The organism is Kibdelosporangium banguiense (genome assembly GCF_017876405.1).
Classification (GTDB): domain Bacteria; phylum Actinomycetota; class Actinomycetes; order Mycobacteriales; family Pseudonocardiaceae; genus Kibdelosporangium; species Kibdelosporangium banguiense.
In genome coordinates this window covers 10,275,259-10,332,929 of record NZ_JAGINW010000001.1, presented here as the reverse complement: position 1 = coordinate 10,332,929, position 57,671 = coordinate 10,275,259, and the positions used below count along the sequence as shown (strand labels likewise).

Annotated in this window: 45 protein-coding genes (2 of these 45 only partly in view); 25 read left to right on the top strand and 20 right to left on the bottom strand. The window is 67.3% G+C overall.

Features of this window, described 5'->3' with window-relative positions; translation table 11 throughout:
• The 5 genes in view from JOF56_RS46525 to JOF56_RS46505 are tightly spaced (at most 38 nt apart) and all read left to right on the top strand, a layout consistent with a single transcriptional unit that may run on beyond the window.
• Window positions 1-18 carry the 3' portion of a non-ribosomal peptide synthetase gene (locus JOF56_RS46525; RefSeq protein ID WP_209645911.1) on the top strand. Its footprint begins 3,297 nt before the window's first position, so 18 of the gene's 3,315 nt are visible here — the last part of the coding sequence; the start codon falls outside the window, past its left edge; it ends in the stop codon at window positions 16-18.
• On the top strand, window positions 18-824 hold the full coding sequence (locus JOF56_RS46520) for a thioesterase domain-containing protein (RefSeq protein WP_209645910.1): 807 nt from the start codon (window positions 18-20) through the stop codon (window positions 822-824). Before JOF56_RS46525 ends, JOF56_RS46520 begins: the two co-directional genes overlap by 1 nt.
• On the top strand, window positions 824-1,957 hold the full coding sequence (locus JOF56_RS46515; RefSeq protein ID WP_209645909.1) for an acyl-CoA dehydrogenase family protein: 1,134 nt from the start codon (window positions 824-826) through the stop codon (window positions 1,955-1,957). Before JOF56_RS46520 ends, JOF56_RS46515 begins: the two co-directional genes overlap by 1 nt.
• On the top strand, window positions 1,954-2,904 hold the full coding sequence (locus JOF56_RS46510) for an acyl-CoA dehydrogenase family protein (RefSeq protein WP_209645908.1): 951 nt from the start codon (window positions 1,954-1,956) through the stop codon (window positions 2,902-2,904). Before JOF56_RS46515 ends, JOF56_RS46510 begins: the two co-directional genes overlap by 4 nt.
• Window positions 2,905-2,942: 38 nt before the next feature.
• A complete protein-coding gene (locus JOF56_RS46505) occupies window positions 2,943-4,205 on the top strand; it encodes an aspartate kinase (RefSeq protein ID WP_209645907.1) in 1,263 nt (420 codons plus the stop codon).
• A 209-nt stretch (window positions 4,206-4,414) separates the two neighbouring features.
• On the opposite strand, the gene JOF56_RS46500 is transcribed toward JOF56_RS46505, so the two are convergent.
• Window positions 4,415-5,845 (bottom strand): MFS transporter, encoded by a 1,431-nt coding sequence (locus JOF56_RS46500; RefSeq protein ID WP_209645906.1) that lies wholly within the window; start codon window positions 5,843-5,845, stop codon window positions 4,415-4,417.
• A gap of 119 nt (window positions 5,846-5,964) precedes the next feature.
• Between JOF56_RS46500 and JOF56_RS46495 the strand changes: the two genes are divergently transcribed.
• The 5 genes from JOF56_RS46495 to JOF56_RS58890 all read left to right on the top strand — a co-directional run bounded on the left by JOF56_RS46495 (window position 5,965) and on the right by JOF56_RS58890 (window position 10,271).
• Window positions 5,965-6,546, top strand: coding sequence for a CGNR zinc finger domain-containing protein (locus tag JOF56_RS46495; protein WP_209645905.1), 582 nt, complete (start codon window positions 5,965-5,967; stop codon window positions 6,544-6,546).
• A gap of 99 nt (window positions 6,547-6,645) precedes the next feature.
• Window positions 6,646-7,395 (top strand): class I SAM-dependent methyltransferase, encoded by a 750-nt coding sequence (locus JOF56_RS46490; protein WP_209645904.1) that lies wholly within the window; start codon window positions 6,646-6,648, stop codon window positions 7,393-7,395.
• Window positions 7,396-7,675: 280 nt separating this feature from the next.
• The gene (locus JOF56_RS46485; RefSeq protein ID WP_372448319.1) at window positions 7,676-8,659 is read left to right on the top strand and encodes a cytochrome P450 family protein; all 984 of its coding nucleotides are present in this window, start codon (window positions 7,676-7,678) and stop codon (window positions 8,657-8,659) included.
• Window positions 8,660-8,766: 107 nt separating this feature from the next.
• Window positions 8,767-9,639, top strand: a complete 873-nt coding sequence (locus tag JOF56_RS46480; protein WP_209645902.1) for an MFS transporter — start codon at window positions 8,767-8,769, stop codon at window positions 9,637-9,639.
• Window positions 9,640-9,659: 20 nt separating this feature from the next.
• Entirely contained in the window at window positions 9,660-10,271 is a 612-nt protein-coding gene (locus JOF56_RS58890; protein ID WP_245378685.1) for a CGNR zinc finger domain-containing protein, read from the top strand.
• A gap of 19 nt (window positions 10,272-10,290) precedes the next feature.
• On the opposite strand, the gene JOF56_RS46470 is transcribed toward JOF56_RS58890, so the two are convergent.
• On the bottom strand, window positions 10,291-10,875 hold the full coding sequence (locus JOF56_RS46470) for a GNAT family N-acetyltransferase (protein WP_209645901.1): 585 nt from the start codon (window positions 10,873-10,875) through the stop codon (window positions 10,291-10,293).
• Between the two features lie 105 nt (window positions 10,876-10,980).
• On the opposite strand from JOF56_RS46470, the gene cysD reads away from it, so the two are divergent.
• Both cysD and cysC read left to right on the top strand, forming a co-directional pair.
• Window positions 10,981-11,907 carry a sulfate adenylyltransferase subunit CysD gene (cysD, locus tag JOF56_RS46465; RefSeq protein WP_209645900.1) on the top strand — a complete coding sequence of 309 codons (927 nt, stop codon included), beginning with the start codon at window positions 10,981-10,983 and terminating at the stop codon, window positions 11,905-11,907.
• Window positions 11,907-13,745, top strand: coding sequence for an adenylyl-sulfate kinase (gene cysC / locus JOF56_RS46460; RefSeq protein WP_209645899.1), 1,839 nt, complete (start codon window positions 11,907-11,909; stop codon window positions 13,743-13,745). The genes cysD and cysC overlap by 1 nt, the downstream gene beginning before the upstream one ends.
• A 493-nt stretch (window positions 13,746-14,238) precedes the next feature.
• Here cysC and JOF56_RS46455 read toward each other — a convergent pair whose 3' ends face one another.
• Window positions 14,239-15,192: a helix-turn-helix domain-containing protein gene (locus JOF56_RS46455; protein WP_209645898.1), complete on the bottom strand. Its 954-nt coding sequence runs from the start codon at window positions 15,190-15,192 to the stop codon at window positions 14,239-14,241.
• 190 nt (window positions 15,193-15,382) lie between these two features.
• Here JOF56_RS46455 and JOF56_RS46450 point away from each other — a divergent pair, with 190 nt between their 5' ends.
• Both JOF56_RS46450 and JOF56_RS46445 read left to right on the top strand, forming a co-directional pair.
• Window positions 15,383-16,342 (top strand): cyclase family protein, encoded by a 960-nt coding sequence (locus JOF56_RS46450; protein ID WP_209645897.1) that lies wholly within the window; start codon window positions 15,383-15,385, stop codon window positions 16,340-16,342.
• Window positions 16,343-16,350: 8 nt separating this feature from the next.
• The gene (locus tag JOF56_RS46445) at window positions 16,351-18,006 is read left to right on the top strand and encodes a class I adenylate-forming enzyme family protein (protein WP_209645896.1); all 1,656 of its coding nucleotides are present in this window, start codon (window positions 16,351-16,353) and stop codon (window positions 18,004-18,006) included.
• A gap of 250 nt (window positions 18,007-18,256) precedes the next feature.
• Here JOF56_RS46445 and JOF56_RS59790 read toward each other — a convergent pair whose 3' ends face one another.
• From JOF56_RS59790 to JOF56_RS46385, 11 genes are all read right to left on the bottom strand, one after another.
• The gene (locus JOF56_RS59790; protein WP_209645895.1) at window positions 18,257-21,163 is read right to left on the bottom strand and encodes an NYN domain-containing protein; all 2,907 of its coding nucleotides are present in this window, start codon (window positions 21,161-21,163) and stop codon (window positions 18,257-18,259) included.
• Window positions 21,156-22,085 (bottom strand): AAA family ATPase, encoded by a 930-nt coding sequence (locus tag JOF56_RS46435; protein WP_209645894.1) that lies wholly within the window; start codon window positions 22,083-22,085, stop codon window positions 21,156-21,158. Before JOF56_RS46435 ends, JOF56_RS59790 begins: the two co-directional genes overlap by 8 nt.
• Window positions 22,086-22,115: 30 nt before the next feature.
• Window positions 22,116-24,098 (bottom strand): vWA-MoxR associated conflict system protein, encoded by a 1,983-nt coding sequence (locus JOF56_RS46430; protein WP_209645893.1) that lies wholly within the window; start codon window positions 24,096-24,098, stop codon window positions 22,116-22,118.
• Window positions 24,095-25,048, bottom strand: coding sequence for a lipase family protein (locus tag JOF56_RS46425; protein ID WP_209645892.1), 954 nt, complete (start codon window positions 25,046-25,048; stop codon window positions 24,095-24,097). The genes JOF56_RS46430 and JOF56_RS46425 overlap by 4 nt, the downstream gene beginning before the upstream one ends.
• A gap of 105 nt (window positions 25,049-25,153) precedes the next feature.
• A complete protein-coding gene (locus tag JOF56_RS46420) occupies window positions 25,154-25,516 on the bottom strand; it encodes a MauE/DoxX family redox-associated membrane protein (protein WP_209649141.1) in 363 nt (120 codons plus the stop codon).
• 225 nt (window positions 25,517-25,741) lie between these two features.
• Complete coding sequence (locus JOF56_RS46410) at window positions 25,742-26,113, bottom strand: hypothetical protein (RefSeq protein WP_209645891.1); 372 nt, start codon at window positions 26,111-26,113, stop codon at window positions 25,742-25,744.
• A gap of 268 nt (window positions 26,114-26,381) precedes the next feature.
• A complete protein-coding gene (locus JOF56_RS46405) occupies window positions 26,382-27,659 on the bottom strand; it encodes an IS1380 family transposase (RefSeq protein WP_209648898.1) in 1,278 nt (425 codons plus the stop codon).
• Window positions 27,595-28,071 carry a hypothetical protein gene (locus JOF56_RS46400; protein WP_245378683.1) on the bottom strand — a complete coding sequence of 159 codons (477 nt, stop codon included), beginning with the start codon at window positions 28,069-28,071 and terminating at the stop codon, window positions 27,595-27,597. The genes JOF56_RS46405 and JOF56_RS46400 overlap by 65 nt, the downstream gene beginning before the upstream one ends.
• A 183-nt stretch (window positions 28,072-28,254) precedes the next feature.
• On the bottom strand, window positions 28,255-29,787 hold the full coding sequence (locus JOF56_RS46395; RefSeq protein WP_209645890.1) for a sensor histidine kinase: 1,533 nt from the start codon (window positions 29,785-29,787) through the stop codon (window positions 28,255-28,257).
• A 59-nt stretch (window positions 29,788-29,846) separates the two neighbouring features.
• Window positions 29,847-33,101 carry a S8 family peptidase gene (locus JOF56_RS46390; RefSeq protein WP_209645889.1) on the bottom strand — a complete coding sequence of 1,085 codons (3,255 nt, stop codon included), beginning with the start codon at window positions 33,099-33,101 and terminating at the stop codon, window positions 29,847-29,849.
• Window positions 33,102-33,398: 297 nt separating this feature from the next.
• Window positions 33,399-35,264 carry a Xaa-Pro dipeptidyl-peptidase gene (locus JOF56_RS46385; RefSeq protein ID WP_209645888.1) on the bottom strand — a complete coding sequence of 622 codons (1,866 nt, stop codon included), beginning with the start codon at window positions 35,262-35,264 and terminating at the stop codon, window positions 33,399-33,401.
• Window positions 35,265-35,657: 393 nt separating this feature from the next.
• Between JOF56_RS46385 and JOF56_RS46380 the strand changes: the two genes are divergently transcribed.
• Genes JOF56_RS46380 through JOF56_RS46335 form a run of 10 tightly spaced genes read left to right on the top strand, consistent with a single transcriptional unit; the run spans window position 35,658 to window position 47,835 of the window.
• Entirely contained in the window at window positions 35,658-37,259 is a 1,602-nt protein-coding gene (locus JOF56_RS46380; protein ID WP_209645887.1) for an ABC transporter substrate-binding protein, read from the top strand.
• A gap of 7 nt (window positions 37,260-37,266) precedes the next feature.
• On the top strand, window positions 37,267-38,277 hold the full coding sequence (locus JOF56_RS46375; protein WP_209645886.1) for an ABC transporter permease: 1,011 nt from the start codon (window positions 37,267-37,269) through the stop codon (window positions 38,275-38,277).
• A complete protein-coding gene (locus JOF56_RS46370) occupies window positions 38,277-39,155 on the top strand; it encodes an ABC transporter permease (RefSeq protein WP_209645885.1) in 879 nt (292 codons plus the stop codon). Before JOF56_RS46375 ends, JOF56_RS46370 begins: the two co-directional genes overlap by 1 nt.
• Window positions 39,152-41,134, top strand: a complete 1,983-nt coding sequence (locus JOF56_RS46365; RefSeq protein ID WP_209645884.1) for a dipeptide ABC transporter ATP-binding protein — start codon at window positions 39,152-39,154, stop codon at window positions 41,132-41,134. The genes JOF56_RS46370 and JOF56_RS46365 overlap by 4 nt, the downstream gene beginning before the upstream one ends.
• Entirely contained in the window at window positions 41,127-43,181 is a 2,055-nt protein-coding gene (locus JOF56_RS46360; RefSeq protein WP_209645883.1) for a hydantoinase/oxoprolinase family protein, read from the top strand. Before JOF56_RS46365 ends, JOF56_RS46360 begins: the two co-directional genes overlap by 8 nt.
• Window positions 43,178-44,842: a hydantoinase B/oxoprolinase family protein gene (locus JOF56_RS46355; RefSeq protein WP_209645882.1), complete on the top strand. Its 1,665-nt coding sequence runs from the start codon at window positions 43,178-43,180 to the stop codon at window positions 44,840-44,842. Before JOF56_RS46360 ends, JOF56_RS46355 begins: the two co-directional genes overlap by 4 nt.
• On the top strand, window positions 44,839-46,101 hold the full coding sequence (locus tag JOF56_RS46350; protein ID WP_209645881.1) for an amidohydrolase family protein: 1,263 nt from the start codon (window positions 44,839-44,841) through the stop codon (window positions 46,099-46,101). The genes JOF56_RS46355 and JOF56_RS46350 overlap by 4 nt, the downstream gene beginning before the upstream one ends.
• Window positions 46,098-46,496, top strand: coding sequence for a YybH family protein (locus tag JOF56_RS46345; RefSeq protein WP_209645880.1), 399 nt, complete (start codon window positions 46,098-46,100; stop codon window positions 46,494-46,496). The genes JOF56_RS46350 and JOF56_RS46345 overlap by 4 nt, the downstream gene beginning before the upstream one ends.
• Window positions 46,497-46,501: 5 nt before the next feature.
• Window positions 46,502-46,807 carry a TIGR04076 family protein gene (locus JOF56_RS46340; protein WP_209648897.1) on the top strand — a complete coding sequence of 102 codons (306 nt, stop codon included), beginning with the start codon at window positions 46,502-46,504 and terminating at the stop codon, window positions 46,805-46,807.
• The gene (locus JOF56_RS46335) at window positions 46,804-47,835 is read left to right on the top strand and encodes an LLM class flavin-dependent oxidoreductase (protein WP_209645879.1); all 1,032 of its coding nucleotides are present in this window, start codon (window positions 46,804-46,806) and stop codon (window positions 47,833-47,835) included. Before JOF56_RS46340 ends, JOF56_RS46335 begins: the two co-directional genes overlap by 4 nt.
• 43 nt (window positions 47,836-47,878) lie before the next feature.
• Here JOF56_RS46335 and JOF56_RS46330 read toward each other — a convergent pair whose 3' ends face one another.
• Complete coding sequence (locus JOF56_RS46330) at window positions 47,879-48,499, bottom strand: helix-turn-helix domain-containing protein (protein ID WP_209645878.1); 621 nt, start codon at window positions 48,497-48,499, stop codon at window positions 47,879-47,881.
• 440 nt (window positions 48,500-48,939) lie between these two features.
• Here JOF56_RS46330 and JOF56_RS46325 point away from each other — a divergent pair, with 440 nt between their 5' ends.
• Entirely contained in the window at window positions 48,940-50,001 is a 1,062-nt protein-coding gene (locus JOF56_RS46325; RefSeq protein WP_209645877.1) for a hypothetical protein, read from the top strand.
• 131 nt (window positions 50,002-50,132) lie between these two features.
• Here the strand turns inward: JOF56_RS46325 and JOF56_RS46320 are convergent, their stop codons facing one another.
• The 5 genes in view from JOF56_RS46320 to JOF56_RS46300 are tightly spaced (at most 57 nt apart) and all read right to left on the bottom strand, a layout consistent with a single transcriptional unit that may run on beyond the window.
• A complete protein-coding gene (locus JOF56_RS46320; RefSeq protein ID WP_209645876.1) occupies window positions 50,133-51,704 on the bottom strand; it encodes a family 20 glycosylhydrolase in 1,572 nt (523 codons plus the stop codon).
• A 12-nt stretch (window positions 51,705-51,716) separates the two neighbouring features.
• Entirely contained in the window at window positions 51,717-52,628 is a 912-nt protein-coding gene (locus tag JOF56_RS46315) for an alpha/beta hydrolase fold domain-containing protein (protein ID WP_209645875.1), read from the bottom strand.
• Entirely contained in the window at window positions 52,618-55,101 is a 2,484-nt protein-coding gene (locus tag JOF56_RS46310; protein ID WP_209645874.1) for a glycoside hydrolase family 2 TIM barrel-domain containing protein, read from the bottom strand. The genes JOF56_RS46315 and JOF56_RS46310 overlap by 11 nt, the downstream gene beginning before the upstream one ends.
• Before the next feature lie 42 nt (window positions 55,102-55,143).
• Entirely contained in the window at window positions 55,144-56,892 is a 1,749-nt protein-coding gene (locus tag JOF56_RS46305; RefSeq protein WP_209645873.1) for a family 43 glycosylhydrolase, read from the bottom strand.
• A 57-nt stretch (window positions 56,893-56,949) separates the two neighbouring features.
• A protein-coding gene (locus JOF56_RS46300; RefSeq protein ID WP_307855569.1) for an MFS transporter crosses the window boundary here: on the bottom strand, window positions 56,950-57,671 show its 3' portion. The gene runs 616 nt beyond the window's last position; 722 of the gene's 1,338 nt are visible here — the last part of the coding sequence; its start codon lies off the right edge, out of view — the gene reads right to left on this strand; it ends in the stop codon at window positions 56,950-56,952.

Below are 57,671 nucleotides of genomic sequence, written 5' to 3'. Positions count from 1 at the left end.
TTGAACGAGTCTCGCTGATGTCCGGTTCACATCCCTCCACTGTGGAAGAGAAACGACGTGCGCTGCTGCAGCTCCGGTTGCGGCGCAAGCGGGAGGAGATCGTCGCGCAGCGGGAGGAACGGTCGCGCGAGGAACAAGCGACCGTTTCACCGCTCGTGCCGCTGAGGCCGGAGGGCGCGCGGCCGCCGCTGTTCCTGGTGCACGCTGTGGGTGGATCGGTGGCACCCTACGTCGGGTTGGCCGGACTGCTGGGTGACGACCAACCCGTCTACGCGTTGGAGGATCCAGGCCTGAATGGCGGCGCGGTGCAGGCACGCGGACTGCCCGCCATCGCGACCGCCTACCTGGCCGCGGTCCGCGACGTCCAGCCCGACGGGCCGCTGCACCTGGGAGGCTGGTCGGGCGGCGGCGCGATCGCGCTGGAAATGGCGCGTCAGGACGGCGATGTCGCGGTGGTGCTCGTGATCGATACCGCCTTCCCGGCCGAACCGGTCCACCCCGACGACGATGAGCTGCGGACGTGGTTCGCCGCCGACATGGCTGGCATGGGTGCCGAACTGGGCGAAGCCGAGTGGGCCAAGCGATTCCCGGTGTTCGCCGCGAATGTCCGCACGTTCCTCGGGCACCGGCCGTCTCCTGTGGACGCGCGAGTGGTGCTGTTGTCCACGGAGGACTCGGAGGCCGAATACCTTGACCGATGGCGCGCCCATGCCGACGCCATCCATGTGGTGCCGGGCAACCACTACACGATGTTCCAACCACCACACATCGAGTCGTTGGCGGAAGTGCTGCGCGACAGGCTAAGCGAGGTGAATGTGCGATGATGCCGGTTCCGACACCCGAGCAGGAACGCTTCCGGGCGGACGTGTGCAGGCTGCTGTGTGAAGATGAAGTGCGCGAGGAAGTGGCGCAGTCCCGCCGGGTGCCGTACGGCGAGGAGACCGGTGTGTGCGAAGTGCACCGGCGGCTGGGCAAGCTCGGCTGGCTGGCGATCAACTGGCCGGAGCGTTACGGCGGCTCGGGCGCCACGATCGTGGAGAAGGCCATCCTCACCGAGGAGATGATCCGCCACGGCGTGCCCGACAACGTGCACCAGCTGGGTATCGACATCGTCGGGTCGGCCATCAACCTGTTCGGCACGCCGGAGCAGAAGGAGCGGTTCCTGCCGGGTCTCGCGCGCGGCGAGACTACGGCCAACGTGCTGTTCAGCGAACCAGGTGTCGGATCCGACCTGGCGTCGCTGACCACGCGCGCGGAGCCGGACGGCGACGGCTGGCGGTTGTACGGCAAGAAGATCTACAACATGAAGGCGCAGCACAGTGATTTCGGGCTGTGCGCGGCCCGCACGTCGGCCGGTCCGGTGAACTACTTCGGGATCACGCTGTTCCTGGTGCCGCTGCAGAGCATGGGTGTGATCATCGAGCCACTGTGGAACATGTCGGAGGAGCGGTTCGACTGCGTGACACTCGACGGGATCAGGGTCGGGCGCGAGGACGTGCTCGGTGATGTCGACGACGGGTGGCAGGTGGCCAACAACGTGCTTCCGTTGGAGCGCACCGGATTGGACCACTTCGCCAAGGCCGAGCGCATCCTCGCCGCGCTGCAGCAGCACGCACCGCCGGGCTGCGAGCAGCGGCTGGTGCAGCTGGAGGCCCGGGTGCGCGCGGCGCGTCTGCTGGCGTGGCGGTGCATCGTGAACCTGCACGAGGGCAAGCCTGACGAGGTGCAGTCGGCGACCGCCAAGTGGTACACCTCGGAGACGGCCAAGGAAGTGTCGCTGGCGGCGGTTGAACTGCTTGGGCCGCAGGCGCTTGTGGACGCACGCGACCCGTCGGCGATCGCTGACGGCGTGTTCGACAGCGCGGTGCGGGAGGCGCCGGGGCTCACCCTAGCCCAGGGTTCTTCGGAGATCATGCTGTTCTTTGTCGCCACATCGAAATTGGGGTTGCCGTCATGACCAGAACGCAGACCGCGTCGATCGCGGAGTTCTTCGACGAGGAACTGGCGCCGCTGGTGCGGCGGATGGCCGATCGGCCGCGCGCGGAAAGCGGACCCGGCGACGAGGACCGTCGCGAAATCCGCGAGATGGTGTGGCAGGGGCTGATGGGGCTCGGTGCGCTGGACACCTCGGACACCGTTCGGCTGGCCGAGGTGCTCGGCTCGGTGCTGTACCAGGGGCCGCTGCTGGACACGATCACCGCGCGAGAACTGTTCCCCGACAACGACCTCGGCCAAGCACCGGTGGCGCTGGCCGTCTCGACCGACACATGGTCCACTGGGGACGATGTGATCACCGCGCGGCGGACGTTCGTCGGGTTCGCCGCGGAGGTGGAGTACTTCGTCGTGGGCGGCGTCGACGCAGCCGGAATGCGTCTCGCGCTGGTGCGTGCCGGTGATCCGTCGATCACGATGCGGCGATACGAGGAAACGGGCCGAGGCGAGGAATACGAGGTCGAGTTCGCGGGCACACCTGTGGCCGCCTGGGCTGATTCCTTCACCGGGTGGGAGACAGCATTGGCCAACGCGCGGATACGCCAAGCGGCGTATCTGGTGGGCCTGACGCAGGCCGCGCTCGATCACGCCGTCGACTACGCCAAGACACGCCGTCAGTTCGGCCAGCCCGTCGGCAAGTTCCAGGGCGTGGCGTTCCGGCTCAGCGAGTTGTCGATGCACATCGATGCCACACGCATGCTGGTGCACGACCACGACGCGACCACGCATGCGGCGGCCAACCTCGCGGCGGCGGCGGATCTGGCGCGTACCGCCACGACGCAGACCATGCAGGTCAACGGCGCGGTGGGCATGCAGTCCGACAACGACGCCCAGTTGTACTACCGAAGGGCGGCAATCGAATCGGTGCGCCTCGGCACACCGGCCCAACTGCGCCGGGAGAGTTGGGCGTGACCGGATGGTTCGCACAGAACTACTCGGGGGATCAACCGATGAACCTGGTGGTACAGAAGTACGGCGGAACCTCGTTGGCTGACGCGAGCAAGATCAGCCGCGCGGCCCGGCGGATAGCCGCCGAGCGCAGGTCCGTGGTGGCCGTGGTGTCCGCGATGGGCGGCACCACCGACTCCATTCTCGGCCTGGCCCGCGACCTCACCGACTCGCCGGACGCGCGGGAACTGGACCTGCTGCTCAGTACCGGTGAACAGGCCTCGGCGGCCGCGCTTGCCTTGGCTCTGAACGAACTGGGCGTGCCCGCCCGTTCGTTCAACGGCCGCGACGGCGGCATCACCACCGACGGAATGCACGGTTGCGCTCGTATCGTCAACGTCGACCCGGTGGCAATCCGCGAATGCGTCAAAGCGGGCGTCGTGCCTGTGGTGACCGGATTCCAGGGCACCGCCGCGGACAACGGCGAGCTCACCACCTTGTGCCGAGGCGGCTCCGACACCACCGCTGTCGCACTGGCCGCGGCACTACAAGCCGAAGTGTGCGAGATATACACGGATGTCGAAGGCGTGTTCACCGCCGATCCACGGCATGTCCGCGAAGCCCGGAAAATGGACTACCTGTCCTATGGGGACATGGCGGAGCTGGCGGTCAGCGGCGCCGAGGTGCTCGCCCATCCCAGCGTGGAATACGCCAGCGCCCACCGCGTACCCGTCCACGTCCGATCCAGCGCGTCCGAGACGTGTGGCACCTGGGTGACCAGCGCCCACTTCGACGCGCCGTTCGAGAGCGAGCGGTTCACCGCTGTCGGCGTGGCCCACCAGACCGGCCAACTACGCTGCCGGCTCGACGGAGTCGACCCCGACGCGCTGGCCACGATCGCCGCAGCACTGGCGAATCCCACGCTCTCGGTGGACGTGCTCAACTACCCGACCGGTGACCTGCCGTCCAGGCCTGTTCCGCTGCGGTTCATCGCCCACGCGGATCAGCGAGACCAGGTCGACGAGGCGCTCGCTGAACTGCACGCGGCCCGCGCGTTCACCGGACGCCACTGGTCCGGGCCGATGGGGACGGTGTCGTTGGTGGGCCGGGGATTTCGGGCCCACCACCCCCGAGTGCGCCCCTTGGTCCTGGACACCCTCAAGACCAACCGCGTCGCTGTGCGAGACATGACGGTCCATGCCCGGCGGATCTCGGTGACCTGTGCCGAGGACGACGTACTCAACGCCGTCACGCACCTGCACCGCACGTTCCTGACACGCAGGGCACCGCGTCACCGCACGGCGATCACCCCGGCATCGGAGTAAGTCGAGAACAACGGATATATGTTCGAAACTGGATTGATGGCCTTAAGTTCCTGAGCGATGCTAAGCGTAACGTCGTACTCACCCAGTCGTATATGGCCAGGTAGCAAGTAAAGCCCGGGACGACCCTCCACCTGTATGCAATCGACCGGTTCAAGCAGCCTTGGTTCCGACTCGAACGCAGGGCGACTGCCCGCTTGCCATCGGTCACCTCACGCCGTCCGCAGCTTCTTGCGCATCGCCAGGGTCAACGGGACGGCCGACAGGATCACGACCGTGCCCAGCGCCAGGGCCCACCGCCAGCCGTCGACCATCGCTCCTGGGGTGTCGGCTCCGCCTTGGGCGGCTGTGACGGCGAAGGCTACGGAGGTCAGCACCGCCACCCCGAGGGCGATGCCCAGTTGCTGTGCGGTGTTCAGCACGGCCCCCGCGACGGCCTTGTGATCGGCGGACACGCCGTTGTTGGCGGCTACGCTGGAGGCGACCACCACGATGATGTGCCCGAACGAGTCGAGCGAGGTGGCCACGAGCACCAGCCCCAGCCCTCCACGTTCGGGCAATGCGACCAGGCCCAGATAGCCCAGCGCGGTGATGGCGATGCCGAACAGCAGCACGCGGTCCAGCGGCCAACGCTGCATGAACCTGCCGGTGAGCGTGCCGGTGAGGATGGCGACGGTGCCCGAGAGAGCGAACGCCAGACCGGTGGCCAGCGCCCCGTAGCCCAGGACCTGCTGCAGGTACAGGGTCAGGATGATGAGCATGCCGCCGTGCGCGGCGCCCATCGCCATACCGATGAGGTTCGCCCTGCCCACGGCTCCGATCCGGAACAGCGACAGCGGCAGCAGCGGTGAGGAGCTGCGACGTTCACACAGCACGAACAGCAGCGCGAGGCCGACGCCGACCATCAGCAGCGATGCCGTGTACATCCAGGACGTCCCGGGCCCGGCCTCCTCGAGGGCGTAGACGATGAACATCATCGCCCCGGCTGACAGCAGGCCGCCGGGGACGTCCAGCTTGCTGCGCTCCCGGACGCGACTCTCGGGAAGCCGGCGCACCGCCAGCGCCGCCGCCACGATCACCACGGGCACGTTGATGAAAATCGTCCAGCGCCAGCTCAGGAACTCGGTGAGCAGGCCGCCGCCGATCATGCCGCTGACGAACCCGGTGGACAGCACCGCGCCGGAGATTCCCAGGGCCCGCTCGCGTTGCGGCCCCTCCGGAATGCTGGCGGTCAACAGGCCCAGGGCGGAGGGCGCGATGAACCCGGCGGCCAGTCCCTGCAGGACGCGGCCGGCGATCAGGATGGTCGGGTTCCACGCGGCGCCGGCCAGCGTTGACGCCGCGCCCAGCACCAACAAGCTGACGACGAACACCCGTTTGCGTCCGTAGAGGTCCGCGATGCGCCCGCCCAGCAGGAGCATCGCGGCGAAGGCCAGCGCGTACGCCGAGAGCACCCAGCCCGCCGAGCCGGGATCGAAGCCCAGTTCCCTGGTCATGGCCGGCACGGCCACGTTGACGATGGACAGGTCCAGTGCCACCAGGAACTGCGCTGCACAGATCACCAGCAGCCCCAGCACGCGGGTGGTGGGCAACGCGGCCGGGCTTGCCTGCGTGCCGTCGACGGTGTCGCTTTCCCGGATCATCGAAGAGCGCCCCTTCGTCGTCACTGCCAAAGGCGTAACGTTGGTTACGGTACGCGCCCCAGTCGTCACCACCAACTCGAAGACGAGAGTGACGCGTGGCGCTGGGAAGGAGCAGGACGGTGCACGACCCCGCCAAACAGGCACCCGGCACGCTGGAGCTGGTCCGCAAGTTCGTCAACACCGACGACATCTACAACGACCGTGACGAGCTGGAGAACGAGGGCGCAGCGACCGCCTGGCTGGCGAAGGAGGGCGTGCTGACCGACGATTGGCTGATCACCGCCGACGACCTTGTCGCTCTGCATGACCTGCGTGACACCCTGCGGGCACTGGCCGCCGCCAACGCCACGGGCGAGCAGGCTCCGCACGGGGTCGTCGACGCGTTCAACCGCCTCTCGGCGCCGCACGCTGCCTCGGTCCGTCTCGACGTGGAGCACGGCAGCCTGGTCGGATTCGTCCGAGCACACGACGGCGGTGCCGGAGGCGTCATCGTGGCGCTGGCCGCTGCTGTGCATCAGGCCGTCCTCACTGGGACGTGGACGCGGCTGAAGTCCTGTGCGAACCCGGAGTGCCGCTGGCTGTACTACGACGAGTCACGCAGCCGCACGGCTCGTTGGTGCAGCATGCGCGCCTGCGGCAGCGTCACCAAGGCCCGCCGCTACCGCGAGAGGCAGCGCCGGCAGGCCTTGGATGCGTCGTGACGCGCGACGCTCATCGTGCGATCACCGAGGCCTCTGGCTAACCTAATACTGTGCAGTTACCAGTTACGTATCAACGGTGACGCGCAGAATGGAGGACTCGTGTCGAGTACGCAATATGACAAGACAGCCGACGTCTACGACGACAGCCTCAACGTTCTTACCTATGCCGCGCATGTCGAAGAGCCGACCTACAAGGCCGCTATCGGCGACGTGCGGGGGCTCGACGTTCTGGATCTCGGTGCTGGTACCGGTATCTGGACTCGCCGGATCAAGCAGGCCGGCGCCGAACGGGTCGAAGGCCTGGAAATCTCTCCGCCCATGGTCGACGTCGCCCGTGCCAAGGAGCGTGACGAACCGCTCGGCGTCACCTACCGCGTGGCCGATGCCACGCAGGGCCTCGATGAGGACCTGAGAGGTGCCTTCGACCTGGTCACCGGCATCAACGTCCTGCACTACAGCTCCAGCCGCACCGAACTCGCCGGCATGTGCTCCACGGCCAGGAGTGCGCTGCGGCTCGGCGGCCGTTTCATCGCGACCTGCGCGAACTGGGACATGCCCGATGACCCCGACTACTACAAGCCCTTCGGGGTGAGCTGCATCGTGCCGGCCAATCGCCAGGAAGGGACACGGGCGGAAGTCGAGACGACGATGGGCGGCCAGACGGTCTCGTTCGATTTCTACCTGTGGCGGCCCGAGACCTATGTGGACAGTCTGCGGGCGGCCGGTTTCCGTGATGTCCGCTGGCACCGGTGGCAGGTTTCGCCGGAAGGCATCGACAAGTTCGGCGCCGAGTACTGGCAACCCTTCATCGACATTCCCTCCATACGTCTGCTGGAGGCTCTGGCGTGATCCGGCGACTCCGGTAACAAGCTGCGCAAAGGGATGAAGGGGTGAGGAGATGTCAGAGGTTGTCCGGCTGAATGTCGAAGGTTCGGATATCGATGGGGAAGGGGCGGAACTGCGGCGGCGGGGGCCGGCCGTGGTGGTGGAGTTGCCAGGGGGAGTGCGCGCGTGGGCAGTGAGCCGGCATGAGACCTTGCGGCGGGTGCTGGCGGATCCGCGGGTGTCGAAGGATGCGTACAAGCATTGGGGGGTTTGGAAGTCGGGGGAGGTGACACACGATTGGTCGTTGAGCAACTGGGTGTCGGAACGGAACATGTCCACGGCTCACGGCGATGACCACAAACGGTTGAGGTCGTTGCTGGCGTCGGCGTTCACGGCGCGGCGGACGGCCGAGCTGAGGCCGGTGGTGGAGGCGATCACGGGCCGGTTGCTGGACGACATCGCGCGAACGCCGGCGGGCCAGGCGGTGGACCTGCGGGAGCGGTACGCGTTTCCGGTGCCGATCCAGGTGATCTGTCATCTGTTCGGTGTGCCCGAGGAGCAGCGCGGGGAGCTGCGCAAGAAGGTGGATGCGCTGTTCGACAGCACCATCACCGCCGAGGCAAGGGAGGCGAACACCGCCGCGAGTCATGAGTGGTTCAGAAACCTGGTGGAGCTGAGGCGGGCAACGCCAGGCGATGACCTGACCAGTGCGCTGATCCAGGCGATGAAGGACCAGCCGGGATCGATGAACGAGACCGAGCTGATCGACACGCTGATCGGAATGCTGTCGGCGGGGCAGGAGACGACGGTGAACCTGCTCGATCACGCGATCGCGGCGTTGCTCACGCATCCGGAGCAGCTCGAGCAGGTTCGGTCGGGGAAGCGGTCGTGGAGTGATGTCACCGAGGAGACGTTGCGGTGGCAGGCACCTGTGCCGTACTTGCCGTTGCGGTACGCGGTCGAGGACATCGACGTGGACGGCGTGACGATCCGGCAGGGCGAGCCGATCCTGGCGGCATACAGCGCCTCCGGCCGAGACCGCGAGGTTTACGGCGACAGCGCGGACGACTTCGACATCGGGCGGGAGTCCAAGCAGCACCTGGCGTTCGGCAACGGTGCCCATTACTGCATCGGGGCGCCGCTGGCCCGGTTGGAGGCGGAGATCGCGCTGCCTGCGCTGTTCGAGCGGTTCCCGAACCTGCGGCTGGCGATCCCGGCGACCGAGCTCAAGACGACGCCCACGTTCCTGTCCAACGGGCACACCGTGTTGCCGGTCCTGCTCAGCTGATCCGGCGGCCTGCTCGGCCGCAGCCGCGGGAGATGGTGGCTGACCCTGGTCGACGTGCTAGGACGGATGTGCGAACCGATCCTCGGCAGGAGCGAAAGGAATGTGGCATGACGAAAGCATCGCCGCACCCGACTGAGCGGGAGAGCACCTTTCAGCCCCGGCAGTTCTGGCAGCTTTCCATCATCTGCGGTACCCAGTTCCTGCTTGCTCTCGATTATTCGATCATCAACGTCGCGGCCCCGAGCATTCGTGACCGAATGGAGCTCGGCCCAGGAGTCGCATGGGTTCTGTCGGCGTATCCACTCGCGCTGTGCGGCTTCCTCCTGCTCGGCGGTCGGGTGGCCGATCTGTACGGGCGAAAGCGAGTGTTCATCTGGAGTCTCGCCGGTTTCCTCCTCGCTTCGCTGCTCGCGGGTGTCGCCTGGTCGCCGGAGGTGCTCATCACCGGCCGCGCCTTGCAAGGTGGTGCCGCGGCGTTCATCGCTCCGGCAGGTCTTGGGCTGCTGCAGGCGACGATTCCGGAAGGGGCGCAACGTGACCGTGCGCTAGGCATCTACGGTTCGGCGCTGTCGGCGGGGTTCGTCGCGGGCATGGTCGTCGGTGGCGTACTCACCGAGTTCGTGGGTTGGCGGTCTGTCTTCCTGATCAACATTCCCGTCGTCATCATCGCCTGCCTGCTGGCGAGCAAGTTCCTCGTTGAAAGCCGGGACACGCGTGCGTCGCGCGACCTCGATCTCACGGGCGTGGTTTTGGCGACGGCCGGCATGGTCGCGCTCGTGTTCGCCCTGACCGAAGGGGAGGTGTACGGCTGGCTGTCGGTTCCGATCGTTGTCTGCGTTGTGATCGCGATTCCGGCCATCGCGCTTTTCGTCCGCGGCGGTCATCACGACCGCACTCTTCCGGAAACGGTTCCAGGGACAGATCACGGAGTAGCAAAGCGGTACACCACGGCCGGAGCGACTTGTTGGCTCCGGCCGTGAAACCGAATATCATTGTTTCAATGGTTACGCAGACTACGTCCGAGGTCCGGTCGCCGTGGCAGGAAGGCCACTTCATCGGCGGCCACCCGGTCCTGGACCTCGCGAACACCGTCTTCGACCGGTTGCACCCGGCCGAGGACGGTGAGCTGTTCAGGGCACCCTCGGACGTCCTGACCTGGTGCGTGTCCGCGGGCCTTGTCGACGAGGTGCCGCGATTGCCGAAGGCATCCGTGGGTGGTCTCGTGGCAGACGTTCAGGCTGTCCGCGAGCATGCGTGGGCTGTCTTCAACGCGATCGCCCATGGTGAGGCGGTGCCGACCGAGTCGTTCGGTGCGCTTCTGGAGCGGGCCGGGACGGGCGTGCGGGCCGGGCACGTTCAGCAGAACGACGCCGGCCTCGGCCGCATCACCGCGGACTGGACGGCGCCCGGAGTGATCCCGGCGTTCTTGGCATTGCTGGCGGTTCACGCCGTGTTCGCCCTGCCGGCCGAGCGGGTCAGGGCGTGCGGCAGGTGCGGTTGGCTGTTCCTGGATTCCTCGCGGGGCGGCCGCCGCCGCTGGTGCAGCATGAGCACGTGCGGCAACCGTGAGAAGGCGCGCCGCCACCGTCAGGTGGAGCGCGCCGCGGGTTGACCAAGCGCTATTTGGGGCGCTATTTGAGTTTCCGCCGCATCACGGGTCGATCTTTACGTGGGCGGGCGATCTCGTCGAATCCGACTTTCAGGAAGGCGCTGGCCATGCCGGTCATCGCACTGTCCGCGCCCGCGCGTTTGCCTTCGGCGGGTTCGACCGGATAACCCTCGGCGATCGTGTAGCCCGCGGAGGCCGCATAGTCGCAGACGGCGTCGATGATGGCCGACTGCATTCCGGAACCGCGGTGCTTTTTCTCGACGTAGATGCACGCGATCGCGCAGACCGGCGTGTCATCGATGTTCTTGAGGATCGGTGAGCGCTGCAGCCTCGGGAACTCGGCGCGCGGCCCAAGCGAGCACCACGCCACCGGGGTGTCGTCTTCGTAGATGATGACGCCGGGCGGCTGTTTGCGTTGGGCGAGGCGTTTCATCGCCTTCTTGTTCCCTTCGCCTTTTTGTTCCATGAATTCCCCCATGGACAGGCGCCAGTGCATGCACCAGCACCCGCTGGCACCCCCGTTCTTTCCCATGACCGCCTCGAAGTCGTCCCAGTTCTTTGTGGACAGTTCCCTGACTGTCAGCGAGCCGGGCTTTGTTTTGCTCATCGCTGCACCGTCCCTGTCGTCTGGCAAGTGATGACCCGCTTTCCCACTCGGCGTACCCGATTCCAAGTAACTGTAAACATGCACTTTATAGGTTACTATGCTGGTATGGGGATATCTGGGTTAGCGACGAAGGGCCGTTACGTGGCCGAAGAAGGCGTCCTCGACGCGCTCGAGGCCGAGGCGATCCACGTACTGAGGGAGGTCGCCGGGGCGTTCCGCCGTCCGGTGATGCTGTATTCGATCGGCAAGGACTCCTCGGTGCTGCTGCACTTGGCGATCAAGGCGTTCGCGCCCGGCCGGATGCCGTTCCCTGTGCTGCACGTCGACACCGGCTGGAAATTCCGCGAGATGATCGCGTTCCGGGATGACACGGCCAAGCGACTGGGTCTGGACCTGCGGGTGCACACCAATCCGGACCCGGCGACGCCGTTCACGCACGGCACGCATGAGTACACGCGGATCAAGAAGACCTTGACACTGCGCAAGGCGCTTGACGAGAACAAGTTCGACGCGGCGATCGGCGGCGCTCGGCGCGACGAAGAGCGGTCGCGGGCCAAGGAGAGGATTTTCTCGTTGCGGGAACCCGGCCATCGCTGGGAGCCGCGCTCGCAGCGTCCGGAGTTCTGGTGGTCGGCGAACACCGAGCTGTCCGAAGGCCAGACGATGCGGGTGTTCCCGCTGTCCAACTGGACCGAGCTGGACGTCTGGCGTTACATCAAGCGGGAGGACATTCCCGTTGTGCCGCTGTACTTCGCCGCCGCGCGTCCGGTCGTGGAGCGGAGCGGCTCGCTGATCATGGTGGACGACGAGCGTTATCCGCTGGAGCCCGGCGAGCAGCCGCAGCTGCGTCAGGTGCGGTTCCGCACGCTCGGCTGCTACCCGCTGACCGCCGCCGTGGAGTCGAAGGCGCGCGACGTCGACGAGGTGATCGACGAGATGCGGCTCGACCGCAGGTCCGAACGCGCCGGCCGGCTCATCGACGGTGAGGGCGGCACGTCCATGGAGAGCAAGAAGTCGGAGGGGTACTTCTGATGGTTTCGGTGCTTCGGGTGATCGCGTGTGGCTCGGTGGACGACGGCAAGTCCACTTTGATCGGTCGGCTGCTGGCCAGTACTGGCGGCGCCACAGTGGACGAACTGGACTACGCGACGCGGACAAGGCGCGGCGGTTCCACGATCCCGGCAGGCGAGGTGGACTACTCGCTGCTGACTGACGGGTTGGAGGCGGAGCACGAGCAAGGCATCACCATCGATGTCGCCTACCGCTTCCTCGACCTGCCGTCCGGGCGCCGGGTGATCATCGCCGACGCGCCGGGACACGAGCAGTACACCCGCAACATGGCGGTGGCGGCCTCCACCGCGGACCTCGCTGTGCTGCTGATCGACGCCACGAAGGGCGTGCGCGAGCAGACCCATCGGCACCTGGCGATCTGCGCACTGATGGGTGTGCGGGCCGTCATCGCGGTTGTCAACAAACTCGACGGGGTGGGCTACGACCGTGCGGTGTTCGAGAAGCTCGCGAACGAGGCGCAGGAGGCGGCGAGCGGCCTCGACGTGGCGGCCAGCGCGATACCGGCCAGTGCGCTCAGTGGGGACAATGTTGTTGAGCCGTCGCCGAATCTGCCTTGGTACGACGGACCGACGCTGCTCGGCGCGCTGGCGAATTGGGAGCCGCGAGGCGAACTTGACAGTGCCGAGGACTACCGGCTGCCGGTCCAGTACGTCATCCGGGCGGATGACTTCCGTGGCTTCGCGGGCACGGTGGCCGGCAGTTCCGTCCGGCCGGGTGATGCCGTCGCGGTCGCCGGCAGCAGCGTGACGTCGAAGATCGACCGGGTGCTCGGCCCAGGAGGCGTCGAACTCGACCGGGCCGACCCTGGCACACCGGTGACGTTGACGCTGACCCATGACGTGGACGTCCGGCGCGGGGACCTGCTGACAACGCCGGAAACGCTGGGCAATGGGCTCGCTCCAGCGACGGCATGCTCCGCCACGCTGGTCTGGACCGCCGAGGAGCCACTGCGGCACGGCCGCTCATATCTGTTGCTGGCCGGGTCGCGAACCGTGCCGGCAGTGGTCACGAATGTCCGCGGTCGGCTGGAAGTGTTATCTGGCAAGCAACTCGCCGCGCGGACCCTGGGCCTCAACGACATCGGGACGGTCGAGCTGACCACCGACACCCCGATCTGTCTCGACAGCTACCAGACGTGCCGAGACACCGGCAGCTTCCTGCTCGTCGACCGGGTCAGCAAGGAAACCGTGGCGGCGGGCATGGTCCGGTACGCGTTGCGGCGGGGGCGCAACGTGGTTCCGCACGCCTACACCGTCGACCGCGACACCAGGCAACAGCTGAAGGGGCAGCGGGCCAAGGTGCTGTGGCTGACCGGCCTGCCGGGCGCGGGCAAGTCGACGATCGCCGACGCGCTGGAACGAAAACTGCACGCGATGGGGCTGCACACCTACGTGCTCGACGGCGACAACGTCCGAAGTGGACTGAACAAGGACCTCGGATTCACCCCCGAGGCGCGCGCGGAGAACGTGCGCCGGGCCGCCGAGGTGAGCCGCATCCTGCTGGACGCCGGGCTGATCGTGATCGTCGCACTGGTCTCGCCGTTCCGGACCGACCGGGCGGTGGCCAAGGGCCTGTTCCAGTCGGGTGATTTCGCCGAGGTCTGGGTGAACACTCCCGCCGAGGTGTGCGCCAGGAGGGACCCGAAAGGCCTGTACGCCAAGGCAAAGGCGGGCACGCTGCCGAACATGACCGGCATGGGCCAGGCTTACGAGCCGCCGGAGCACCCCGACTTGGTGGTCGACGGTGCTGGTTCCCTCGACGACGTGACGGACGAGCTGTGCAGCCTTGTGAGTGCTTGAGAGTCGTACCGAAGACCGCGGCCACCTAATTTAGGTATACCGCGCGTGTACCTGGGCCTGACCCGTTTTGACGGACATCTGAGATCAGGGGTGCGAGCTCCTGGGAGGGATGTTCATTAGGGCTGGTACAACACCCGCCGGCGGCATTCCAGTCTCGGCTACCTCAGCTCAGCCGCCTTCGAAGCAACCCTGCGCTTGCCGAAAACCTCATCCCTGCTGGTCAGATCCTGTCTGCTGTGCCGTCGACTCCGTCCGCTCGCGTGGCGAAAATCAGCACGGCAGGATCATCGGTCGTGCTGCTGCGATTGGCCTACTTCGGCCTCACAAACGCCGTCGCCATGTTCCGTCTGTTCCCGATGAGCGACCGGGACAAGGACATCGAGATCCTGGCGTTCAAGATTTTCGGCAAGCGCAAGGTCGTCTCACAAGTAGGACAACTGAGCGAGCTCGGCGCCAGAATCCCGTGTGCGACCCCAATTCCTCCTGACAAACGTCAACCCGGTTCGAAGCCATTTCGGGTGTCGCGGGGGCAGTGGCCGAAGCGCCGGCGGTATGCCGTGCTGAACGAGCTCGCGGAGTGGAAGCCGACCGAGGTCGCGATGGCGGTTATGGTTTGTGCGGCAAACGCTGGATTGGCCAGTTTGTTCCTGGCCAGTTCCAGGCGTTCGGCGCGGATAAGGTCGGTGGCGGTTGTATTTTCGCGGGCGAGAACGGCTTGGATATAGCGGGGCGACCATCCGATTGCGGCTGCTATCGCGGGTAGGGTCAGTTCCGGCTCGGTGGCGTGCTGGCGAATGTAGCGGCGTACCGCGTCGCGTACGGCCGCGCCGGACGTGGCCGGCAGGTGCTCGTCACCGACGGCTGCCAGGCAGAACAGGTCGACCACTCGATCGCATGCCGCGTCGAAATACGATCCCGACAGGTCTTCGCGCTCCCGGAGCAGGCTGGCCAGCAGGTCGCGCGTCACCCGTGCGATGCCTTTGTTGCCGATGACCCGCTGTCCCCGTGGGGACACCGTGCCCAGTCGCTGGTCGATTCGATCGAAGGGGATCAGCAGGGTCAGCGCCCTGGCTCCGTCACCATGGCCGACATGGAACGGGGCGTCGATCGGAACCAGCGTCATTTCGCCGGGGTTGAGCCGGTGGTCGGCTGATTCCTGACCCACCCGCAGTTCACCGCTCAATGGGACGAACAGTTCGTAGTGCCCACGCGGGTCGCGGCGGATTCCCTGCCGCTCGCGTTTCACCAGTTCCTTCTCGCCGGTCCATCCGACGAGTTGGTACGTCGCGGAGCGTTGGCGGATGACCCGCCCACGGTAGGAGTCGGTGTCGAAGGTGATGCCGAACTCGCCGTGGACGTTGGAGCACCAGTCCCGCCAGGCGTCGTGCGCCGCGGTGCCGCGGATCGCCTGGTCGCCGGTGACCAGGCCGTCGAGTTGGTACGTCACTGTCGCCCCTTCGACTCGTTCGGGCGAGTGTAGCCCTGATTTCCCCTGGTCACAGTCGTGAGCGCCGCGCAGGTGTGCGCCTGCGCGAAAGAACTGTTCGTGTGGCGGCAAGACGCCCGGCCAAGTGTGCCGTTTCACTTCAACCGTGCCTGTCCAGCGTCGGAACCAGGCAATACGTTGAGGAGAAGCGATGACTGAGACGAGCGTTCCGTCCCTTGAGGACTTGCTGCGCGACGCGCCGACCAACTGGGGCAAATGGGGGCCGGATGACGAGGTGGGCAGTCTGAACTACCTCGGTGCGGAGCAGGTGATCGCGGCCGCGGGGCTGATCCGGTCGGGGAAGGTGTTCACGATCCAGCGCCTCATCGGTGACCCGAAGGGTGATCCGGTCTGGCCGGGCCGCACGCCTGCGGTCCGTACCCAGGTCATGGACGAGGCCACGTGGGACGGGGACGGGGGCCCGCAGTTCCCCGGTGGCCTGCACTACGCCGACGACAAGATCGACGCCTTCCTGCAGGGGTCGACGCAGTATGACGCGCTCGGCCACGTTTGGTACGGAGGGAAGCTCTGGAACGGGTACGACGCACGGACAACCATCGGCGGTATGGACCGGGCCAGCGTCGAGCCGATCGCTCAACGTGGTGTCGTCGGCCGTGGAGTGCTGCTGGACATGGCCCGGTTCCGCGGCAAGAAGACCCTCGACGCGGCCGAGACCTACACCCACGAGGATCTGCTCGCCTGCGCCGACAGCCAGGGTGTGCGGCTACGCCCGCGCGACATCATCCTGATCCGGACCAACTACCTCCAGCTGTTCTACGAGCTCGGCGAGAAGTTCTATGAGGGGTTCTGCGAGCCGGGACTGGTGTACAGCCCGGAACTGGTCCAGTGGTTCGCTGACATGGAGATCCCGAACCTGGTCACCGACACCATCGCCAACGAGGTCACGACCGATCCGGGCAACGGCGTCGTGTTGCCACTGCACAGTGCGCTGATGCGTAATCTCGGTGTGGCGTTCACCGAGATAGCCGACCTCGAAGCGCTGGCCGCCGACTGCGCGCAGGACCATGTCTACGAGTTCTTCTACGCCGCGGCCCCGATCAAGATCGCCAAGGGCAGCGGCGCACCGGTCAACCCGATCGTCGTCAAGTAGGGACCGGGATGTCGATCTACGATGAGCGCCCGTGGCTGGCCCTGTACGGCGGCCAACCGGCCGAGTACGTCCTGCCGCACCCGGACGCCCTGCAGATGTTCCGTGCTGGCCTCGCCGCGGACCCGCACGGTGTGGCGATCCGCTATTTCGACGGTGTCGTGACCCGCTCCGAACTCGATGCGCAGAGCGACGCCCTGGCATCGGGACTGCGCGAAGCCGGGTTCGGTCCCGGCGACCGCCTGGCGGTCTATCTGCAGAACATGCCGCAGTTCGTGGTCGGCATGCTCGGCGCGTGGAAAGCCGGTGGCTTGCTGGTCTCGATCAATCCGATGAGCCGGGCCAGGGAACTGAGTTACCTGCTGCGGGACTCCGGCGCGAAAGCCCTCGTGGCACTGGAAAGCCTGTATGACGAGGTCGCACGCGACGTCGTGCCGTCCACATCGGTCGAGTTGGTCCTGACGACCAGCGGCCTGGACTACCAGACCCGCAACGACCCTCGGCTGTTCGGCGACGGCACGCGGCAACGCCGCAGCAGTTCCGTCGGTACTCACGACTTCGTCGAGTTCATCGACGCGAACCGCGGAAAAACGCCTCCGCCCACACAGATCGGTGTCGACGACGTCGCATTCCTGACCTACACGTCCGGCACGACGGGCGTGCCCAAGGGCGCGATGAACACGCACCGCAACGTCGTGTTCACCGCCATGGTCTACCGCGACTTCTTCCGGTTCCGGCCAGGTGGCGAAGTGTTCGGGATCGCGCCGCTGTTCCACATCACCGGCCTGATCGGGCACATCGCGATCAGCTTGCTGGCTGCGATGCCGCTGGTGCTGGCGTACCGGTTCGAGCCGGCAGTGGTGCTCGACGCCTTCGCCGAGCACCGGCCGACCTACACGATCGGCGCCGTCACCGCGCTCAACGCGCTGATCGACCACCCGGACTTCGACCGGGACAGGTTCCGCTCGTTCCGGTCGGTCTACTCCGGCGGTGCGGCGATCTCCCCGACCGCGGAGAAGGCTTTCCGGGCGGCCACCGGCCATCAGGTGCACAACGCCTACGGCTTGACCGAGACGACGAGCCCGATGACGGGCAACCCGTTCGGCGTGGCGCCGCCAGTCGACCGGACCTCGGGGGCACTGTCGGTTGGCGTGCCCGTGCCGTCGACGATCGTCCGAATCCAGGACGACGCCGGCAATGATCTCCCGCTCGGGCAGATCGGCGAAATCGTCGCCGACGGCCCGCAAGTGGTCGCAGGCTATTGGGGCAAACCGGAGGAGACGGCGGCCGGCCTGCCAAGCGGGATGCTCAGGAGCGGTGACGTCGGCTTCATGAACGACCAGGGCTGGATCTTCATCGTCGACCGCAAGAAAGACATGATCAACGCGTCGGGTTACAAGGTGTGGCCACGCGAGGTCGAAGACGTCCTGGCTGAGCATCCTGCGGTGCGCGAGTCGGCCGTCGTCGGCGTGCCGGACGAGAAGCGCGGCGAAACGGTCAAGGCATTCGTCAGTCTCAAGTCCGGCCAGTCGGCAACGCCCGATGAACTGATAGAGCACTGCAAGCAGCGGATGGCCGCTTACAAGTACCCGCGCCAGCTTGAGATCATCGACGAACTGCCCAAGACGGTCACCGGCAAAATCCTTCGGCGGAAACTACGAGGCTGACCTGTGGACCTGTCCGGTCGGGCTGAACTGCGCGCCGTCCGACCGAACAGGACACCCAGCCCCTGGGCGCCTCAAGCGCCGGCCCGCAACGAACTGCGCCGCCAGGCCTGTGCCGCTCGAAAAGTGTCCGGATCATGAAGAAGTACCGGACCCGCGGCCGGATCGCCGCGCACGGTCGGCACACCGAGGAATTCGATCGTGCCTCGATCTGGCGGGCGGCGATGGAGCGCTTGGCCACGTACTCGCAGCTCTAACGACGGTCCAGCCAGGCCAGTAATGTTTCCGCGCGCACGTGGTCAGCGCCGGAACGGACCGCGGAAACCGCCACGTTCGAGTCCGAAGTCACCACGGCAACCGGCCGGCTCTCGGGTTCCGGGGCGACCAGAGCGTGGATGACGTCTTCGACCACTACGCCGGGATCACTGAAGAGCGCCCGGACTCCGCGGGGAGCCTTGTCAGGCACGCTGACCACGCCCGCGCCGCTGAAGACCACGGTGACTTCCGCCGATGTTTCCGTGGCCAGCCAGGCGAGCTGCTGGAGCAGGTGTTCCCGCTGACCGGTCGCGGGCAGCTCCCGGTATCCGACCACCGCAACGTTGCCTCCATCGACAATCAGATGCACGGACGGCAAAGCGAGCAGCCGGTCGAAGTCGGCGACCGGATCGGCGCGGAGCCGTTTGATCATCACGAGGCAGGACACGGACTGCCGTTTCCGGGTTCCGTCCGGGAGTCGCACGTCACGCATCACTTCTATTGGTGGGTGCTGCCGATCCGAATAGCCCAGGCGTCGGAAAAGCCGCCCAGCAATCCGGTCGTCGATTTGTGCGGCCAGTGCGACCTCGTTGAAGCCGTCGTCTCGGAGCATCTGCTCCGCTGTGGCGATCAGCTCGGTGCCGACGCCTCTGCTTCGATAGTCGGGGTGGACTTCCACATGGCTGAGAAGTGGGACGCCAGGGATGTATTCCCTGACTTCTGGTGTGTCGGATGGTTCGAGCCAGATGTAGATGTGCCCGATGGGCCGGTCGTTCTGCCAGGCGACAAGCAGCGCGCCACGGCCTTGGTCCTGGCGGGTGAGCCGGTCGGTGAAGAAGCCCTCGTCGCCGAAGTTATCGCTGAGTATCGCCAGGTCGGATGAGCGTGCGTGCCTGATTGTCCTGTCAGTGCGTGGTTGTGGCCTGCGCGCGAGCAACCGGGGGTCGATTCGTTCGAGCAGCGGGGCGACGCCCGCGTAGGTCAGCTTGTTGATGTTGATCCGGAAACTGTTCGGGAATTCGTCGCTGATCCGCTCGTCCTGACTACCGGCCAGGATGACCTGGAGTATTCGCCGGGGGTCAGTATGTTCGAGTATCAGCCGAAATTCGTGCGTTGTCCGTCGTTGGTGGCCGTACTTCGGTGAGACGATCACGATGACGAAGTCGGCGTTGGTGATCTCCCTGGTTGCCCACTTCTCCCAGTCCATCCGGTCGGCTGCGCTCCACCGGTCCAGTACGACGTCTATCCCGTATTCGTCGACGAGGAATGACGCGAAGCGCAGGACAAGATCGTCGTGGTTCAGGGATTCGTGTACGTAGCTGATGTACACGCGAGGGCTGCGAGTGTCCTGCTGTTGTTGTGTCCGGGGCGTTTCGGCGGGCTGGGTGACGCTGTGGTGTTGCCTGGTCAGCAGGTGCTGGAGGCTGGACGCGGCTTCGGCGAACGGATGGGTGTCCGCTGTGACCAGCGTTGTCGAGTTCGGGTCGACGACGACTGCGGACAGCCCGAAGGCAAGGTTGGTGGCCTGCGGCGCGGCGGCGATGTGCCGGGTGATGGCATCGAACGTGTGCCAAGCGTCGTGGTAGGTCAGGTGGGCACGGAGTTGTTCCGCCGCACCGCCATGGAAGGACAACACAGGCTGGTCCGGGCCCGGGCTCGAGGTTTCCAACAGGCCGCTGACCAGAAACTCGGCGACGTCGGACAGATCCGCGTCGCGCATGACGGTGTGCCGGATCAGGTCCAGCAGCGGAAGGCTGAAGTGCGGGAACGGGGAACACAACACTGCCAGCCGGGCGGCACTGGGCGAAGCCGTGTGCAGGAACGCTTCCACCCGGTCGGCGACCGGCTTCTCCGCCAAGGAGACCGAGGCTGACTCGGCGATCCAGTCCAGGTTGAGCAGGATCGCGTCACAGCCTTCGGGCGCGGCGCGCATCAGGGCCTTGGCCCACTGGGCGATACCGGGTGCCGTGAAACCGGCGAACGGGATCGGCAGCCACGTCCCGTCCGGTTCGAGTGCTTGCAGCGCGAGGGAGAGATGGAACCGGAGGGCGCTGCTGCGCGCACCGGGAACGGCCGCGTGCACCACCGTGGTCGGAGAGTCCAGACCTGAGTACGACCACAGGTGCGGTGGCAGCGGATCGACCAGCACTGTGGGGGTTGTCGTTGCCAGTGTGTGAACGAGCTGCCACGCCGGTGCGGCGCGCCAGCCGGCGGAAGCGAAGTCCGACAACAGCATCACCAGGCGCCGTCCGCCCGGTGTAGCCACCCGGCGAGCCGGATTGTCGATTCTGCCGCGCTTGTCGCCCAACGACGCACTCACCGGGTTCAGTTGCCAGACATGGGTGTTACGGAACGCGCCGATACCGCGCAGCAGAGCGGTGAATGCGGTGATCTCCTTGCGCCAGACCGCCATCGAAGAGGTCGTGTCGATGATCACGACAAGGTCGAACCAGCGCTCCGGTTCGGGTTTCATGACAGGGGAGAGGATCCCGCTGCTCGCGTACGCGTCGACGGTCGCGTCGATGTCCACGCGGCGTCTGGTCCCGTGCAGCCATGGCCTGGTCAGCGGCTGCAGGGCACGGGCGAACATCTGCGAGGCGGTGAACGCCTGCGGTGGCCGGACGACGATCTCGTGGCCAGGCACCTTGTCGCGGCTGCCGGGCAACCGTTGCCGCAGGCTGCCCGCGACCAGCTCGTCCACTTCCTCGACAGCTGGCTTCGGTGCGTGTGTCACCGAATTCGCCGGTGCCTGCTGCTCTGGCGACGAGGAATCGGCCGGGTCGGTGGATCCGAGCTCGTCGCCCGCCATCGTGCCCAGCCACAGCGCGTCGGCGATCGCCCACACGTCCAGGTCTGGGTTCGTCTCGGCGAGGGCGGCCAGCACGCGGCTAAGTGACTCAGCCATTCGCCAGGTCGCGCAGCAGGAGATCCCGGATCTCGGCGGTGTCGGGCACGTGCGTCTCGCTCAGGACGTAGACGGCGTTGAGAAGCTGGTCGATGGCCAGTCGCTCACCACGCTCGATCCGCTCGACGAATTCGCCGACCAGAGCGCTGCCGGTGTCAGCACCGTCCAGGTGCGCGCCGATGATCCGTTCCAGCATCTCCACGGTCGGCCGCGGCATGGTGAACCGGATGCAGCGCCGGAGGAACGCTTCCGGGAAATCGCGTTCGTCGTTACTGGTCAGCACGATGAACGGGAACTCGTGGCAGCTGATCCGACCATTGTGGACAATCGTGGTCTCGGGGCTGTCCCACAGCCGGATGTCGATCTCGCCGACCGGGTGGCGGGCCAGTTCCGGGATCTCGAACTCACCGCGCTCCAGGACGTCCAGCAGGTCGCTGGGCAGATCCATGTCACTCTTGTCGATCTCGTCGATGAGCAACGCCCGCGGCCGTCCCGACTCGGACGGCAGCAACGCCGTGCCCAACGGCCCCAGCTGCAGGAAGTCGGCGATGTCGTCGCGGTCGTCGGCCGACCGCTCGCCGGCCAGGCGCAGGTTCTGGGCGTGGATCCGGCCAAGCGCGTCATACCGGTAGAGCGCCTCCTTCAGCGTGCTGCGTGAAGTCACCTGCCAGCGCAGCACCCGGCCTAACGCCAGTTCGTGTGCGACTTGCTCGACAACCGTGGACTTGCCGAACCCAGCCGGGCCGCGCAGCAGCAGGGGCCGGCGCAGCAGCACGGCGGCGTTCACGGCCGCCACCAGTCCTGGTGGCGGCTGGAACTGTTTGTGCTGGGACTCTCGCGGGAAAGTGCGCCACGGCGGTGCTTTCGGCGGCTTGATCGGGCGTTCGATGCCGTCGCCGCGGTAGTAGGGCGACCAAGTCATAACGGCCTGCTCTCGTCTTCGATCATTTTGTCAGGACCGGACTTCCCGGTTGTCGAACCAGCGGCAGAAGTCGAGCCAGTCCGAGTCGTGCCAAGCGGTGCGGACCGAGAGCAAGCCGGCGGTCCGGCCGGCCGCCTGCTCACGGAAGGCGACCGCGAACTCGCCGGGCAGCGCGTCCCACTGCTTGCGGACCTCGTCCGGCCAAGTCGAATCCGACGCGCCCGCGGCCGACGGCCACAGCAGGATCGGCGAGTACTGCAGCAGCAGCCCCAGTACCTCGGTGAGGTTGGCCGGCCGGTGATCGATGCCGATCGCACGCGGGAAACCGCCCAGTTTCAGCCGGTGGCCGAGCTGTCTGAGATCGCGCAGATCGGCCTCGGTCACCCAGTCCACCGGGACGTCCGGGTCGTTGTCGATCCGGTGCATCGCGTCGCGGGCCGAGTCGTTCATCCGCTGCCGCAGGTGCCCTCGCTGGACCCGTCCGCTCCACTGGGTGAGGACGTTGTGCTGGGCACCCAGCAGGTACTGGCCGTCCTCGACTTCCTGCGGGTCCCAGTCGGCCAGCACGTCCGCGGGCACCGCGATGTCGATACTGCGGAGGTCCTCTTCGGGCTGGCGTTCGCCATGGGCCCACGCCAGTGCCCGCACGATGATCTGCTCGGCACCGGCCCGGGACGGATACGCGCACGTGAACGTCTTCTGTGGCGTGGAAGCCGTTCCCGGGCGCAGCAGCCACGCCCGGATGCTTTTCGGCCAGCCCACCGGTTTGCCGGTCGCGACCAGGACAAGCCTCAGCTCGCTTCGCGTCGGCGTCACTTTGAGCGCGGCATACGCGTCGTTGAGTTCCGCGTTCAGTCCCAGTGACTGGGCCCATGCCCGGACACGAGCCTGGCAAGCGGCCGTCCCGGCTTCGATGGCCAGTGCCGTGACCAGCTTGACCAGCGGCTGCCATGGGTTTCCATCCACTGTGGCCACCCGCAGCGCGGCTTCTTCCAGCAGTGCCACAGTGAGCGCGGATCCCGACAACCTGGTCTTGGTGAAGACTCGGGCTCGTTGCGCGGCACAGCGCAGTTTTGGTGTCGAGATCTCACCGAAGTCGCCACGGATCAGGTCCGCGGCACTCAGGGCGAGAGTGATCGCGGCGGCGGCCCGGACAACGTGGCGTGCGGCGATGTCGGTCGCCTGGGCGGCCGTGTCACGCAGGTCGGCAAGGGAGTCGATCGTCCATCCGGCCGGCCGGGGATAGCCGGGATTCCACGCTTCGATCGCCGTCTCGAGTTCGGCCCGGCCCAACGGCCCGATCGTGCCGAGGGTTGTCGACGAGACGTGGTCGCGGTTGCGGGCCAGCCACAGGGTTCCGGCGTTCTCACCATCGAAGACCAAGCGGGCAGGCATCTGCCTGGTGAGGCTCGCACGCAGCGCGGTGACCAGGTCTTCGTTGACGAACAACCGTTCGGCAGGCGTCGAGATGCCGGTACGCACCAGGCGGGTGAGAGTGAGGGTGAAGTCCATCTCGTAGGACAGCTGGTTCGCGGCTGACGACATCAGCACTGCCAGCCCGGTCCGGCCCTTGGGCACGCCGCCGGCGATTCGCCGCACATCCGGCATGCCCGCACCGGAATGGCAGGTGTCGAGCAGCGCGATCACACCTTCGACGCCCAGGTGTTGCACCACTTCGGCGAGCAGGCCGCCGATGTCGATCCCGCCAGTCGGTTTGTCCCGCTCGGTGTTGTGGGCCATGTAGTAGAGGGTGGAGTCGCCGGCCACAAAACCGTGGCCGAGGAAAGCCAGGATCAGAACGGCACCTTCGGCGTCCGCGCGGTCTGCCGCTTCCCGCACGGCTTCACGAATCTCGGTGTCACGCGCGTCGCGGACAAGCATTTTGCCCGTTGCGGCACCGAGATCAGGCGCGGCGAGCATCTCGCCGAGCTGCTTGGCGGCGGCGTCGAGTCCGGGCAAATCGTCCTCGCCACGGCACTGGGTGGCGACGACGAGGAAGTGCCGGGCCGTCATCCCCGCATCGCCTCGACGATGCGACCGGCCACTTTGGACTGAGCGAGATACTTGGTGGCGCTGTGCACCCAGAAGCCGTCGGAATCCACCCGGTCGCTGACCGGCGCGACACCCGCAGTGTTGACGCCGATGTGCTTTTCGAGCTTCGGCCGGGAGACGACGACGTCATCGCGGTCCCAGAAGTTCAGCCATCGCTCGACGTGCGGCGGTGTCGCGGGCGGGGCAGGACGCACTCGGTGCAGTACGACCGCCGCCGTGGCCAGCGGAGAACCCAGGGTGACGAACAGCCGGACCGAGCGCCCGTACTCGTGCAGCGCCTCGAAGGCGACCACTGATCCCAGCGAATGCGCGACCACGACGACCGGCCGATCGTGCGGCAACGACGCGAGGACTCTGGCCCGGACCCGGACATCGAGCGAGTGCCCATGCAGATGTTCTTTTCGGGCAAGGTAACGCCCGACTTGGCTGAGTGCCGCCAGCAGCCGCCGCTCGGACGTCCACTGACCGGCTCTGCGCAGCGGCTGGATCCGCAACAACGACGTCACAGCCGAACCCAGGATTCGCAACACCTGCCCTAAACCCTGCGCCCCAGTGACGTCCAGCTGCGCTTTGGCCTCCAGCAACGCACGCCGGATCTGTGGGTCTTCGGTCTCCTCCAGCAACTCGTCCACGATCGTTTCGACGAACTGCATGAGGAAGAGCGCTTCGTCGTCCGGCAGGGCGTCGGTGCCGCCCTGTGCGCCCTGGCCGGACATCATGTCGCTGTAGTCGGCGAACCTGATGTCCTGATCGGCGAGAACTCCGGCGAAGTCGCTGTGTCCCGCCTCGCGGGCGCCCTGGCTCAGCGCCGTCACCCACTCGGTGCGTTCCAGCGTCGCGTCCCGGCGGCCACCGATGCCGTGCACGAGAACCAGCACAGGAGATGGTTCAACGGCACCAGAGCCCGCCATTCAGCCTCCAACGATTTCGCGAACGCGATGGTATGACGTGTCCGCTAATCGGTCAGGGGCAATGGAGTGTTTCGTGCTGCTCCGTTCGGGTGACGTTCCTGGCGTTCAGCGGGTGCTAACCACCGGTCCGGCGATCAGCTCGGCGAGGTCGTCGAACCGGATCACGAGCACCGCACCCAGTGCGCCGATCGCGGCTGCGAGTGCCGCTATGGCGGGATCAGCCGTCTCCACAACGGACAGCGAGACCGCGCCGAGCCCGGCGACCAGCAACAACAGTGCGTTGCGGACCACGTGCCGGTGCGCGAGCACGGTGCGGGCGGGCCCGAAGCAGCGGCACACAGCGCCGGACCGACGCGCGACGGCACGCCACACTGCCGCGGTCAGCACGCCGAACAGGCCGGTCGCAAGAAGCAGGCCGGCGGCGGCGAGCCAGCGTCCGGGCCGGGCAACGCCACCACACCCGCACACCCGGCAAAACCCTCGACGGCAACGGCAAGAGCCATGTCGGCTACAGTTGCCTGCACAACGCCGTGGACGATCACTCCCGGCTGCCCCACACCGAAATCCTGCCCGACGAACGCAAAGACACCGCCGCCGGATTCTGACAACGCGCCCAATTCACCACCGCGGCCACACCGCACTCGCAGGCCACCCACCCGCCAGCCGCGTTCCCAACCTCTCAGGTCAGTACACCTAGGTCGTGTAGACGGTGTCATCGACCCACGTCGGGGCGCAGTGGGGTGTGCCGATGGAGTGGATGTCCGTCCAACAGCGTCGCCATTTGAGCGGGTAGGCGTTCGGTCCGAGCGGGGCGATCGATTCGTCGTGGGCGCTGCAGGTGGCGGTGATGGTGTCGGACGCGCGCTCCCAGCGGTACCAGACGAACACGATGACACGGCCATTGCACGCCAGGTCCTGGACCGTGAACGAGTTCGGGCCGTGAGTCAGGTCCTGGTCGCCCGGGTGGTACTCGATTCCCGAGGCCGCACTCGCTGGCGTGGTCACCACAAGCAGCGCGCCGCAGACCGCCAGGATCGGGGATATAACGCGTAAACGAGACAGCATGAGATCACCTCTTTAGCCAAGGAACAGGTTTCACCTCTTGTACTAGTGGAAGCCCGGTCGGCCCGCAGAACGGGCTCCCACACGTTGAGAGCCGGATTTGGCTGCCTTAGCCTGAATCCGTGGATCGGATGACTGGTTGATCTTGGTGTGGCTGGTGGGCGGTGTCGGTGTGGGCTGACTGGGTGTGGGCGTGGTTGAGCTGCTGGCCTTCCCAGCTCGTCCATTGTTGTTTCCTGGTAGGGCCGTTGCGGCCGGGGTGGTTGGAGGGTCAGGCTGCTACTTGTCGCCTGTGATCGGTGAAGGTGCTGTCCCACAGGGCTTTCCATCGGCTGGCTCGGGGCCAGTGGGTCGGTAGGTGCAGGGTTTGTTTGCCTTGGGGTCGGGTGATTCGGGCTGGGACGTTGATCAGATGGCGGCGTAGGGTGGCCCCGCGGGCGACGGCGTGGGTGTGGTCGGTGAGGGTTCCGGCGGCGCGTAGCAGGTTGTGGGTGATTGCGGCCAGCGTGGCCCAGGCGGCGTTGGCCGCGAAGAGGCCGGAGGGCAGGTGGGCCCATGGCCCGTCGATCAGGTCGGCGAACACGGTTTCGATGATCGCGTGCTGGCGGTGGGTGATGTCGGCGTCGGTGACCGGTTCGGTGGTGTTGGTGAAGAACGGGTGGTATCGCCATACCGGGAACAGTTCGTCGGGGTGGTTGCGGTCGCGGACGCGCCGGACGATGAGTCGGGCGGTGATCTCGTGTTTCGTGCCGGCGAACGCGGTGTAGTCGATGTCGGCGACCTCGGCGTCGGAGATCAGCTCGCCGGTGTCGGGGTCCAGGACGGCGCCGGGGTAGCGCGCCGGGGTCCAGGCGTGTTCGGGGATGGCGCCGATCGCGCGGAGGACCGGTCGGGTTTTGGTCAGCACGAAGGAGAATTGGGCGCCGGTCTTCACTACTGCGGTGATGGTCTTGTGGTTGCCGAACGCGGAGTCGCCTCGGCAGAGGATGGTGGTCGCGCCGGCGGTTTTCGCGGTGGTGATGGCTTCGGTGAGCATGCTGGCCGCGCCTTTGCCGGACCCGGTTTTGCCCGCGCGTAGCCGGATCCCGGTCAGTACCGGGGCGGCTGCGCGGGTGGAGATGGTGGTGACCAGTGGTGAGAGTCCTTTGCGCAGTACCTGCCTGTTCGCGATTTTCGTGTGTCCGAACGACGCGCCTTGTTTGGCATGGCCGTAGACCGGGCGCAGCAGCGAATCGATGTCCACAAACGCCTGTTCGGCGATCCCGGCCGGCACGTCGGTCCGGGTGGCCAGGGCCAGCAGGTGACGGCGTAGTACCGAGGCCATGCCCGAGATGATCGAGGTCAGTTTCGGAGTCGGGTTGGCTGCCCCGGAACGGATCCGCTCGGACCGGAACACCACGTGCCGCTCCAGCAGGTCGGGCAATCCGGTTTGTTCGGCCAGTTCCATCACCGGCACCAAGCCCGCGCACGACACCAGGTTCTCGTCATCGAACCTGGCAGCATCGTGCCGCCAGTTGTGGGACAATCTTACTGAAAGTGTCCTTCCGATCCGCGTGGGTGCCGCGTGGGTCGAACCCCACGATGTCGAAGCGGGCGCTCACCACGGGCTCCAGGCGCGGCGGGATCCGGCCGCCGGCACCGGGGCCGCCCGGGTTCGTGAACACCGTGCCGATCTTGTGCTGCGGGTCGGTGGCAGGCCGTTTGGTCAGCGCCAGCGATATCTGCGGACCTGCCGGGTCCCGGTAGGACAGCGGGACACGGGCCGTGGCGCACTTTGCGCTCGGCGGACCGCTCCCCGCTGGGCAGGGTGCCCAGTCGAGCACCGGCGTGGCGGCTCTGTCCGGGTCGGGGCCGGCCGGTGGCGTCGCGGCACTCGTTCCCGTGATCAGTCCCGCCGAGATCGCCAGGGTGACGGTGCCCAGCGTGAGGCCACGCCGGACGACGTCGCTTCGTGCTCGCATGTGCGTGTTCTCCTTGTGTGATGCCGCCGCACCTTGATCCGCGCCGGGGTGGGGGCTGGAATGCGCGAGCAGCGTAGGGCGGGGAGGTGGAACCACGTAACGGCCGGGAAGCCGACAAACACTGGCTGTTCGGCCGATATCCGGCGGCTCAGGTTCCGCTTGCGGCGGTCAGCGCCGAGGCGATCAGATCGGTAGTGCGAATCTGGCCTTCTGGACCACGATGTCGTCGCGGAAGCAGTAGCGCTCGACAATCGTTGTACCGCTCTCCATGAGGTTGTACGTGTACCAGCAGTCCGTGCCACCGGGCAAGGGCGGTTCGAGGCCGCGGGACGCCAGGCGGGCGACCGGATCGTCTTTTCCGATCACGTTGGTGATCTGGGCGCGGGTGCTGCCGATATGGACCGAGTCGAATGTGGTGGGCAGGTCGAAGGTCAACGTGTTGAAGGTGACCACGAGGATCGCGACCGCACCGATCAGCCCGGTTGCCAGCACAGCGGACATTCCCGCACGGGCCCAGCGGTCATCCGTCCTGACATCGGTGCCGGCGTCCGGTTCGACCGGCCTCGGCGGGGTCATGGACAGCGGGAGTTCGGCGGTCACCCGGAATCCCCGGCCGGGCAACGGGCCGGCCTGGGAACTCCCGCCCAGCAGGCGGATCCGTTCGCGCACCCCGACCAGTCCGAGGCCGGAGCCTGGCGCAGCGGTGCCGGGCTGCCCCTCGTCGACGACACCGACGCGGATCCTGTCGGCGGCGTGCTCCACGATGACTCCGGCCGCTGCCGTGGGGGCGTGTTTGCTTACGTTGGTGAGTCCTTCGCGGATGATCCGGTGTACGGCTTGCCGGATCGGCAGGGCGATGGCCGCGGTATCGGGGCCGATCCAGGACAGTGCGACGTTGAGGCCACCGGCCTGTGCCTGGTGGACGAGCCGGGAGACGTCCGGCCAGGTGCCGGTGTGGTCGGTGGGCAGTGTGGCGGCTGCCGGTCCTTGCTGGCGCAGGATGCCGAGCGTCGTGCGCAGTTCGTCCATCGCGGTGTGCACGGTTTCCCGGATCAGTCGTGCCGGTTCAGTGATGTGTGTCGGCTTGGTGGTGTCGAGCTCGAGGCTGCCGGCGTAGAGGGAAATAAGGCTGAGCCGATGGCCGAGCAGGTCGTGCATTTCCTGGGCGATACGGGAACGTTCCTGCAGCTTGGCGGTGGACGCCGCGTAGCTGGCCTGTTCAAGCAAAGCGTTGATCAACCGTTCCCGCTGTCCGAGCAGCACGTGCACCATCGCGGGTCCGGCGACGCACACCAGCGCGGCGATCCCGAAGACGGCGAACGCGATTTTCCACTGGTACCCTGACCCGATCAGTCCGATCGTGAACGGCATCAGCGCGGCCACGCCCAGCGCGAAACCCCGCCGCCGAGCAGATCGGACTCGTCCGGCCACGCCGTAGGACGCCAGGGCCAGGATCACCCCGGCCGCCGGGTACCACCCGAACAGCAATGCCGCGGCGAGCAGCGTCGTCAGCGGGAAGCGGTGGCGCACGAGGGCCGGCAGGACCGCGCTACCCGCGACCAGTGCCGCGACGCCGGGGATGGTGTATGGCGCCGGGCTCCAAACCACGGAGATGTAGTCCGTGGCCAGATAGGTGACCATGCTGACGAACCCGAGCAGGGCCAGTTCCCGCCCGAGCGCCATGGCTCGCCCTGCGAGCCATGGCGCTCGGGCCATGATGTGTGATCCGTTCACGTCAGTGCCTACGTGCGTGTCCGGAGCCGCTCCGAGTTGGTTCAGTGCAGCTTGTAGGCGTTGATGATGGTCTGCTCGACGGCGTTGCCCGCCCGGTCGGTCGCCTTGGCCCGCAACGACACCGACGTGGCGTCGTTCGGATGTTGGACGACGGCGAACACGTTCGCCACGACCGTCGTCGGCGTCCACGTCAGGCCGCCGTCGAACGATGCATCGACCTTCAGCGACTTGGGCACCGTGCCTTGCCCGCTGTTCTGGGCCTGTACGGACACCGGCACGATGAACGACTTGCCGGCCGGGGCCGAGTTCGTGGCGTCCAGCGCGGGGGTGTAGCGCACGGCGGACAACGGCAGCCGGACCGGGTCCGCGCCGACGGTGCCCGAGCGGAACGTCCACGAAGCCCGGACCGTGGTGGCCAGGTCGGAGACACTGCTGCGGGTCGCCTCGGTGGTCAGCAGGTAGTTCCCGGCCTTGGCCGGGACGTCGAACCTGCCTCTGCCAGCCTCCTCTGTCTCGCCGATCTTCTTGCCGTCGCGGTAGAGCACCGTGGCCGCCTTGTCCACGACGGAGATTCCGGCGTTGCCGGAGCCATCGCCGAACAACGGGATGTCCACCGAGATCGTGTTCTCGGCACGCGTGACGTAGTCGTACGGAGCGTTGGTCGTCGGCATGGCCGGACCGAACACGCCGCGGTTGAAGGACTCCTCGTAGGTCCGGCCGTGCTGGTAGACCTTCAACGGCCCGGTCAGCTCGACGACGTTGGCGCCGGTGTCCGCCGACGTGATCCACAGACCGGACATCCACGAGAGGTCCTCGGTCGTGTAGTACTCGTTGCGCTCACCAGGAAGCGTCACGGGCAGCAGTCTCGTCCATGTGGACGGGCCGTCAACGGATTTCGAGTGCGGCACGGCATACCGATAACTCGGAAGGACGGGCCCGGCCGCGCCGAACGTGGCGTGTACGTGGGCCAGGTCTTCCTGTTTCACCGTCTTGGTGAAGCCGGTGACCATCGCACCGGCGTGGTGGAAGCCGAGGCCGAAGTAGTCTCCCTTCGGGTTCGTCCACTGTGTGCTCACCACCGTGGCCAGCTCATGCGGACCAGCCGTGGGTCCGACGTGCGCGGTCCACACCGTGCCGAGGTCCCCGCCAGTCAGCAACCAGCCGTAGCCCCCCGTATTGCGCCCGGACGTGCGCAGGTACGAGATGTCGGCCAGCTCCAGCTTGGCCGCCGGGTCCGGTGGGGTGATCCGGGTCTGGCGGGTCTGCCGGAAGTCCAGGTCCACGGTGGTGTCACCGGTCAGGCTGAACATCGGGTAGGCCAGCCACGAGAGGCGCCCGCCGGAGTCCAGCTGGCTGTCCAGCGTGTAGCCACCCTTCGGAAGGCGCACCACGGCTTTGCCGTCCGCGGCGGCAGTCACCCGATCGAACTTCGGCGTCTCCAGACCGGCCACGCTGGTGCCGGCCCCACCTGCCGGCGCGCCATCCGGTCCGATGTGGTTGATGGTCAGCGTGTAGCTCTCCACCTCGCGGTTGATCACCACTGCCGTGTTCACCACCGCTCCGGTGCTCGCGGTCGCGGTCAGCTTGCCGGAGTAGTAGCCGTCGAGCACGCCGAGCCTGGTGTTGCCGGTGATGGTGACTGACGCCTCGCCGCCGGCCGGCACGGTCACCTTCGCCGGTGAGACGGTCAGTATCCCCTTGGGCGCGGCCTTGCCGTCCGGCCCGAGGACGGGCATGGCGATGTCGAAGGTCACGTCGGCCTTGCCGGAGTTGCGGTAGGTGACGTTCTTGCTCACCGGCTTGTCGTCGTCGTGCGGCCACAGTTGTGTGCCGAGATCAGCGTTCGCCGGAACCGTGGTGACGGCCTGGGTGATCGCCCTGGCCACGTCCACGCGCCCCGCGCCCTGATCGAGCGCGGTGAGCTTGTTGTTCGGTTTGGCCGAGGCGGTCAACGTCGCCTTGAGCTGCTCGCCGGTCCAGTCCGGGTGCACCTGCGCGAGCAACGCGGCGACACCGGCGACGTGCGGCGTGGCCATGGACGTACCCGACGCGGCGACATACCCGTCGGCAACGGGTTTGCCCATCCGGGTGCCGGCGGCCTGGGCGGCCGCGATGTCCACACCGGGAGCGGTGATTTCCGGCTTGACCGCGCCGCCGCCGACGCGTGGTCCCCGGCTGGAGAAATCCGCGATGCTGTCGTCGCGGTTCACGGCGCCGACGGTCAAGGCGGCGTCCGCGCTACCGGGCGAACCGATGGTCTCCGGCCTCGGGCCGGCGTTGCCCGCGGCGATCACGAACAGCGTGCCGTGCTTGGCCGACAACGTGTTGACCGCGTCCTCCATCGGGTCGATCTCGGAGGTGTCCCCACCGCCGAGACTCATGTTGACGATCTTGGCGCCCTGGCCGACCGCCCACTCCATGCCCGCGATGATCCACGAGTCGTAACCGGAGCCCCCGTCGTCGAGCACCTTGCCGTCGAGGATGGAGGCGCCGTACGCGACACCCTTGTACTTGCCGTTCGCCTTGGCGCCGGTACCCGCGATGGTCGAGGCGACGTGGGTACCGTGCCCGACTCGGTCCACGGCGTCTCGCGAGCTGGTGAAGTTCTTCTCGGCGACCTCTCGAGTCGCCAAGTCAGGATGCGTCTGGTCGACACCGGTATCCAGCACGGCGACCTTCACCCCCGCACCCGTGTGGCCGGCCTGCCAGGCGGCCGGGGCGCCGATCTGCGCGGTGCTGCGATCCAGGGTGGCCTTGCGTTTGCCGTCCAGCCACACCTTCCTGACACCCGCACCGGCCAGAGCCGGCCACGCAGCGCCGTTCTTGTCCACAGCCATCGCGGAAGCGTTGACAACAGCGAGGTTCGCCGTCGTGGTGGCGCCAGCGACGGCCGCCTGAGCCATTCCCGGCTCGCGGCTGACGATCAGCGGGAGAGTGGAGCGGCTTGCGTCGTCGTAGCCGGAACTCAGCAGCGTCGTGACATCGAACAGACGCTCATCCAAGCGCCGTTGTGCGACAAGGGGTACGGCGTCTCGCGGAACGACGAACAGGTGACCGTTGCGGGTGTAGGTCGAGAATCCAAGCTTCTCCCGCCCCTTGCCGGGAATGATTGTCCTGGCCTTGTTCGCGTCCAGAGTCACGACGCGATCGCCCGTGATCAGCGTGACCGAGCGGCTCTGCTGTCCGGCGCCGGATCGCGGCGCCGCGCTCGCTACTTGTGTTGTGCCCGACGCGAGTCCCAGGACGAGCACGCCGATCGACACACGTCTGACTACTTGGTTTCTGGCTGAATGCACCTCGAAAGCCTCTCGATAGGTTCTCTTGTGCGCACGCCTCGGACATCACGCTGGGAAATCGGCCAATCACGGTCCGGGGCCGGCGTGGACGTTATCGGAACGATCCCGAGGCACAGCAAGGCTTTTCGGTCGGAGAATCCGGATGTCGACGCACCCAAGACTGAAGGCAGACCGCTTTTGGCCGCACGGGAGCGTCCCATTGGCGGAACCCCGGTCTCGCCGTGGTCCGGCCCGGTTTGGCTGTAGGCGGCGACTTCGCCGCCTACAGGCCGATCCGGGTCTGTCTATTGAGGATTCTCAGATCCGGCCGCCGACCACGGGGATGTCGAGGCTGCTGGCGTCGAGCTGAACGGTCAGCGCCTTGGCGGATGTGTCGACCTGGATGTAGTTCTTGTTGTTGGCCATCAGCACGAGACCGATTCGGTGTCCTGCCGGGACGACGTAGTCCTTGCCGTGCAGTTCCCAGGACACCTGGTATTTCCGTCCTGGAACAAGAGGCGTGCCGACGGCCATCGAAGAGTGGTTCTTCAGATCGATGGCGCCACGGGTGATCACCTTCGCGGTGACCGGCATCGCGCGCTCGGCTCGAGGCTCGGCGCAACCCGTCTGCTGGTCGACGTCAACGAGATCGCATTTCTGTGTCATCAGCTCGATCGGGGTGAAGTCCGCCACGGAGTATTCGGTGCCTGGCCCGTAGTCGACGAGTAACGCTGTCAGGGGCGCGCTCGTGGTGTTGGACTGCACAGTCACGTTCACGCGAGATGTGCCGGACATCCGCACGTCCCCGGCTACTGGTTTGGTCACGTAGACCAGGCGGTTGGGCGCGGTGACCGCGTAGTCGGCCATTGCCGTCTTTTCGGTCTGGGTGCTCTTGTCGGTGAACGACTGGGTGCCAGTCGCGCGCCTTTCGCCCAGTGTGCCGGCGACGCCGGAACCGGCCGGGCCGAAGTTCAGCCGCGTGGTGCGGGCGGCCGTGTCCGGCCAGCTGCGGTGGGTTTCCCACGTCCCGTTGGGCCGCTGGATGTCGGCCATGGGCTCTTTCATGATCCCGTTGTCCATGCCGAACAGCCAGTGGTCCATCCACCGGTGCAGCTGGCGTTTCCACTCGCGTGAGCGTGTCTGGACCGGGTCGATGTGCCCGTCGCGGTGCAGCCAGATCTTGCGCGGCACGCCGTGTTTCTGCAACTGGTCCCACCAGAGGACGCCCTGCCCGGGTTTGACGTTCCAGTCTTCCATGCCATGTACCAGCAACACCGACGCCTTTACCTTGCCGGCGTCCGGCCGGTAGTTCCTCGTGGCCCAGAACGGCGTGTAGTCGGAGGTGTCGTCGGCGGCGTTGTCACCGAGGGCTTTGAGGGTGTCGGCGCACTGGGTGAGCGCGGGCGAGCTGGCCACCCATTTCGCGAGGAATTCCGGGTATCGGTGGCCCCATTCGGTGTAGCCGATTCCCGTTGCCCGGGCGTAGTCGTACCAGCTGGAGATCGCGGCGATCGGTACGATCGTCTTCAGTCCCTCGACCCCCGTCGCGGCGACCGCGTTGGGCAGGGTTCCGTTGTAGGAGACACCGGCCATGCCCACGGCACCGGTACTCCACGAGGCGACTGTTTCGGAACCGTTGGCGTAGTAGGCTTTCGCACGGCCGTTGAGCCAGTCCACCACTGCCTTGATCGAGATAGTGTCCTCGGGGCCGCCGGTGGTCGGGCATCCTTGGGACCGGCTGGTGCCCTGCATCTCGGCTTCGATCACGGTGTACCCGCGTGGTACGAAGAACTCGTCGTACCAGCCGTCGAATCCCACCGGCATCTGGCGGTCCGTGCGGGCATTGACCAGACCGTAGTACGGGCTCGGCTCCATGATGACGGGCGTCTTCAGCCCGGTGCCGGTTTCCTTCGGCCGCATGATCTGGATCGCGATCCGGTCGGGTTTGCCGTCGTTGTCGCTGTCCATGGGGGCTTCGACGTAGACGTCCTCACGGATGGCGTTCTGGTAGGAGTAGATCGGTTTGGTCTCCGGCACGGCCTGCGGCGCCGCGGACACGGGGACACCTGTCGCGGCCACGGCCACGATCGAGGCGGTGGTGACCGCGATTCGTAGTCGTCGAGTGGTTTTGCGGGAATCGACGAGTGAATTGCTTGCGGCGCGGCCGAATTTTGGGCCGACCATAGGGAATTCCTTTCGAGTCGACAGGAAGCTCACGAAAGTTCATCGCGCTGGAAGTGATCGGCGCCACGGTCGGAAGTCGATCGCAGGTCAGCCGAAATGCATACGCCCCGAGGTTGAAGGAGGTACGCCGAATGGCACTGCGCTGACCCGGGAATCCCGCTCCGGCCACCCGCTCGGGTCGGCTCCGTCATGGATACCGAAATAACGACGGTGTGAACATCGGTGAACAGTGTGGCCACCTGGGCAGCCGATCCGTGAAGTCCCCTGCTAGCAGCGACTATGGGCAACGATGGGTGAACTCGGCCAGCAACGCTTGTTCACCAACTTTTAGTGTGATAGAACACCCGGAACCAGGTGCTGCGCCGTCGCCACCTCGTTGCGGAAGGACTTCGCATGGCTGATTCGGGCGTCTCGCGTCGTTGCGTGCTCCAGCTCGGTGGCAGCGTCGCGCTGCTGCTGGCCACCGGGGCCTGCGCGGCGGGGTCCAAGGAAGGCGGCTCGGCCGCCAGTACTCTGCGCATCGCAGTCACCAGCTACCTCAGCAGCTGGGACCAGGACTTCGTCGGCTTCGACCTCACCGCGTTCATGCTCTACAAGAACGTGTTCCCGTACCTGATCGACTACGGGGTCACCGAGGTCGCCGGTTCCAAGGTCCTCGATACGCGCAACATCATGCCGGCCTTCGCCGAGTCGTTCGAGCCGAGCGCCGACCAGAAGGTATGGACCCTCAAACTGCGCCGCGGCGTGAAGTTCGCCAGTGGCAACGAGATGAAGGCGGCCGACGTCAAGTGGTCCAAGGACCGCGCGTTCGCCGCTCAGGCCAACGTCGCCGGCATCTACGGCACGATCGGCCTGACCAAGCCGGACCAGGTCGAGATCGTCGACGACTACACGGTGCGGTTCACCCAGGCGTTCCCCAGCGCGCTGACCCGCCAGATCCAGGCCATCTCGCTCTACGTGTTCGACTCGGTGGAAGCCAGGAAACACGCCACCGACGCCGACCCGTGGGCCAAGGACTGGGTGGCCAGGCAACCACCGACCGGCGGCTACTTCAACGTCACGAAGGCCACCCAGGGCCAGGAGATCGTCCTGGAGGCCAACCCGGGCTACCCGGGCCCCGACCCGGCGAAAACCAAGAACATCCGGATCTCCGTCGTGCCGGATGGCTCCAACCAGCGCCTCCAGCTGCAGAACAGCGACATCGACGTCGCGCTCGGCATCGGGCAGCGGGACATCGCCGACCTCAAGAAGACCAAGGGCGTCACGGTCGTCTCCGCGGCCAGCAACGAACAGGTCGCGATCCAGATGTCCGTGACCACGGCGCCGTTCAACGACATCAACGTCCGCAAGGCGTTGGCGTACGCGGTGCCATACGAGCAGATCATCGCGAACGTGTACGGCGGCGACGCGCGCCCAGCCAAAAGCGTCGTGCCGATCGACACGCCCGGGTACGACGAGAGCGGCTACCCATTCACCTACGACGTCGAGAAAGCGAAGGCCGCGCTGGCCGGCCGGACCGTCAACTCGGAGCTGGTGTTCGAGACGGACAACGACACCCAGCAGCGGATCGCCGTGCTGGTGCAGAGCGAGGCACGCAAAGCCGGCATCGAGCTCAAACTGACCCCGCTCGACCCGGCCACACTCGACGGCAGGCGGCAGCAGAAGAACGTGCCGCTGCAGATCACCTCCGGCCAGCTGTGGGTCAACGACGTCGAGTACATGCTGGCCACGAGCTTCGTCAAGGACGCGGCACTGAACTACTCCGGCTACCTCAACCCGGAGATCGAGCGGATCTACGAGCAGTCGCACACGACCATCGACGAGCCGGCCCGCCTGGCGCTGTGGAAGCGGGTCCAGCAGATCTTCGCCGCCGACGTGCCGTGGGTGATCGTCTGCCAGCCGAACTTCAGCCTGCCGGTCCGCTCGTCGGTCTCCGGCTGGGTACAGCCGACGGACGGGCTGGCCCGGCTGCGGTACCTGAGCACGTCGGGCTGACCCCCGGATGCGGCTCCTTCGTTTCGTCGCCCAGCGGCTGCTCCAGGTCGTCCCGGTCCTGCTCGGCGTGATCGTGCTGACCTTCGTGCTGGTACGCGTGCTGCCCGGCGACCCGATCCGGACCATCCTGGGTCCTAACGCGACAGAGGCAGACGCGGCAGCGGCCCGCGCTCGCTTCGGACTCGACAAGCCGATGTGGGAGCAGTTCCTCAGCTATCTGAAGGGGCTGTTCACCGGGGACATGGGCACGTCGATCCAGAGCGGCCGGCCGGTCGGCTCCGAGCTGGCCGTGCGGGTGGGGCCGACGCTGGAGCTGGTCGTCCTGGCGGTCGGGCTCGCGCTGGTGGTCGCTGTCGTCCTGGGGATCTGGTCGGCCCGGCGTGCCGACCGGATCGGTGACCACAGCGTGCGGGTCCTCGCGCTGATCGGCAACTCGATGCCCGAGTTCTGGCTTGGCCTGGTGCTCATCCTGGTCGGCTACAGCACACTGGGCTGGTTCCCGGCACCGAGCGGCCGGGTCGATCCGGACGCCGGCCTGACACCGCTGACCGGCGCCGATCTGCTTGACGCTGTACTGACCGGCAACGGACCGGCGTTCACGTCGGCGCTCAGCCACCTGGTGCTGCCGGTCGCCACGCTCGCCATCGTGGTTGTCGCGCCGCTGCTGCGTAGCATCCGCGCCTCCGCGCTGGAGGTATTGCGCTCGGAGGCGTACCGCGCCGCGTCCGCACACGGCCTGCGTGGACGCACGCTCCTGCGGGGGTATCTGCTGCGCCCCACCCTGGCCCGCCTGCCGGCCTTGGCGGCACTTGTCTTCGGTACCGCGATCGGCTCGGCGGTGCTCGTCGAGTACGTCTACTCGTGGCAAGGCTTCGGCCAGTGGGCGCTGCGCGGGCTGCTTTACCGGGACTACCTGGTGGTGCAGGCATCTGTGCTGCTGATCGCGCTCTGCTACGTGATCGTGTTCCTGATCGCCGACGTCGTGCAGGCGATCCTCGATCCGAGAGTGAGGATCTGATGGCCGACCTACGAGCCACGGACGGCCCCCGTGCGCCGGCCGTGACCCGCCGCGCGGGCGATGGGCGGTTCTCCCGCGCGTTGATCGTCAGCGGTTCCGCGATCCTGGCCGTGGTGGCGCTCGCGGCGGTGGCTGCGCCGCTGCTCAGCGGCTGGGGTCCGGAGGAGATCGACCCCGCTGCGGCCCTCGCTGCACCGGGCGGCGCGCATCTGCTCGGCACTGACGCCAACGGGATGGACGTCTGGAGCAGGCTGCTGCACGCTGCCCGGCTCGACCTCGGCGTCGCGGTCGCTGCCGTCGTGCTCGCCGTGGTGGTGGGTACGGCGGTCGGGCTGCTCGCCGGTTACCTTGGCGGCTGGGCTGATGACGTGCTCATGCGGATCGTCGACATTCTTCAGGCGTTTCCCACGTTCATCCTGGCGCTGGCCGTGGCGGCGCTGCTCGGCAACGGCACGGCCAACCTGGTCATCACGATCGCTGCGGTGAACGCACCGGCATACGCGCGGCTGGTGCGGGCCGAGGTCCGATCGATTCGCGAGCTGCCATACATCGACGCGGCCGTCACTTCGGGTACGTCCACGCTCGGTGTGCTGTGGCGGCATGTCCTGCCCAACAGCCTCACGCCGGTGCGGATCATCGCGCCGCTGAACTGTGGCTGGGCGATGCTGACCCTGGCCGGGCTGTCGTTTCTGGGCCTCGGCGTGACCGTACCGGCTGCCGAATGGGGCGCCATGATCAGTCTCGGCAGCCCGGACGTGGTGGCCGGTCGCTGGTGGACGTCGGTGCCGCCGGGCCTGACCCTGCTGGTCTGCGTGCTCGGCTTCAGCCTGCTCGGTGAGGGACTGCAGGAGCGGTCGGACGCGAGGCGGCGGTCATGAGTGAGCGGCTGTTGTCGATCGAGGATCTCTCGGTGCTCATCCGCCGGCCAGGCCGGGACGTCGCCGCGCTCAGCGGCGTCAATCTGCATGTCGACGCTGGCGAGGTGGTCGGGCTGGTCGGCGAGAGCGGCGGCGGCAAGAGCATGGTGGCTCGCGCGATCGTGGCGCTGTTGCCTGACGGTGCGGAGATCGGCGGCGCGGTCCGGTTCGAGGGTGCGGACGTGCTTCAGATGGACGAGGCGGCGCTGGCCACGCACCGCGGACACGGTGCGGCGCTGTGCTTTCAGAACCCACGCGGCGCGCTCGCCCCCACCCGAACCGTCGGCCGGCAGCTCACCGACCGCCTCACCACCCACCAGCAGATGGGCCGAGAGTCCGCACGGGACACCGCGCGCCAACTCTTCGAGGCAGTCGGCATCCGCAACCCGGCCCGGCGGCTCGAGGCGTACCCGCACGAGCTCTCCGGCGGCATGGCGCAGCGCGTGATGATCTCGCTGGCCACCGGCTGCGCGCCCGGGCTGCTGATCGCCGACGAGCCGACCACCGGGCTCGACGTCACGCTGACTCGGGAGATCCTGCGGCAGTTCCGGCACGCTGCGGACACTGCCGGGCGTGGTGTGCTGCTCATCTCGCACGACCTCGCCTCGATCGCGCCGATCTGCGATCGGGTCGTGGTGCTGTACGCAGGCACGGTCGTGGAGAACGGCCCGGCCGCCAAGGTGCTGCGCGAGCCGGCACACCCGTACACCCGGGCATTGTTGGCGTCCGTCCCGGACGTCTCGGGGCGTCCGGCGCGCGCGATCGGCGGCGCGATGCCGCTGCTGTCCTCGCCGCCTGCGGCGTGTCCCTTCGCTACGCGCTGCGCGCACGCGACGGATCGCTGCACCACCGAGCGGCCGACGCTTACCGGGGACAGCTGGGAGTACGCGTGCTTCCATCCTCAGGCGGGGCCGATAGCACCGGCGACCTTGACGGGCCGCCCAGCTGCCAAACCCGGCCGTGTCGTCATGGAGATCGACGACGCGCATGTCGTGTACGGGAGCCGTTTCGGTAGCGGCGGCCACCACGCGCTGCGCGGGGTGAGTCTGAGCGTGGCGGCGGGCGAAACCGTTGGCGTGGTGGGGGAGAGCGGCTGCGGCAAGAGCACTCTTGCCCGGCTGATGCTCGGCCTGACTCCGCCGACCAGCGGCACCGTACGGCTCGACGGCACCGACCTACATGCTCAGCATGGGCGGAAGCTGCGTCGGCTGCGTACCCGGGCGCGCCTGGTCTTCCAGGACCCGGTCGGGTCGCTGAGCCCGCGCCGCACGGTGGCCGACGCGATCGGCGAGCCGCTGCGCGCGTCGGGCGTGCCGGCGGCCGAGCGGGCGGAGCGGGTCGCCGAGGTGCTGGCCCGGATGAACCTCGACCCGGCCGTGCTCCGCCGTCGTCCGCACGAACTGTCCGGCGGGCAGGCGCAGCGGGTCGGCATCGCCCGGGCGCTGGTCGGTGACCCCGACCTGATCGTTTTCGACGAGCCCACATCGGCGTTGGACGTGACCGTCCAGGCGCAGATCCTCGACGTGATCGCGGAGCTGTCCGGCGATGCAGGCCGCGGCTCGGTGTTCATCTCCCACGATCTGGCCACCGTGCGCGGTTTCTGCGACCGGGTCGTGGTGCTCTACCTCGGTCAGGTCGTCGAGCAGGGCCCGGTGGACGAGGTGTTCGGCGACCCGAAGCACCCGTATACGCGGGCGCTGCTGTCCAGCGCACCCAGCTTCGACGGCGGCTTCATCGGCCCTCTTGTCGAGCTCCGCAAGGACCTTGACGAGACGGACGCCGCCACGGGGTGCCCGCTCGCGTCGCGGTGCCCGTTCGTCACCGACAAGTGCCGCGCGGAGCCGCAATCCCTGATCGCGTACGGGGCGAGCGAGGCGGCCTGCTGGCGCGTCCCGCAGCTCCCCACACTGCTCCAGGAAAGGACCCAGACCCGTGCCTGAACCGCACATCCGGCTCGCCGTCGACATCGGCGGCACCTTCGTCGACGCGATGGAGCTGGACACCCGCACCAACCGGGTCCGCTTCCGCAAGGCGTCCACGACCCCGGCCCGCCCGGCCGACGGCGTGCTGAACGCGATCGCGGCACTGGGCACCGACCTGTCCACTGTGGAGCTGTTCATCCACGGCACCACCCTCGGCCTCAACGCGGTGCTGGAGCGGCGGGGCGGCGCCACCGGCATCGTCACCAACGAGGGCTTCCGGGACGTCTTCCTGCTCGGCCGCGGCAACGTGCCCGACGACCACATGTACGACTTCACTTACCAGCGGCCGGAGAGCCTGGTGAAGCGGCGGTACACGGCCGGAGTGGCGGGGCGGCTGGACTACCGGGGCAGGGTGGTCGAGGAGCTCGACCCGGAGAGTGTTCGTGCCGCGGCTCGTACGCTCGTCGAGGAGCAGGGTGTGCGGTCGATCGCGATCTGTTTCCTGCACTCGTTCCTGGATCCGACGCACGAACGGGAGACCGCCCGGATCATCCGCGAGCTGTACCCGGAAGTGAGCCTGTCGCTGTCCACGGACATCGTGCGCGAGTACCGGGAGTACGAGCGGACCAGCACCACAGTGCTGGAGGCGTACATCCGGCCCATCTTCGAGCGGTACGTCGACGAGCTGGAGAACGGCCTGGCCGGGCGTGGGTTCGCCGGCCGGTTTCTCATCATGCGTTCCGGCGGCGGCTCAATGACGTCCACAGTGGCCAAGAGATCGCCGACGCACACGGTGTTGTCTGGGCCGGCCGGCGGGATCGTCGGCGCCGCGTACCTGGCGGGAGCTCTGGGCCGGGACAACATGCTCACGTTCGACATCGGCGGTACCTCGCTGGATGCCTGCGTCATCGAACGGCAGACTGCGGTCGCCGCGTACGAGGCCCAGTTGGAGCACTTCCCGCTGCTGATCCCCACGTACGACATCCGCACGATCGGAGCAGGCGGCGGCTCGATCGCCTGGTTGGACCGGGGTCTGCTGAAGGTGGGCCCGCGCAGTGCCGGTGCCGACCCGGGCCCGGTCTGCTACGGCCATGGCGGCACCGAGCCCACCGTCACCGACGCCGCGCTCGTGCTCGGGTACATCGACCCGGACCGGTTCCTGGGCGGCGACATGGGGTTGCGCGCGGACGCAGCCCGGCAGGCGCTCACCGAACAGATCGCCGCGCCGCTCGGGCTCACCGCCGAGGCGGCCGCGGCCGGGATTGTCGACGTGCTCCTCGCCCGTACGGTGGGCGCGGTCCGGCAGATCACTGTCGAACGTGGACACGACCCACGGGGCTTCTCGCTGCTCGCCTTCGGTGGCGCGGGGCCATTGCTGGCCCCATTGCTGGCCTGGGAGATGGGAATCAGGGAGGTCGTGGTGCCGTTCGCGCCGTCCGGCTTCTCCGCCTGGGGCATGCTTTCGGCCGACATCGTGGACGACTTCGCGCGTACCGTGATATCCACATTGGACGACGCCGACCTGGCCGAGTTGGACGTGCTCTACAAGGGCGTCGAAGCGGAGGCGCTCGCCTCGCTCTCCGGCCAGGGCGTCGCGCCCGCCGACACGGTGCTGGAACGCCAGCTGGAGCTGCGTTACCTCGGCCAGGAGCACTCGCTGATGGTGACCGTCGGGCGCGAATTGCGGCCGGACGCCATTCGTGCGGGATTCGAGGAGCTGCACTACGCCCGCTACGGCCACACGATGGACAACCGCCTGCAGATCCTCAACCTGCGAGTACGCGGTATCGGCCGGACGAAACGCCCCACACTGGCGTCGCCACCACCGGGTGACGGCAATCCGGAGCGGGCGATGCGCGGACACCGCGTCGCGTACGACGTGGCCGCCCGCGCCATGGTGCCGTTCGCGGTGTTCGACCGGGAGAAACTCGCCCCGGGCGACACTTTCACCGGTCCGGCACTCATCGACGATGGCACTTCCACCACAGTCGTGCCGAGCAGACAGCGCGTCGAGGTGGATCCGCACGGATACTTGCTGGTGACCTTCGCAGAGGAGGCAGCGTGACCACAGTGGACGGTGCCACCGTCGAGGTAGTACGCAGTTACCTCATTTCGGCGGCCGAGGAGATGCGAGCCACGCTGATCCGTACTTCCTTCAACCCGGTCATCTATGAGGTGCACGACTTCGGCATGTCCATGTACGACGCCGGCCTGCGCCTGATCGCCGAAGCGACTGGGCTGACGTTTTTCCTGGGTGCCAACGACTTCTCGCTACGCAAGGGCGTGGAGTACGTCGGCCGCGAGAACCTGTACCCCGGCGACGTGGTGCTGCTCAACTACCCGTACTGGAACGCCGCGCACGCCTCGGACGCGACTCTCTTCGCGCCTGTCTTCACTCCCGGGGACGAGACGCCCGTGGGCTTCCTGTGCATCCGGGCGCATTGGATGGACCTTGGCGCCAAGGATCCCGGATACGTGCTCGACTCCACCGACATGCACCAGGAAGGCATCATCTTCCCCGGCACCAAGGTGGTCTCCCGGGGTGAGCCGGTGCACGAGATCCACGAGCTGATCCGCTTCAACTCGCGGATGCCGGCGGAGGTGCTCGGCGACCTGCACGCCCAGATCGCGGCGTTGCGCACCGGCGAGCGGCGGTTGCTGGAGATCCTGGCGAAGTTCGGCCAGGAAACCGTTGCAGCGGCGGTACAACGGATGATCGACGACGGCGCCGCACGTAGCCGGGCCGCCCTTGAGCGGCTGCCGCAGGGCTCGTGGACCGCCGTCGACTGGCTGGACGACGACGGCATCAGCGACGAGCCGGTGCGCATGCAGGCCACCGTCACCGTCGCCGACGGCGAGTTCACAGTGGACTTCGACGGTTCCGCGGTGGCCGTCGCCGGTCCGATCAACATGCCGTTCGGCGCCACCGAGGCGATCTGCAAGGTGGTCCTCAAGTCGCTGACCTCGCCGGACCAGCCGTCCAACGAGGGCACCGTCGCCCCGCTGCGGGTCAAGGCCGAGCCGGGCACGCTGTTTCACGCGGTGTACCCGCAGCCCACATACACCCTGTGGACCGGAATCGTGGCGGTCGAGCTCATCCTCAAGGCGCTCGCGCAGGGGATGCCGGAGCTGTTGCCAGCCTCGTCCGGTGGTGACGTGCCGGGCATGATGATGGTTGGTACCCATCCGGACACCGGACAGCTCTTCGCGGTCAGCAACAACGACCCGGTCGGCTGGGGCGCCACCGTCTCGCATGACGGCATGGACGCGGCCGCCCATATCTCCGGCAGCACCGGGCGGACCACCCCCATCGAGGTGCTGGAGGCCAAGACGGGGATGTTCTTCGAGCGGGTGGAGATGCGTACCGATTCCGGTGGTGCGGGCCGCTTCCGGGGCGGCGTGGGGTTGCGGCGGGACATCCGGTTCGTGACCCCGGGCGAGTTCCTGTCGGTGATCAAGAAGACGCGCACCCGTCCGTGGGCTCTCGACGGCGGCCAGGAGCCGGAACCCAACCAGGTTGTCGTGTTTCCCGGCACCGAGCGGGAAGCGCGGGTGAGCACGAAGCGGACCCAGGTCGAGGTCGGTGACCGGGTGACGCTGCTGACCGGCGGCGGCGGGGGCCATGGAGACCCGCGGCGACGCGACCCGGAGGCAGTACGCGAGGACGTCGCCGAGGGATACGTCTCTCCCGAGGCCGCCCACGAACAGTACGGATTAGAGGTATGAGCGAAGAAAACGCGCGTACGTCCACTGTGGTGGTCGGTTGCGCCATTGTGGACGGACGGGTCGTCGAAGGCGTGCCTGCCCTGCCGGACGGGGCGGTGTGGGTACGCGGCGAACGGATCGCTGCCGTAGGGCCGCGTGCCGAGGTGCTCGCTCAGGCGCGCGAGGCGGGGGACCACGCCACAGTGGACCTCGGCGGTGCGTACCTGACACCCGGGCTGGTCAACATGCATACACACCTGTCGCTCGCGCTGCCCGGCACCGGTGGTGACGGAGTGAAGGCGATGAATCCGCACGAACTCGCCCTGTACATGGCCGACGGCGCCCGCCGCACGCTGCTGTCCGGTGTGACGACGGTGCGCTGCGTCGCCGAGAGCAACCATGCCGACTTCGCCTTGCGCCGGGCCATCAACGCTGGCCGCGTACCCGGGCCGCGTATCTTCACCGCCGGTCGTGCGCTGGTGTGCACCGGCGGGCACGGTCATGACAACCCGGACACCCTTGAGTGCGACGGCGCCGACGGTTTCCGCCGGGGCGTACGCAGCCAGGTGAAGGCGGGTGCTGACCTGATCAAGGTGATGATCTCCGGGGGCATCGCCGGCGAACACGAGCGAATCACGACGCGCCAGCTGTTCCCGGACGAGCTCGCTGCGGTGATCGAGACCGCGCACGCGTGGGGACGGCGGGTCACCGCGCACGCCGGTCCGGCTGAGCTGATCGCCGAGGCGGTCGAGCTGGGTCTGGACTGCGTCGAGCACGGCTACGAGCTCACCGAGGCGGTGGCCGCTCGGATGGCCGAGCGCGGCACTGCCCTCGTACCCACGCTGCTGGTGACGCGGTGCAAGGAGTTTTTCGACGAGCTCGGTGTGCCGGAGTGGATGCAAGCCCGGTCGCTCGGCGCCGGCCCTCGGCACCTGGACAGCTACGCGACTGCGGTGGCAGCCGGCGTCGAGGTGCTGCTCGGCAGTGACATGCCACCGTTCTGGCACTTCGAGGGCACCACTGCCTCGGTACGCGAGCTGGAATACATGTCCGAAACGGGCATCGGGCCAGCCCGCGCCCTGTATGCGGGCACACTCGGGCCGGTGCGCTGGCTCGGTGCGACGGACGACCTCGGCACTGTCCAACCTGGACGGTTTGCCGACCTGATCGCGATGGACGCCGACCCGGCGGCGCACACGTCCGCGTTCCGGGGCGTGCGCTGGGTGATGACCGGCGGCCGAGTGGTCCGCGACGACCAGGCAGGATGGAGCGTGGGATGAGGCACCCAGACTCGGACACGGCGCTGATCGCCGCCGGCATCGCCGACATGTATGACGCGTTCCAAGCCGGCGACCGCGATCGGTTCGACAGCTACCTGCACCCGCACGTCACCACCTGGGAAACGCACCTGCCCGGGCCCCTGCGCACCCGTGCCGAACTGGACGCGTACCGGGACACCCGGGACGCGGCCGGGCATCGTCCGCAGCTGGACCGGCTCGCCGCCACTGACCTACGGGTAGACGTATGGAACGACACCGCCGCCGCCCGATACGTGCTGGTGGCCGTGCCAGCTGGAGCAGCTCAGGCTGACGAGACCAGAGTCACCGACGTGCTCCGCCGGGACGGCGGCCGTTGGCTCATCGTGCACCACCATGCGGAAAGGGTCCTGCCGTGACGGACATGGAGCTGTACGACCTGCGCGTATCCGTGGACCGCATCGAAGGGCGCTCGGTCTGCGGGATGGCGGTCGGCGACTACTTCGAGCTGACCGACAGTGCCCACCTCACACTGCCGGAGGGCAAGCACTTCTGCGTGTACGCGCTCGCCGCCGTCCTGCCCTTCCTCGCCGCCAAGCAGCGGGACGTGCCGCCCGGCGACTGGCTCGCGCAGGACTCGCACTTCGCCTGCCCGGACCCGGAAGAGCGGCTCGTGATGCGGGTCGAGCGCACCGGCCGGCGGCGAATGAACTCGAGCGACCTCACATGACCCGGGCTGAGATCGGGCTGGGACTGCAGAGCGACAAGCCGGCCGGTACGTACTCCCGCCTCGCTCGCCTCGCTGAAGCGTGCGGCTTCGACGTGCTGACCGTGTTCGGCGATCTGATGTACCAGCCGCCGATCTTCCCCCTGCTGGAGATGGCCGCCGCAACCGAGCGGGTACGACTCGGTCCGGCGTGCCTCAACCCGTACTCGATGGCGCCTTACGAGATAGCGGGCCAAGTCGCCGCCCTCGATCTCGCCTCGGACGGGCGGGCGTACCTGGGCCTGGCGCGCGGCACCTGGCTCGGCGCGGTCGGCATCGCCCAGCCGCGGCCGCTCATCGCGCTCCGTGAGTGCGCCGAAGTCATGTACCGGCTGCTGCGCGGCGACACCGACGGCTTCACCGGCGACATCTTCACGCTCGCGCCGGGCACCGCACTGCGCTACCGCGTGCGGCGGCCCGACCCGCCCTTGCTGCTCGGCGCGTGGGGCGCACGCGGCGCAGCGCTGGCCGGACGGATCGCCGCGGAGATCAAGGTGGGCGGCAGCGCCAACCCAGGAATGGTCGGCGTGATCCGCGAACGGCTGCGCGCGGGCACCGACCCCGCCGGGCGGCCGGTCGAGGATGTCGGCGTCGTGCTGGGCGCGGTCACGGTGGTGGACCAGGACGGTGCGGCTGCCCGGGCCCGCGCCCGCACGGAGGTCGCGATGTATCTGGCCGTCGTCGCCGACCTGGACCCGACAGCGGACGTACCGGCTGACCTGCTCGCCCGGGTCACCGCGCTCGTAGATGCCGGAGACCACGTCGCGGCCGGCCAGCTCATCCCCGACGACGTACTGGACCTCTTCGCGTTCGCCGGTACGCCGGAGCAGGTGGCCGAGCAGGCGCAGGCGCTGATCGACGCGGGGGTACGGCGGGTCGAGTTCGGCACCCCGCACGGACTCACCGACGAGCAGGGCGTGGAGTTGCTGGGTACCGCCGTGCTGCCGCTGCTCCGCCGCGAACCGGCCGCGGACGCCCTGGCCACACGCTAGGGGTGCCGAAAAAAGTTTCGTGAGAGTGAACACGCCCCTGGTTTCAGAACAGCCGGGGGGTGACCACCGAGACCACCGTCGTTACTTGCTCGGTGTCGTTGTACATGCTGTGCGGCACGCTGGAGCGAAGGTGGACGCTGTCGCCCGGGCGCAGCCGGTGCTCGACGCCCTCGACCTCGTAGAGCAGCTCGCCGGTCACCACGTAGGCGAATTCCTCGCCGGCGTGCGCATACGCCTCCTCGCGGCTGCCACCAGGGGCGATGTGCACCACCATCGGCTCCAGCACCAGGTCGGGTCCCCGGTCGGAAAGCATCCGGTAGGTCACCTGACCGGACACGTACTCCGTCGCGCCGCTCTCCGCCCTGGTCAGCGTGAAGTGGCGGGGGAGCGGCGTCTCCTCGTCGACGGACGTTGGTACGTCGTCGTCCTGGAAGAATTCCGCGACCGGCCGGTCAAGGGCCTCGGCCACGCTCTTGAGCGCGGTGAGGCCGATCGATGAAACACCACGCTCGACCTGGGACAGGAACCCGATGGAGAGCCCCGCGCGGGCGGACAGCCCGCGCAGCGTCAGGCCGCGCTCGGTGCGGAACTGGCGCATCCGGGCGCCGACCTGGTCCGAACTGGTCTCGGCCTGCTGCTGGTCGCGACGTTCCGAGCTGCGCAACGGATCCTCCCCGGGGTGCTGCGCGGGAACAGGTTCAGCTCACGCGCGAGTCTGTTCGATCCTATCGAACTTGACTCGATCGATCGCGGAGATGAGCACGCCGCAGATGATCGGAGTCCCGATGAAGCCCGGTGCCGTGCTCGCCGAGCGTCCCGAGATGATCTCATGTCCGTGAGACCCGTCGGATGGACACGGTCTCCGGCAGATCGGCTGGACAAGTCGAGCCGATCGGCTCGGTTCGGCGAGATCGCCAAAGTGCGTTGCGCCGTGCTGTACCGTCGAGATCAGGCACGGAGCTTGGGATCGGACCTGAGCCACCGCCGGCATCCCCTTGAGGCATGGAGCGCTGGAACGCGCCTTCGCCACCGCCTCGTTCCCCGTGCTTTCCAGTATCCGCCGATGCGGTCCATTGTGGACGCATTGGTTGAAAGGGCATCCACTTGACCATCTACTCGCAGCATCCCAGCCGTGGAAAAGTGCAGATCCTGGCCACCTACCGCGAGCCTGGCGGTGTGCGGTCGTCAACCGTCACGAGCGTGGCCGACGCGACGCTTGCCCTGCCGATCGTTGATGCGCTCAACCGGATCTCCGCCTGCGCCACCGTACCTGTCAGCGTGTGGGAGACCGAAGGCGATGGCACCGTCTGCCTGTCAGAGCAGACCGCGGAACTGCGGGACTGCCACGAGGAATATCTCGCCGCTTCCTACCCGCAGGAGCATGTTGCCGCGCTGACCGATCAAACCGCGCGTGCCGACTTGCTGGAGGGCGCGCACAGCCTGTGGTACGAGCAGGTGAAGGTCCTGCTGTATCACGCACTGTCCGATCTGGACGATGCCGTGGCGGCCGTGCCCGCGCCGGTGCAGCAAGCGATCGCGGCCGAACTCGAGTCTGAAGCGCATGGACTGCGCGACGCATTGGCCGAGGATCCCGACGAGGAACCCGATGTCTGCGTACTTCAGCCGGAGAATCGGCGCCTGTGTGATTTCGGTAGCCCGCTCGTAGCGATCGCCGACGGGTTCGACGGACTGAGTGACGAGACTCGCGACCGCTTGAACCGCCTGGAGCGGGACGCCACCACCGAGCAGATCAGGACAGCGGCCACAGACCTGCGGCTGCTTCTCGACGCGGACCGGAAGTGCGCGAACCATGAGCTCACGTTCCTGGACGACTTCACGATCACAGTCGATCATTGGCCGTACCGCGGTCACTACCTCAATGTGGATGCCCCGCTCCCGCGCCGCGACCCCGGTCGTGACGAGTGGAGGGTCGAGATCGGCCGGTGGATCGAGGAGTCCGGCGATTCCGGCGAGGAGAACAGCTCCGCCCGGGGCGAGCCGATCCTTCGTTGCGTTCAGCCGGCTCCTCCTGCCGTTGAAGAGATCGTTGACCTGCTGAACCGGAGCGCAGAACGACCGGAGCACCTTGCCGCCTGGGCCACGACCCCCGTCGGAGAGATGCTCAGTGGCACGACCTTCGCGGTGACAGAGCGCTGCGAGGAGTGAAGAGGCGACCGTGCCTGGGTGCCGGGCCTGCCGCAATCGGTAGGCCCGGCCAGGGATCAGTTCGCGGGCGTCAAGAAGGTGTGGCTGGACGGCAAACGCTAGGCCACAGTGGACTGTGAACGAGCGTGTCCTCAGCTTCCGGCGGGCCAGTCCACGGAATTGGCCTGATACCACCGCCACGTCGCCCGCTGCCACATCCGTGCCTGCAGGGCCAGCCGATCGCGATGTTCCGGCCACGTGAATCGGCCTGGCTGCGCCCATGCCGCCTCGGCGACGCCGGGGAGGCGAGGGAGGAGCAACTGCTCGAGGTCGGCCATGTTCCGGACGGTCTCGCACCAGAGCGCGGCCTCGACGCCGACGATCGCCGGAGGTTCGATCTCCGGTGCGGCGGCGAGTGGCTCCCAGTTCGCGAACGCCTCGAGGGAAGTCGCCGGGTACCTTTGCATTCCCAGCCGCGACCGTCTCGTCTCCTGGTCCGGATCGGCGGACGGATCGCCGTGCGGCCGGTCGAGGTAGGCGTGCGCGGTGGGTGAGAGCAGGACACCTGTGCCCTTCGCCGCGGCCTTCGGCAGATCGGCGGCAGCTTTGGCGAACATCGTGACGTAGAACGCGGCCTCGTCCGCAAGCCCTGCCACAGCAGTGGCCGCCGCCTGCGAGGCGAAGTCGATCCAGTGCTGGATGATCTCGTCCGGTCCCACGTCGCCGCGCACCGTCTCCTGCCACCCGATGACCTTCTTGCCGAGTCCCCGCACGAGACGCACCGCGCGGGAGACGAACCGGGCATGATCGTCATCGGTCATCGCGAATGCCTCGTCGCCGCCGATGTGGATGTAGGCACCCTCCGTGATGTCCGCGACTTCGGTGAGCACATCGCGCACGAACCGCCACACGAGTTCGGAGTCCGCAGCGAGGTGGCCGGTCGGCATCGGCATGTCACTGTCCGGGGCCTCCTGACCAAGCTCCGGGTGAGCCGCGAGCACCGCGCCGACGTGTCCGGGAAAGTCGATTTCCGGCACGACCGTGACGAAGCGTTCACGGGCATAGGCGACTATGGCGCGGAACTCGTCCTTCGTGTAGTGGCCGGGATGGATGCCACGTGCGCCGGCCTCCGTCAGGCGTGGCCAGGACTCGATTTCCAGCCGCCAGCCCTCGTTGTCGGTGAGATGCAGGTGCAGCACGTTCATCTTGTAGAGCGAGAGCATGTCGACCACGCGCTTGAGTTCGGCCACGGGAACGAATGTCCGGGCTACGTCGACCGACAGCCCGCGCCAGGCGAACCGAGGCGCGTCGCAGATGCGTCCGCACGGCACGCGGCCGGAGCCGATCCCGGCGTGCTGAACGATCGACGTCAGCCCGCGGTGCAGGCCTTCGGGATGCTCTGCCCGGACCCGAATTCCGTGCTCGCCGATCTCGAGCACGGAGAATTCGCATCGGGGGTCGCCGTCGTCGGCTCGCCGTCCGGTCGGAGGCGGCAGTGCGGCCTCCGTCGCACCGGACTCGATCCGTAGCGCGGGGCGGGCGGACACGGCCGCCTCCATGGTCGGCGCGGGCAGCTCGATGCCGGTGAGATGCCGCAGTGTGGCGCGGAAAGTCTCGGCGAGCGGGACAAGTGCCGCGTCACCCACCGACAGGGAGCGGGTGGCGGCGAGATCGAATTCATTGCCGTCCGGGCTGGTGCACACCGGTGTCGGGATCATCGTCATGCCGGACAGGTTTCAGGCGGTCTCGTGTGCCGTCCCGACAAGATCCTCGGACGACAACCAAGCCACGATGCGACGAAAGCTGCGTACCGAATCGTCGCGCTCGGGCTCCATGAGGTGCCCGTGGACGGTGCCGTTCTCCCGGATCTGCAGTACGTCCACGCCCGCGGAGGCGAGTTCGGCGGCGAACTGTTCGCCGGAGGTGCGAAGGAAATCGCTGTCGGAGTTGAGCACGAAGACCGGCGGAAGTCCGCGCAGATCGTGTCCACCCGGGAAGGCGTAGGGGGACTCGAGTTGTTCCTCGTTCCCGACGTAGTTGAGCACGAGCGACCGGTAGAGCTCCTTGAAGTCCAGGTCGGGCGGCAGGAACCTCGAGGGTGCGGCAGTGGCCTTCTTCGCGAGTTCATCCGAAGGTGCCGGGAGTGTGGCGTGCAGGGCCGCATAGGCCAGGACGAGCGTGCGCGGCATCGGCTCACCGCGGTCGCGGAGTCGCAGGCACGCTCCGGCCGCGAGATTGCCGCCGGCACTCCCGCCGCCGAGCGACCAGGCGCGCACCGGCAGGCCGGATTCCGTTGATGCCCATTGAAAAACAGCAGTGACCTCTTCGGACGCGATCGGGAAGAACACTCCGTCGCGGGCGGGCAGACCGGCGGCCACGTAAGGTTCCGGTACCGCGGCGAGCTGGTAGTCGACTGACACGACCGTGATCCCGGCGGCGGCGAGCGCCAGCGAGACACCATGTGCCTCGGGGAAGTCCAGATCACCGAACGACCACGTTCCACCGTGCGCCCAGACGAAACCGATTCCGCGGGCGTTGCGCTTCGAGGGTTCGTAGACACGCACCCGCAGCGGGCCATGAGGACCGTCAAGGGTGCGGTCCTCGACGGACATGTCCTGCGACGCGTCGATACGGGTCTCAGATGTCATCGGTGTTTTCTCCTTGCTGTAGAAGGCTGCCTGCGCTCGTGATGGTCACTGCCGCGGCGGCGAGTTCGGGGGAGGTGGCGGCGACCTCGATCGGCTCGGAGCCCATCACACGGATGATGGCCAGGGCTCGCCCCTCGAAGGTGGAGTGCCGGTCGGAGTCGTAGCCCTCCTCGGTTGCTGGTGCGGCGCTGCCGAACGCCACGAGCGAAGCGGGGCCGGTCACGGTGAGCGTCACTTCGCGATCCGCGTTGCCAATGGTCGTCCCGTCGACGTCGGTGGTCGCTACCTGGATGAAGAGCAGGCTTCCCGGTTGGACGTCGTGCTGGTTTCCTTCCACGGTCAGCTGCAGCCGGATGTCCTCGGACACCGCTGAGCGCAGGGACCAGCGGGCTACTTCACGATCCCCGTCGAACGCCACCGCGGTCAGCGTGCCGGGCTCGTACGGGACTTCATAAGTGGTGCGGTAGTCGTGCGCGGGGCCGGTGGGACGGCGCCCGAGTGAGCGGTCGTTGAGCAGCAGTTCGACTTCGGGTGCGGCGCTGTAGATCTCGACGTCCACGGGAGTGGACTGTTCGAGATCCCATGTCCACGAGGCCACGCTGTCCGTCCAGGACCATGGCGTCGAACCTGGAATGAGACCTTTCCCTGCCGGACGTCGGACGGCGAGGTAGGGCTCGTCCCGCAGTCCGTAGACGATCTCGCGGTAGTACGACGCAGGTCGGCGGTGGCCCGTGATGTCGATGTCTCCGCACCACGCGGCCAGATAGGGATATGGCCCTGCGACGGGAAGCCAGCCCGCCCTGGCGCAGTCCTCCGTGTAGGACACGCGCCCGATGCCTGCTTCGCCGAGATAGTCCCACCCGGTCCAGGTGAAGTCTCCGATCACGTAGTCGTTCTCGGACACCAGCGACCAGTTGGCGGCGATGCTGTTCGAGTAGGTCTCGGTTCCGACGAACACTCGGTTCGGATGCTGTTCGAGGTCGGTGAGGTACCGGCTCTCGCCGTAGTTCAGCCCGGCGGCGTCGACGGCGGAGAGGCTCTCCTCGATCCGTGCGGTGATGAGGGGGTCTATGCGCGACATCGTGTCGGCCATTCCGCCCATCGCGTCGTTGAGCCCCGGAGCGGGCTGAGACGCCGCAGTGGCGCTGTCCCGTGTGAGCGACGGCAGTTCGCGCAGGATAGACGCCAGTCCGTTGACGGCGTTCGTCACGAACCGGCTGCTGTCGAGGGAGCGGACCTTCTCGGCGAGCAGACGACCGAGATGAGAGCCGATGGCGGTTCCGGTGTCGGGGATCTCGTTGCCGATGCTGTAGAAGATGACGGACGGATGGTTGTAGTCCTTCTCGACCATCGCTTCGATGTCGCGTTCCCACCACTCCGGGAACGCGAGTGAGTAGTCGAACGACGACTTGGCTTCCGTCCACACGTCGAAGGCCTCGTCCATCACCAGCATGCCGAGGCGGTCGCAGGCGTCGAGCATGGCCTCGCTCATGGGGTTGTGCGCGCTGCGGATGGCGTTGAATCCCGCGTTCTTCAGAATCCTGACGCGGCGTTCCTCTGCTTCGGGGAGCGCTCGGGCACCGAGGATGCCGTTGTCGTGGTGGATGCAGGCGCCGCGCAACTTGGTGGTGCGGCCGTTGATGCGCAGTCCCCTGCGGGCGTCGAGTTGCAGGGACCGGATGCCGAACGTGGTTTCTGTGCTCTGGTCGGGAAGACCGTTCACGGAAAGCCTGCTCGACGCTCGGTAGAGCGCCGGGAAGTCCGGTGACCACAGGCGCGGACGCTCGACGTACAGGCGCTGCCGCGTGGTGGCGGTCGATCCGGGAAGGACCGTGACGGGGCAGAGGTCGGAGGCCACGATCTCGCCGTCCGGGTTCTGGAGGTCGGTTCTGACCAGTGCGGTCACGGTATGCCGGCCGGCGTTGCTGACAGTGGTCGCGACGGACACGATGGCGCGCTCGTCGTCGATGTCCGATGTGCTGACGCGCACCGCGGTGGGCGCGAGGTGCACGACCTCGAGGACGTGGAGCTTCACATCGCGGTGCATGCCCATTCCCGTGTACCAGCGGGAATCCTGGTGTCCTCGGGCTTCGACACGGATGGAGTTCTCCGCGCCGTGCGTGACGTAGGCATCGAGGTCGACGAAGAACCGCGAGTATCCGTTGGGTCGCTGCGCCGCGAGGACGTTGTTGACGAAGACCATCGCGTCTCGGTAGACACCGCCGAACTCGATGATGAGCTTCTTGTCCCGGTAGGTGTCAGGCACGAAGAGGCTCTTGTGGTACTCGACCGTGCCGCCGTGGAAGTATCCCGAGTGGGCTCCGGCGACCGCGTCCGCGGATCGGCCGAGTTGGGGCATGAAGTCGTGGGGCAGGTCGACCGGGTGCAGGGGAGCGGCTTCGCCGGCGAGCGTGTCCCACAGGCCACGCTTCGGTCCGGCGGTCCATCCTCGGGTGAAGTCCGTGTCGATCAACGGTTTGGTTCTCCTCGATCTGGAAGTGTGCCGCCGGAATGGTCAGCGGGCGGCGAGCGTCGGGGTGCCGGCCGTGACGCCGTTTTCGTTGAAGGCGTCGACAGCTATCCAGCAGTCGGTGCCGGCGTTGAGGGCGCGAAGATCGAGATCGGTCTGCTCGTAGAGCAACCAGCTGTGGTAGAGCTTGTCCCGCGTCAGTCCGAAGCGGACGTTGTAACCCTGAACGCCGGGGACCGGTTCCCATTCGATGTGGGCGGTGCGTTCGTCGACACGCGTTGCGTGGGGCGCCGTGACACCGGGTGCGGACCCGGTGCCCCGGCCGAACACGCGAAGGCCGCTGACGGCGAACTGGCCTCCGAACGGGAGCCGGCCCACCGTGACACGGACATGGCGGAGGCTCAACGGCCTGTCCAGGGTGACGAAGAGGTGGGGCGTGTCGCGGCCGGTGTCCCGCCCGTCGTGCACCGTGGTCCAGGTGTGTCCGTCGGTGGACGCTTCCACCAGCAGTTCGGCAGGTTCGTTCTCGCGGAAGATGCCGCGCACTTCCCATTCCAGCTGTACCGCGTCCGCGTCCGCTGCCGCTCGGTCGGCGAGGTGGTGGTCGGCCAGGTTGACCTGGATGGCGTGCACGGTCTTGGGTGCGCCGAGGTCGATCTGCAGCCATTCGCCGGGTGCGTTCGTGCCGGCGGCCCACCAGGTGCGCACGTCCTCGTCGACGGCCAGGCCGGCGCTATGTCCGTCCACAGAGGAGGAAGAGGTCGCGTGTGCCCGATAGGAGACCAGCATCCACTGGGGTGCGGCCTCCTTCCAGGGGTCGAAGGCGCGATCGGGCACGCTCGTCGGGTAGTCGGCGAAGTTCTGGTTGCAGAACAGCACACCGTCCTCGTCGAAGCCGGCCGGGAACAGACCGATCCGGCGTTCGAAGTTGTGGTTGACCGAGATTCGCATCGTGGAGGCATGCCACCAGTTGCCGTGCCGATCCTGGAAGGTGCTTCCGTGACCGGCACCGGTGATGAAACCGCCAGGCTTGTAGGAGAACGGGCTGTTCGGTGAGTACGTGAAGGGGCCGAGCGGTGATTCGGCGGTGTAGTAGCCGTCGGCGTAGGTGTTCAGTTCGGTGGCCGGCGCCGCGTATTGCAGGTAGTACGTGTCGCCGTGCCGGTTCATCCAGGCGCCTTCGATGAACGGGTCGGTGCCGATGTACTGACGGATGAGTTTCTCGCGTTCGGTGCGAGGTGGTTGCAGCACGTGGTTTTCGCCGGACCGCTCCCATCCGTGTGCGGCGATGTCGGACCCGAACAGGTCGGCCGTTTCCCCGACGCGTTCGAAGGTCACCGGGTCGATCTCGGTGCCGCGGATGGGGGTTCTGTTGTCGCATCCCCAGTAGAAGTAGGTGGTGCCGTCCTTGTCCTGGAACAGGTGCGGGTCCCAGAAGTCGAACGTGCCCGGCGTGACCTCTTCGAAGTCGTCCGCGAGCGGGTTGGTGGAGCGGAAGAACGGACAGACGACGCCGCGTCGGGATGCGGAAAGGTAGAGGGCGCCGTTGATCTCCCGTGCGTCCGGGGCGTAGCCCAGAGGTGGCAGCTTCTCCGTGGGCTGGTACTCCCAGGTGACCAGGTCCAGCGAGTGCCAGAAACCGCGCGCCATCGACGCGAACATGTAGTAGCGCCCGGCGTACAGGACAACGGACGGGTCCGCTGCTTCGCGGTGCACCGTGCGCGGGTCCCGCATGGGGCGGATGTCCTGATACCGGTAGGCCAGGTCCAGCGGGTTGCAGATGACGCGGTTCATGTCTGCCGTTCTGGTCGATGGGGAAGCCGCCGCGGAGATTCCTGTTTGGACGGTGAACTACCGGACCGTCTTGACCCGCAAGTAGATGATCAGCGCTCCGGCCAGGACGAACACGCCGGCCAACCAGTACAGGATCGCGTAGTTCTTGCCCTCCCCGGCCGTGCCGATCGTGATCAGCACACCTGCGATGAGCGGGGCGACGATGTTCGGGATGCCCTGCGAGAGACCCATCAGCGCCATGTACCGGCCGGCGTCCGTGTCGCGCTCGGGCAGGATGTCCAGCACGATCGCCTGGTCCACGGAGGTGAAGACACCGATCGCGAGGTTCATGACCAGGGACCCGGCAATCAGCATCAGGAGGTCCGGCGCGAGCGCGGTGATCACCGAGCCGATGGCGAAGCCGACCGCGCCGACCACGATGAAGACGCGGCGCCGGCCAAGCCTGTCGGAAAGGAACCCGCCACCGATCGCGCCGGCCGTGATTCCGATGATGCCGATCAGCGACACGAAAGCAAGCTCGGAGGCCAACTGGGACAACGGGATGTCCAGCCGCTGCGCGAAGAAGAACGTGGTGAACGTTGTCGTCGAGCTGATGCCGAGGAAGAACATGAGCCGGCCGAGCCAGTTCCACGCGTACGGAGGGTGCTTGCGGGGATCGAACACGTACTTCGCTCCCAGCTGTGCGAACGTGAGCCGCTCGAAAGTGAGGCCACGGGAGTCCGCGTCCTTGTAGAAGATGGCGAACAACAGCAGGAGGATGCCTCCGACGACGCCCGGCA

Excerpts from the sequence above, each read along its gene's own strand:
- JOF56_RS46350 (WP_209645881.1), top strand. The coding sequence starts at position 44,839 with ATGAGCGAAGAAAACGCGCGTACGTCCACTGTGGTGGTCGGTTGCGCC.
- JOF56_RS46335 (WP_209645879.1), top strand. The coding sequence starts at position 46,804 with ATGACCCGGGCTGAGATCGGGCTGGGACTGCAGAGCGACAAGCCGGCC.
- JOF56_RS46425 (WP_209645892.1), bottom strand. The coding sequence starts at position 25,048 with ATGGCGGGCTCTGGTGCCGTTGAACCATCTCCTGTGCTGGTTCTCGTG.
- JOF56_RS59790 (WP_209645895.1), bottom strand. The coding sequence starts at position 21,163 with ATGGCTGAGTCACTTAGCCGCGTGCTGGCCGCCCTCGCCGAGACGAAC.
- JOF56_RS46370 (WP_209645885.1), top strand. The coding sequence starts at position 38,277 with ATGGCCGACCTACGAGCCACGGACGGCCCCCGTGCGCCGGCCGTGACC.
- JOF56_RS46470 (WP_209645901.1), bottom strand. The coding sequence starts at position 10,875 with ATGAGCAAAACAAAGCCCGGCTCGCTGACAGTCAGGGAACTGTCCACA.
- cysD (WP_209645900.1), top strand. The coding sequence starts at position 10,981 with ATGGGGATATCTGGGTTAGCGACGAAGGGCCGTTACGTGGCCGAAGAA.
- JOF56_RS46520 (WP_209645910.1), top strand. The coding sequence starts at position 18 with ATGTCCGGTTCACATCCCTCCACTGTGGAAGAGAAACGACGTGCGCTG.
- JOF56_RS46435 (WP_209645894.1), bottom strand. The coding sequence starts at position 22,085 with ATGACTTGGTCGCCCTACTACCGCGGCGACGGCATCGAACGCCCGATC.
- JOF56_RS46480 (WP_209645902.1), top strand. The coding sequence starts at position 8,767 with ATGACGAAAGCATCGCCGCACCCGACTGAGCGGGAGAGCACCTTTCAG.
- JOF56_RS46320 (WP_209645876.1), bottom strand. The coding sequence starts at position 51,704 with ATGACGATGATCCCGACACCGGTGTGCACCAGCCCGGACGGCAATGAA.
- JOF56_RS58890 (WP_245378685.1), top strand. The coding sequence starts at position 9,660 with ATGGTTACGCAGACTACGTCCGAGGTCCGGTCGCCGTGGCAGGAAGGC.
- JOF56_RS46445 (WP_209645896.1), top strand. The coding sequence starts at position 16,351 with ATGTCGATCTACGATGAGCGCCCGTGGCTGGCCCTGTACGGCGGCCAA.
- JOF56_RS46395 (WP_209645890.1), bottom strand. The coding sequence starts at position 29,787 with ATGGCCCGAGCGCCATGGCTCGCAGGGCGAGCCATGGCGCTCGGGCGG.
- JOF56_RS46345 (WP_209645880.1), top strand. The coding sequence starts at position 46,098 with ATGAGGCACCCAGACTCGGACACGGCGCTGATCGCCGCCGGCATCGCC.
- JOF56_RS46305 (WP_209645873.1), bottom strand. The coding sequence starts at position 56,892 with ATGAACCGCGTCATCTGCAACCCGCTGGACCTGGCCTACCGGTATCAG.
- JOF56_RS46365 (WP_209645884.1), top strand. The coding sequence starts at position 39,152 with ATGAGTGAGCGGCTGTTGTCGATCGAGGATCTCTCGGTGCTCATCCGC.
- JOF56_RS46385 (WP_209645888.1), bottom strand. The coding sequence starts at position 35,264 with ATGGTCGGCCCAAAATTCGGCCGCGCCGCAAGCAATTCACTCGTCGAT.
- JOF56_RS46510 (WP_209645908.1), top strand. The coding sequence starts at position 1,954 with ATGACCAGAACGCAGACCGCGTCGATCGCGGAGTTCTTCGACGAGGAA.
- JOF56_RS46400 (WP_245378683.1), bottom strand. The coding sequence starts at position 28,071 with ATGCGAGCACGAAGCGACGTCGTCCGGCGTGGCCTCACGCTGGGCACC.
- JOF56_RS46515 (WP_209645909.1), top strand. The coding sequence starts at position 824 with ATGCCGGTTCCGACACCCGAGCAGGAACGCTTCCGGGCGGACGTGTGC.
- JOF56_RS46340 (WP_209648897.1), top strand. The coding sequence starts at position 46,502 with ATGGAGCTGTACGACCTGCGCGTATCCGTGGACCGCATCGAAGGGCGC.
- cysC (WP_209645899.1), top strand. The coding sequence starts at position 11,907 with ATGGTTTCGGTGCTTCGGGTGATCGCGTGTGGCTCGGTGGACGACGGC.
- JOF56_RS46505 (WP_209645907.1), top strand. The coding sequence starts at position 2,943 with ATGAACCTGGTGGTACAGAAGTACGGCGGAACCTCGTTGGCTGACGCG.
- JOF56_RS46450 (WP_209645897.1), top strand. The coding sequence starts at position 15,383 with ATGACTGAGACGAGCGTTCCGTCCCTTGAGGACTTGCTGCGCGACGCG.
- JOF56_RS46380 (WP_209645887.1), top strand. The coding sequence starts at position 35,658 with ATGGCTGATTCGGGCGTCTCGCGTCGTTGCGTGCTCCAGCTCGGTGGC.
- JOF56_RS46375 (WP_209645886.1), top strand. The coding sequence starts at position 37,267 with ATGCGGCTCCTTCGTTTCGTCGCCCAGCGGCTGCTCCAGGTCGTCCCG.
- JOF56_RS46500 (WP_209645906.1), bottom strand. The coding sequence starts at position 5,845 with ATGATCCGGGAAAGCGACACCGTCGACGGCACGCAGGCAAGCCCGGCC.
- JOF56_RS46315 (WP_209645875.1), bottom strand. The coding sequence starts at position 52,628 with ATGACATCTGAGACCCGTATCGACGCGTCGCAGGACATGTCCGTCGAG.
- JOF56_RS46410 (WP_209645891.1), bottom strand. The coding sequence starts at position 26,113 with ATGCTGTCTCGTTTACGCGTTATATCCCCGATCCTGGCGGTCTGCGGC.
- JOF56_RS46430 (WP_209645893.1), bottom strand. The coding sequence starts at position 24,098 with ATGACGGCCCGGCACTTCCTCGTCGTCGCCACCCAGTGCCGTGGCGAG.